General features: G+C 70.6%; 36 protein-coding genes, 1 tRNA gene and 1 riboswitch. Of the genes, 14 read left to right on the top strand and 23 right to left on the bottom strand.

Going from position 1 to position 41,290, the window contains the following annotated elements; genetic code table 11:
- A partial coding sequence (locus tag BHU15_RS04190) for a cystathionine beta-synthase (protein WP_069625911.1) occupies positions 1 to 1,290 on the bottom strand: 1,290 nt, incomplete at its 3' end.
- A 172-nt stretch (positions 1,291 to 1,462) separates the two neighbouring features.
- Between BHU15_RS04190 and BHU15_RS04185 the strand changes: the two genes are divergently transcribed.
- From BHU15_RS04185 to BHU15_RS04175, 3 genes are all read left to right on the top strand, one after another.
- Complete coding sequence (locus tag BHU15_RS04185; protein ID WP_069625910.1) at positions 1,463 to 2,476, top strand: SGNH/GDSL hydrolase family protein; 1,014 nt, start codon at positions 1,463 to 1,465, stop codon at positions 2,474 to 2,476.
- 148 nt (positions 2,477 to 2,624) lie between these two features.
- Positions 2,625 to 3,845 carry an acetyl-CoA C-acetyltransferase gene (locus BHU15_RS04180; protein WP_069625909.1) on the top strand — a complete coding sequence of 407 codons (1,221 nt, stop codon included), beginning with the start codon at positions 2,625 to 2,627 and terminating at the stop codon, positions 3,843 to 3,845.
- Between the two features lie 281 nt (positions 3,846 to 4,126).
- The gene (locus tag BHU15_RS04175) at positions 4,127 to 5,212 is read left to right on the top strand and encodes a hypothetical protein (RefSeq protein WP_069625908.1); all 1,086 of its coding nucleotides are present in this window, start codon (positions 4,127 to 4,129) and stop codon (positions 5,210 to 5,212) included.
- Here BHU15_RS04175 and BHU15_RS04170 read toward each other — a convergent pair.
- Complete coding sequence (locus BHU15_RS04170; RefSeq protein ID WP_069625907.1) at positions 5,196 to 5,528, bottom strand: hypothetical protein; 333 nt, start codon at positions 5,526 to 5,528, stop codon at positions 5,196 to 5,198. The two genes, BHU15_RS04175 and BHU15_RS04170, sit on opposite strands and share 17 nt — an antisense overlap.
- Positions 5,529 to 5,631: 103 nt before the next feature.
- Between BHU15_RS04170 and BHU15_RS04165 the strand changes: the two genes are divergently transcribed.
- The gene (locus BHU15_RS04165; RefSeq protein ID WP_031231336.1) at positions 5,632 to 5,862 is read left to right on the top strand and encodes a DUF4287 domain-containing protein; all 231 of its coding nucleotides are present in this window, start codon (positions 5,632 to 5,634) and stop codon (positions 5,860 to 5,862) included.
- Between the two features lie 85 nt (positions 5,863 to 5,947).
- On the opposite strand, the gene BHU15_RS04160 is transcribed toward BHU15_RS04165, so the two are convergent.
- Positions 5,948 to 6,832, bottom strand: a complete 885-nt coding sequence (locus BHU15_RS04160) for a Bax inhibitor-1/YccA family protein (protein WP_069625906.1) — start codon at positions 6,830 to 6,832, stop codon at positions 5,948 to 5,950.
- Between the two features lie 424 nt (positions 6,833 to 7,256).
- Positions 7,257 to 7,340, bottom strand: a tRNA-Leu gene (locus BHU15_RS04155).
- 482 nt (positions 7,341 to 7,822) lie between these two features.
- On the opposite strand from BHU15_RS04155, the gene BHU15_RS04150 reads away from it, so the two are divergent.
- A complete protein-coding gene (locus tag BHU15_RS04150; protein WP_376201712.1) occupies positions 7,823 to 8,584 on the top strand; it encodes an ABC transporter ATP-binding protein in 762 nt (253 codons plus the stop codon).
- 105 nt (positions 8,585 to 8,689) lie between these two features.
- Positions 8,690 to 11,233 carry an ABC transporter permease gene (locus BHU15_RS04145; protein ID WP_069625905.1) on the top strand — a complete coding sequence of 848 codons (2,544 nt, stop codon included), beginning with the start codon at positions 8,690 to 8,692 and terminating at the stop codon, positions 11,231 to 11,233.
- Positions 11,234 to 11,323: 90 nt separating this feature from the next.
- Here BHU15_RS04145 and BHU15_RS04140 read toward each other — a convergent pair whose 3' ends face one another.
- The 10 genes from BHU15_RS04140 to BHU15_RS04095 all read right to left on the bottom strand — a co-directional run bounded on the left by BHU15_RS04140 (position 11,324) and on the right by BHU15_RS04095 (position 22,906).
- Positions 11,324 to 12,616, bottom strand: coding sequence for a class I SAM-dependent methyltransferase (locus BHU15_RS04140; RefSeq protein WP_069625904.1), 1,293 nt, complete (start codon positions 12,614 to 12,616; stop codon positions 11,324 to 11,326).
- Between the two features lie 276 nt (positions 12,617 to 12,892).
- On the bottom strand, positions 12,893 to 14,341 hold the full coding sequence (locus BHU15_RS04135; protein WP_079127881.1) for an NAD(P)/FAD-dependent oxidoreductase: 1,449 nt from the start codon (positions 14,339 to 14,341) through the stop codon (positions 12,893 to 12,895).
- Positions 14,342 to 14,728: 387 nt separating this feature from the next.
- The gene (locus BHU15_RS04130) at positions 14,729 to 15,655 is read right to left on the bottom strand and encodes a Ppx/GppA phosphatase family protein (protein ID WP_069625902.1); all 927 of its coding nucleotides are present in this window, start codon (positions 15,653 to 15,655) and stop codon (positions 14,729 to 14,731) included.
- Positions 15,652 to 16,200 carry a DUF501 domain-containing protein gene (locus BHU15_RS04125; RefSeq protein ID WP_069625901.1) on the bottom strand — a complete coding sequence of 183 codons (549 nt, stop codon included), beginning with the start codon at positions 16,198 to 16,200 and terminating at the stop codon, positions 15,652 to 15,654. The genes BHU15_RS04130 and BHU15_RS04125 overlap by 4 nt, the downstream gene beginning before the upstream one ends.
- Positions 16,201 to 16,223: 23 nt before the next feature.
- Positions 16,224 to 16,697: an FtsB family cell division protein gene (locus tag BHU15_RS04120; RefSeq protein WP_023541240.1), complete on the bottom strand. Its 474-nt coding sequence runs from the start codon at positions 16,695 to 16,697 to the stop codon at positions 16,224 to 16,226.
- 158 nt (positions 16,698 to 16,855) lie between these two features.
- On the bottom strand, positions 16,856 to 18,142 hold the full coding sequence (eno, locus tag BHU15_RS04115) for a phosphopyruvate hydratase (protein WP_023541239.1): 1,287 nt from the start codon (positions 18,140 to 18,142) through the stop codon (positions 16,856 to 16,858).
- 237 nt (positions 18,143 to 18,379) lie between these two features.
- Positions 18,380 to 19,072: a transglycosylase family protein gene (locus tag BHU15_RS04110; RefSeq protein WP_069625900.1), complete on the bottom strand. Its 693-nt coding sequence runs from the start codon at positions 19,070 to 19,072 to the stop codon at positions 18,380 to 18,382.
- 3 nt (positions 19,073 to 19,075) lie between these two features.
- Positions 19,076 to 19,250: riboswitch (cyclic di-AMP (ydaO/yuaA leader) on the bottom strand.
- A 264-nt stretch (positions 19,251 to 19,514) separates the two neighbouring features.
- On the bottom strand, positions 19,515 to 20,474 hold the full coding sequence (locus BHU15_RS04105; protein ID WP_069625899.1) for a transglycosylase family protein: 960 nt from the start codon (positions 20,472 to 20,474) through the stop codon (positions 19,515 to 19,517).
- A 154-nt stretch (positions 20,475 to 20,628) separates the two neighbouring features.
- Positions 20,629 to 21,882, bottom strand: coding sequence for a cytochrome P450 family protein (locus BHU15_RS04100; protein WP_069625898.1), 1,254 nt, complete (start codon positions 21,880 to 21,882; stop codon positions 20,629 to 20,631).
- A gap of 10 nt (positions 21,883 to 21,892) precedes the next feature.
- Entirely contained in the window at positions 21,893 to 22,906 is a 1,014-nt protein-coding gene (locus BHU15_RS04095; RefSeq protein WP_069625897.1) for a helix-turn-helix domain-containing protein, read from the bottom strand.
- 371 nt (positions 22,907 to 23,277) lie between these two features.
- On the opposite strand from BHU15_RS04095, the gene BHU15_RS04090 reads away from it, so the two are divergent.
- The 4 genes from BHU15_RS04090 to BHU15_RS41085 all read left to right on the top strand — a co-directional run bounded on the left by BHU15_RS04090 (position 23,278) and on the right by BHU15_RS41085 (position 27,713).
- A complete protein-coding gene (locus BHU15_RS04090) occupies positions 23,278 to 25,494 on the top strand; it encodes an MMPL family transporter (RefSeq protein WP_069625896.1) in 2,217 nt (738 codons plus the stop codon).
- A gap of 97 nt (positions 25,495 to 25,591) precedes the next feature.
- On the top strand, positions 25,592 to 26,770 hold the full coding sequence (locus tag BHU15_RS04085) for a sensor histidine kinase (protein ID WP_069625912.1): 1,179 nt from the start codon (positions 25,592 to 25,594) through the stop codon (positions 26,768 to 26,770).
- A gap of 8 nt (positions 26,771 to 26,778) precedes the next feature.
- A complete protein-coding gene (locus tag BHU15_RS04080; protein ID WP_069625895.1) occupies positions 26,779 to 27,468 on the top strand; it encodes a response regulator transcription factor in 690 nt (229 codons plus the stop codon).
- A gap of 83 nt (positions 27,469 to 27,551) precedes the next feature.
- Positions 27,552 to 27,713: a hypothetical protein gene (locus tag BHU15_RS41085; protein ID WP_255293017.1), complete on the top strand. Its 162-nt coding sequence runs from the start codon at positions 27,552 to 27,554 to the stop codon at positions 27,711 to 27,713.
- Between the two features lies 1 nt (position 27,714).
- On the opposite strand, the gene BHU15_RS04075 is transcribed toward BHU15_RS41085, so the two are convergent.
- Positions 27,715 to 28,377 (bottom strand): TetR/AcrR family transcriptional regulator, encoded by a 663-nt coding sequence (locus BHU15_RS04075; RefSeq protein WP_069625894.1) that lies wholly within the window; start codon positions 28,375 to 28,377, stop codon positions 27,715 to 27,717.
- A 102-nt stretch (positions 28,378 to 28,479) separates the two neighbouring features.
- Between BHU15_RS04075 and BHU15_RS04070 the strand changes: the two genes are divergently transcribed.
- A complete protein-coding gene (locus BHU15_RS04070; protein WP_069625893.1) occupies positions 28,480 to 29,007 on the top strand; it encodes a hypothetical protein in 528 nt (175 codons plus the stop codon).
- Here the strand turns inward: BHU15_RS04070 and BHU15_RS04065 are convergent.
- Positions 28,995 to 29,984 (bottom strand): nucleoside triphosphate pyrophosphohydrolase, encoded by a 990-nt coding sequence (locus tag BHU15_RS04065; RefSeq protein WP_069625892.1) that lies wholly within the window; start codon positions 29,982 to 29,984, stop codon positions 28,995 to 28,997. The two genes, BHU15_RS04070 and BHU15_RS04065, sit on opposite strands and share 13 nt — an antisense overlap.
- 33 nt (positions 29,985 to 30,017) lie before the next feature.
- Positions 30,018 to 30,677 carry a SurA N-terminal domain-containing protein gene (locus BHU15_RS04060; RefSeq protein WP_023541221.1) on the bottom strand — a complete coding sequence of 220 codons (660 nt, stop codon included), beginning with the start codon at positions 30,675 to 30,677 and terminating at the stop codon, positions 30,018 to 30,020.
- A 189-nt stretch (positions 30,678 to 30,866) separates the two neighbouring features.
- Here BHU15_RS04060 and BHU15_RS04055 point away from each other — a divergent pair, with 189 nt between their 5' ends.
- The gene (locus BHU15_RS04055; protein ID WP_069625891.1) at positions 30,867 to 31,268 is read left to right on the top strand and encodes a YciI family protein; all 402 of its coding nucleotides are present in this window, start codon (positions 30,867 to 30,869) and stop codon (positions 31,266 to 31,268) included.
- Positions 31,269 to 31,290: 22 nt separating this feature from the next.
- A complete protein-coding gene (locus BHU15_RS04050; RefSeq protein WP_218028041.1) occupies positions 31,291 to 32,571 on the top strand; it encodes an RNA polymerase sigma factor in 1,281 nt (426 codons plus the stop codon).
- Here the strand turns inward: BHU15_RS04050 and BHU15_RS04045 are convergent.
- Both BHU15_RS04045 and BHU15_RS04040 read right to left on the bottom strand, forming a co-directional pair.
- Positions 32,508 to 32,948, bottom strand: a complete 441-nt coding sequence (locus BHU15_RS04045) for a GtrA family protein (RefSeq protein WP_069625889.1) — start codon at positions 32,946 to 32,948, stop codon at positions 32,508 to 32,510. The two genes, BHU15_RS04050 and BHU15_RS04045, sit on opposite strands and share 64 nt — an antisense overlap.
- Entirely contained in the window at positions 32,945 to 33,925 is a 981-nt protein-coding gene (locus BHU15_RS04040; protein ID WP_069625888.1) for a glycosyltransferase family 2 protein, read from the bottom strand. Before BHU15_RS04040 ends, BHU15_RS04045 begins: the two co-directional genes overlap by 4 nt.
- Before the next feature lie 124 nt (positions 33,926 to 34,049).
- Here BHU15_RS04040 and BHU15_RS04035 point away from each other — a divergent pair, with 124 nt between their 5' ends.
- The gene (locus BHU15_RS04035) at positions 34,050 to 36,506 is read left to right on the top strand and encodes a YfhO family protein (RefSeq protein ID WP_069625887.1); all 2,457 of its coding nucleotides are present in this window, start codon (positions 34,050 to 34,052) and stop codon (positions 36,504 to 36,506) included.
- Here the strand turns inward: BHU15_RS04035 and BHU15_RS04030 are convergent.
- The 4 genes from BHU15_RS04030 to BHU15_RS04015 all read right to left on the bottom strand — a co-directional run bounded on the left by BHU15_RS04030 (position 36,450) and on the right by BHU15_RS04015 (position 41,185).
- A complete protein-coding gene (locus tag BHU15_RS04030; protein WP_069625886.1) occupies positions 36,450 to 38,072 on the bottom strand; it encodes a serine/threonine-protein kinase in 1,623 nt (540 codons plus the stop codon). The genes BHU15_RS04035 and BHU15_RS04030 overlap by 57 nt on opposite strands.
- The gene (locus BHU15_RS04025) at positions 38,069 to 38,752 is read right to left on the bottom strand and encodes a hypothetical protein (protein WP_069625885.1); all 684 of its coding nucleotides are present in this window, start codon (positions 38,750 to 38,752) and stop codon (positions 38,069 to 38,071) included. Before BHU15_RS04025 ends, BHU15_RS04030 begins: the two co-directional genes overlap by 4 nt.
- Positions 38,753 to 38,869: 117 nt before the next feature.
- Entirely contained in the window at positions 38,870 to 39,616 is a 747-nt protein-coding gene (locus tag BHU15_RS04020) for an acetyltransferase-like protein (protein ID WP_069625884.1), read from the bottom strand.
- 165 nt (positions 39,617 to 39,781) lie between these two features.
- Complete coding sequence (locus tag BHU15_RS04015; protein ID WP_079127880.1) at positions 39,782 to 41,185, bottom strand: glycoside hydrolase family 6 protein; 1,404 nt, start codon at positions 41,183 to 41,185, stop codon at positions 39,782 to 39,784.
- Between the last annotated feature and the right edge of the window lie 105 nt (positions 41,186 to 41,290).

Here is a 41,290-nt window from a genome sequence, read left to right as displayed (position 1 = left end):
CAGCGCCGCCATCAGGTCGGCCACCGGCTCGCCGGAGCCGACCTGCGGGAGCGGTCCCGACATGTGCTTCTCCAGCGGGTCGTTGAGCGAGGCGCGCCGGCCGAAGAGCGCGTCGAGCAGTTCGCGCTCCACGACGGACCCGATGACCTCGGCCGCCATCACGTCCGGATGACCGGCGCCGGGCTTCACGATCGGCATCTGCGAGACGCCGTACTCGCGCAGCACCTCGATCGCCTCGCCCACCGTCTCCTCGGGGTGCATATGAACGAGCGAGGGAAGGGCGCCGCCCTCCTTGTACCGCAGCACGTCACCGACCCGGGGGGTGTCCCCGCCCTGCTCCAGGAAGCCGTAGTCGTTCATCCACTCGTCGTTGAAGATCTTGCTGAGGTAGCCCCGGCCGCTGTCGGGCAGCAGCACCACCACCACGTCGTCCGGGCCGAGCCGCTCGGCGACCCGCAGCGCCGCCACGACCGCCATGCCGCAGGAGCCGCCGACCAGCAGGCCCTCCTCCTTGGCGAGGCGTCGCGTCATCTGGAAGGAGTCCTTGTCCGACACGGCGACGATCTCGTCGGTGACGGTCGGGTCGTACGCGCTCGGCCAGAAGTCCTCGCCGACACCCTCGACCAGATACGGGCGGCCCGAACCGCCGGAGTACACGGACCCCTCGGGGTCGGCGCCGACGACCTGGACGCGCCCGTCACTGACCTCCTTCAGATACCGGCCGGTGCCGGTGATCGTGCCGCCGGTGCCGACGCCGGTGACGAAGTGGGTGATGCGCCCGTCCGTCTGGTCCCACAGCTCGGGACCGGTGGTCTCGTAGTGCGAGCGCGGGTTGTTCGGGTTGCTGTACTGGTCGGGCTTCCAGGCGCCCGGCGTCTCGTTGACCAGCCGGTCGGAGACGTTGTAGTACGAGTCCGGGTGGTCCGGGTCGACGGCCGTGGGGCAGACGACGACGTCGGCGCCGTACGCCCGCAGCACATTGATCTTGTCCGTGGAGACTTTGTCGGGGCACACGAAAATGCAGTGGTAGCCCTTCTGCTGGGCCACGATCGCCAGCCCGACGCCCGTGTTGCCACTCGTGGGTTCGACGATCGTGCCGCCGGGCTTGAGCTCGCCGCTCTCCTCCGCCGCCTCGATCATGCGCAGGGCGATCCGGTCCTTCACCGAACCGCCGGGATTGAAGTATTCGACCTTGGCCAGGACGGTCGCCTGAATGCCCGAGGTCACACTGCCCAGCTTCAGCAGCGGGGTATTGCCAACCAGACTGATCATCGAGTCGTGGAATTGCACCGTTGTCTCCGGGGTCTCCGTGATGGTCCGGCCAGCGTATGCGTAGGCGTAAGCGATTGGGCCACGGCCGTTACGGGGCAATTACCTCTTGCTGGTCTTATGGGCAGCGTCTCAACGGCTAGAGCGCGCGTACGGCTACAGGGAGGTGACCCGGACTGTGTCGAGAGCGAGGGTGGCACGGCGGATCGCGGCGGGCGCCGCCTTCGGCGGCGGGAGTGTCGGTCTGATCGGAGCGGCCGGGGTGGGGCTCCTGCTGGCCGAGGTCCAGCTGGCGAAACGGTCGGTGGGCGGCGGTACGGCGCCGATCCCGCCCAAGGGCAACGGCTGGTACGGGCTGGCGTACGGCCATACCGACCCCTTGCGCATGGGCATCCTCGGCGACTCCACGGCGGCCGGCCAGGGCGTCAGGCGGGCCGGCCAGACACCGGGGGCGCTGCTCGCCTCGGGCCTCGCGGCGGTGGCGGAGCGCCCGGTCGACCTGCGCAACGTGGCACAGCCGGGGGCGCAGTCGGACGACCTGGAACGCCAGGTGACGCTGCTGCTCTCGGACACCTTCCGGACCCCGGACGTCTGCGTGATCATGATCGGCGCGAACGATGTCACCCACCGGATGTCGGCCACGGCGTCGGTGCGTTATCTCGCGGCGGCGGTACGGCGGCTGCGGACGGCGGGCGCGGAGGTCGTCGTCGGCACCTGCCCGGACCTGGGGACGATCGAGCCGGTGTACCAGCCGCTGCGCTGGGTGGCCCGCCGGGTCAGCAGGCAGCTGGCGGCGGCCCAGACGATCGTCGCGGTCGAGCAGGGCAGCCGTACGGTCTCGCTCGGCGACCTGCTGGGGCCGGAGTTCGCGGCGAACCCCCGCGAGATGTTCGGCGCCGACAACTACCACCCGTCGGCGGAGGGGTACGCGACGGCCGCGATGGCGGTCCTGCCGACGCTCTGCGCGGTCCTCGGCCTGTGGCCGGAGACGGACCACCTGGACTCCTCGCGCGACGAGGACATGCTGACGGTGGCCAAGGCGGCCTCGGCCGCGGCGGCCGAGGCGGGCACGGAGGTCACGGGCGCGCGGGCGCCCTGGGCCCTGCTCAAACACCGCCGTCGCCGTCGCCTCCCGGCCGCGGAGCCCACCCAGACCGAGCCGGCCGCACCGCCGCCCCCGCCGAAGGAGGAGGCACACCGCCCCTGAGCCACCGCCCGCGCCACAGCCCGCGCCCCCGGTGGGAGCCGTACTGCGGCCCGCGTCACACGTCCGGCCCGGTGACCCGAGCCGTACGTGCGGGTAACTTCGCAGGACGGCACTCCCGCCGTACCGCACTCGCCCCTCTGGAGCCGTGATGCCCGAAGCCGTGATCGTCTCTGCCGCCCGCTCCCCCATCGGCCGGGCCTTCAAGGGCTCCCTGAAGGAGCTGCGGCCCGACGACCTGACCGCCACCATCATTCAGGCCGCGCTCGCCAAGGTTCCCGGGCTCGACCCGCGTGACATCGACGACCTGATGCTCGGCTGCGGCCTGCCCGGTGGGGAGCAGGGCCACAACCTGGGGCGGATCGTCGCGGTGCAGATGGGGATGGACCATCTCCCCGGCTGCACGATCACCCGTTACTGTTCGTCCTCGCTCCAGACCTCCCGCATGGCCATGCACGCCATCAAGGCCGGCGAGGGCGACGTCTTCATCTCGGCCGGGGTCGAGATGGTGTCCCGCTCCGTCAACGGCTCCAGCGACGGCATGCCCGGCACCCACAACCCGGTCTTCGCCGACGCGGAGGCCCGTACCGCCACCGTCGCGGCCTCCGAGGGCGCCGGCTGGCACGACCCCCGCGAGGACGGCCTGCTGCCCGACGCGTACATCGCGATGGGGCAGACCGCCGAGAATCTGGCCCGGCTCAAGGGCATCACGCGGCGCGACATGGACGAGTTCGGCGTGCGGTCGCAGAATCTCGCCGAGGAAGCCATCAAGAACGGCTTCTGGGAGCGCGAGATCACCCCCGTCACGACCCCCGACGGCACGGTCGTCGCCAAGGACGACGGCCCCCGCGCCGGCGTCACCCTGGAGGGCACCCAGGGCCTCAAGCCCGTGTTCCGCCCCGACGGACTGGTCACGGCCGGCAACTGCTGCCCGCTCAACGACGGCGCCGCCGCCCTCGTGATCATGTCGGACACCAAGGCGCGTGAGCTGGGCCTGACCCCGCTGGCCCGGATCGTCTCCACCGGTGTCTCCGCCCTCTCGCCGGAGATCATGGGGTACGGCCCGGTCGAGGCCAGCAAGCAGGCGCTGCGCCGCGCGGGCCTGGATATCGGCGACATCGACCTGGTGGAGATCAACGAGGCGTTCGCCGCGCAGGTCATCCCGTCCTACCGGGATCTGGGCGTCGACCTGGACAAGCTGAACGTGAACGGCGGCGCGATCGCCGTCGGCCACCCCTTCGGCATGACGGGCGCCCGGATCACCGGCACGCTCATCAACAGCCTCCAGTTCCACGACAAGCAGTTCGGCCTGGAGACGATGTGCGTGGGCGGCGGCCAGGGCATGGCGATGGTCATCGAGCGGCTGAGCTGAGCCCCACTCACGAGCGGTGGCGAGGGGAACGCGACCACGGACGCCGAGCGGCTGAGCCGAACCGCTCCGAGCCCCAGTCGTGACTCAATCTCCCCCAGGATGTGACCTCACACCTGGGGGAGCCCCATTTACCCTGGTCACGGCAGTAATGGGGCCGGCCGTAAGGTCGAAAGACCTGTCCAATTCATGACGTAATGCACTGCCGACGTGTGCGCCCCCCACGACAAGCTGATGTAGGAAGTCGGGGGACCATTGAAGACCGGGAGTAAGTCGTGAGCGCCATGTCTATTGCCCTGCTGCTCACCACGGCCACCGCCACGGCCGTGGGCGTCGCCGCGCTGCACGCCGCTCATGGGCTGCGGCGAGAGGTCACGGCCCTGCGCGGCGAGCTGTCCCTGGCGAATCCGGGCGGCCACGCCGCCGTACCGCACGCACGCTCCGCCGACGCGGCGGGTCCCGCCACGTCCACCGAGGACATACGTCTCGCGGTGGCCGAGGCCCTGGCCGAGGAGCGCGAGCGGGAGCTGGCCGAGGCGCGGGCCTTCTGGGCCGCGCAGGAGGCCCGTGACGCCACCGACGCGCCCTCGCTGCTGGGCGGCTTCGGCGGCCCCGGCGCCGAGGACGGCCCGTTCTACGTACCGCGCCAGGCCGACTTCGTGGGCCTGGAGGCGCTGGATCTCGACGCACTCGACCGCGCCGACCGCGCCCGCCGTGCCACGGAGGACGACTACGACGACCTCGCGGAGCTGGCGGAACTCGCCGAGCTGCGCGAGCGCGGCGAGCTGGGTGACCGGCCGGACGCCGCCGACTTCGACGACCCGGGCAGCCTTGCCGAGTACGCGGACTTCGACGGTCTGCCCGAGCTGAGCGAGGTGAGTGAGGTCAGCGAGATCGGTGAGTTCGCCGAGGACTCCCCCGAGCTGGCCGCCGCCCGCCGCAGGCACCCCTCGCACCCGGACTTCGTCCCGGTCCGTACGCCGGTCGTCACCGACCACGAGCGCACGGTCGCGCGCCTCGAAGAGCTGGCCGACGCCCGTACGGCGCTCGCCGACGTCCGCCCCGGCCCGCTGGGCACGCTCGACGTGTACGTCTTCACGGACGGTACGACGCTCTGCATGACCCCGGGCCACCGCGAGACCGCGGAACGCCTCGCGGGCGCGCTGCGCGACGGTGGTACGCCGTTCCTGCTGGGCGGCTCGGGTGTCTCGGGGGCGTACGCCCTCACGTTCTCGTGCGGCGCGTCCGCCGGCGCGGCCGAGACCGACTCTGCCACCGACAGCGCGGGGAACGCGGGTACGACGGATGACAGCGCCTCCGCCGACGACCACATCTACATTCTCGCGGACCGGGTCATAGCTTCGCTCTAGCCACGGCCCGCTCCACCGCCCGCACGGCCTCGTCCAGTTCCGCAACGGACGGGGCCGTTCGCAGTGCCTCGGCCAAGTCACCCGCCGCGACGGTCAGTTGATCGGCCACGACGAAGACGCCGACGTCCGGCATGATCCTCGGCGGCGCCTGCGGGGCGCCGTCCGGGGCTTCGAGACGCTGGGCGGTCGCGGACAATTCCCTGGCCAGGGCCAGTCCTTCGGCCGCGGCCCCGCGCTGCAACCTGCTCTGCGGAGCTGCCCGCAGCCGGTCGGCGAATCGGTCCACGGCTGCGGTCAGGCGCGTCGTATCAAGCACGCCGCGACCCTACGCGCCCTGGAGGAACTGTTGCCAACGGGCCAACGCTCAGGCACGGTGACGTGAAGGACCAGTAAGCGTGAAGCAGCGTCCGGAGGCGCCGATGTCCCTTGTTTTCTCCGAAGAGACCCACCGCAACCTGCTGTCCCGTATTCCACAGTGCACCGGCCGCGAGATCTCCGACTGGCTCCGCACGGTCGACGACGGTCCGGCCCTCGTCCGGTTCGACGAGAAGGTCGCCTGGCTCCGCGGCGAGTACGACCTCGCGTACGGGCACGCCAAAGCCATCATCCACGAGTACGACCTGAGGCGGGCCGCCCGCCGGCTGGGCTGACCACGACGAGCCGCCGTACACGACAGACACGACAGAAGGGGTCCCCGGGCTGCTGCCCGGGGACCCCTTCGTCACGCTGTCACCGCTAGTCGTTGCCGCTCAGGATCGAGAAGAGCCGCAGCATCTCCAGGTAGATCCAGACGAGCGTCATGGTGAGGCCGAAGGCCGCCATCCAGGACTCCTCGCGCGGCGCGCCGTACGTGACGCCGTCCTCGACCTGCTTGAAGTCGAGCGCCAGGAAGCACGCGCCGAGGATGATGCCGATGACGCCGAAGAGGATGCCGAGGCCGCCGCTGCGGAAGCCGAGGCCGTCACCGCCGCCGAAGACGCTGAACAGCAGGTTGGCGACCATGAGGAGCACGAAGCCCATCGCGGCGGCCATCACGAAGCCGTAGAAGCGGCGCGTGACGCGGATCCAGCGCATCTTGTAGGCGAACAGCACACCGGCGAAGACCGCCATCGTGCCCATCACCGCCTGGACGACGACACCCGGCGAGAGGTAGGTGCTGACCGCGCTGCTGATGACGCCGAGGAAGACGCCCTCGAACGCGGCGTAGGCCAGGATCAGCGCCGGGACGGGCTTGCGCTTGAAGGACTGCACCAGGGCCAGCACGAGGCCCACCAGGGCCGCGCCGATGGCGATGCCGTACGACTTGCCGAGGTTGTCCTGGTCGACCGGGAGCAGGACCCAGGCGAGGACCGCGGTGAGGACGACCGTGCCGAGCGTCGAAGCGGTGCGCGTCACGACGTCGTCGATCGTCATGACACCGGAACGGGCGGGCGCCTGCGGACCGGCGCCACCGAACTGGGGGTCCGTCTGCGCGTAAGGGTTGGTGGCGTAGGGGTTGGTCGCGTACGGGTTCTGCGTGCCTACGGCGGGGCCCCCGGCCTGCGGCGCCGCGTTGAACCCCGCTTGGCCGTTGTCGCGACTGAAGCCCCGTCGCGAGAAGACCGGGTTGCTGCTCCTCATCTCACTCCTCCATGGCGGCCACCCTGCGCGGCCTTGGCACAAGAGTAATAGGGGAGCAAAGGGAACACCCTAGTGCCCTGGGAGGATCTTTCCTCGATCGTGACGCGACGGCCTCCGGCCCCGTGCCGCCGGCCCGGCCGCGGACGCCGTCCGGCGGTGCTTCCGCGGTCCTCCGGGGGCCCTTCGGGGACTGCGGTCCGGAGGTGGGGAAAATCGTGGATTGACGCGCACTCGACAAGATGATCAAGGGCTCTGAGCTGGGGATTCATCGACTTTCTCAGCTGACACCGCGTCAAGAGCTTTACATTTCAATCGAGTTGGCAGATCGTGGCGATCCGCAGGCACGTTTCAGCAGCGGCGTGCCTCAGAGGCAAAAATACGGGGGCGAATCGATCTTCGCAGGTCAGCACACGTACGGTGAGTGTGCCCGGAACCGGACTTGAACCGGTACGCCCCATTTGGGGCAGCGAGGTTTAAGCTCGCCGTGTCTGCATTCCACCATCCGGGCGTACGCGGCTCCGCGTTGGCTCACGAGCCTATCCGGGAGGACCCCTCGGACGGCCGAGTACTTGGGCGATCCTGTCTGATTTTATTGGCACCTGAGGGTGTGTCAGCCCTGGTAACACGCCATCGGCACATGCCGGAAGCAGGACGAAGGTCTTGATACGGACCTCTGGATATGACGGAAACTCGCCGCTCTCTGTCTACTATTCGCCACTCCCCGCACATGGATTGCACGCGGGCGTCGCCTACATGACAAAACGGGGACGGGCGTCGGTGACGGGCGTCGGTGACGGGTGACGGAGTCAGGGTCGGTGTCATACCGGAGGGGCGGGGTGGGCGTCATACCCGAGGAGGACGGAGGGGGGTCCCGGTCCGACCCGAGAGGGCCACAGGAACGGGCACGAGGGGTGACGACCCGGGGCCGGGCGGCGGAGAGGATGAAGTCAATCCGCCAGACCCCCTGAAGGAGTCCCACCCGTGACGACCATGCCTCTCCTCCACCGCGCCAGCGCCGTGGCCGCCCACGCCTCCGGCTTGTCCAAGGTCTACGGGCAGGGCGAGACGCAGGTGGTCGCCCTCGACCAGGTCACCGTCGACTTCCGGCAGGGTGAGTTCACCGCGATCATGGGCCCGTCCGGGTCCGGCAAGTCGACCCTGATGCACTGCGTCGCGGGTCTCGACAGCTTCAGCAGCGGTTCCGTACGGATCGGCGACACCGAGCTGGGGACGCTGAAGGACAAGCAGCTCACCCAGCTCCGCCGGGACAAGATCGGCTTCATCTTCCAGGCGTTCAACCTGCTGCCGACACTGACGGCCCTGGAGAACATCACCCTCCCGATGGACATCGCCGGCCGTAAGCCCGACAAGCAGTGGCTGGACAACGTGATCTCGATGATCGGCCTCAAGGACCGGCTCCACCACCGTCCCACCGCGCTCTCCGGCGGCCAGCAGCAGCGCGTGGCCGTCGCCCGCGCGCTTGCCTCCCGCCCCGAGATCATCTTCGGTGACGAGCCGACCGGAAACCTCGACTCACGGGCCGGCGCCGAGGTGCTGGGCTTCATGCGCAACTCCGTGCGGGAGCTGGGCCAGACCGTCGTCATGGTGACCCACGACCCGGTCGCCGCCTCCTACGCGGACCGGGTGATCTTCCTCGCCGACGGCCGGATCGTCGACGAGATGCTGGACCCCTCCGCCGACGGCGTGCTCGACCGGATGAAGGCGTTCGACTCCAAGGGCCGTACGAGCTGACGCCCAGGGGCCGACTCCCCCGAGACACCGAGACCCGGCCGCGCGGCCGACCTCCCTCCGGTCGCGCGGTCATTCCGCCCTGCCCTCCTCACCTGGACTTCCACCATGTTCCGTACCGCCCTGCGCACCGTGCTCGCGCACAAGGCCCGGCTGTTGATGACCGTGCTCGCCGTGATGCTCGGCGTGGCCTTCGTCTCCGGCACGCTGGTCTTCACCGACACCCTCGGCAACGCCTTCAACAAGCAGTCGGCCAAGAGCTACAAGGACGTCGCCGTCTCCGTCACCACCTACTACTCCGAGGACGACGGGGCCGACGGGAAGAAGCAGGAGCCCGGTCTCAGCCCCAAGATCCTCGACGAGATCGGCGCCGTCGACGGCGTCGCCTCCGTCACCCCCCGGGTCGAGGGCTTCGCCGGTGTGGCCGACCCCGACGGCAAGCTCATCGGCAACGGCTGGTCCAACACCGGTACCAACTTCGCCCCCGGCGAGAACGGCAAGGACCCGGCGTACGACTTCACCGAGGGCACCGGCCCCACCGAGGCCGGCCAGGTCGCGCTCGACAAGGACACCGCGGCGAGGGGTGAGTACAAGGTCGGCGGGCCGGTCCGGGTCGCCACCAACGGGCCGGTGAAGGAGTACACCCTCTCCGGCATCTTCACCACCGAGGACGGCGCCGTGAACGCGGGCGGCAGCCTGGTGCTCTTCGACCCGTCGGTCGCCCAGAAGCTCTTCCTGAAGCCGGGCTACTTCCAGATGGCGAACGTCACCGCGACGCCCGGCGCCTCCGACACGAAGATCCGCGGCGAGATCGAGTCGCTGGTGCCGAAGGACGCCGAGGTCCAGACCGGCAAGCAGCTCGCCGACCAGCAGGCCGCGGACATCGAGCGCGAGCTGAGCGGTATCAACCAGATGCTGCTCGCCTTCGCCGCCATCGCGCTCTTCGTCGGAATCTTCCTGATCTCCAACACCTTCACCATGCTGGTCGCCCAGCGCACCAAGGAGCTGGCGCTGCTGCGCGCCGTCGGCGCCTCGCGCCGCCAGGTCAAGCGCTCGGTGATGGCCGAGGCGCTGATCGTGGGCCTCGTCGCGTCCACCATCGGCTTCGTCCTCGGTGTCGGTCTCGCCGTCGGACTGCGCTCCGCCATGGGCCAGTTCGGCGCGAAGGTGCCCGCAGGACCGCTGATGATCACGCCGGTCGCCGTCGCCGCCGCCTTCGGTGTCGGCGTGGTGATCACCCTGATCGCCGCCTGGCTGCCCGCCCGCCGGGCCGCGAAGATCCCGCCGGTCGCCGCGATGAGCAGCGTGCACGCCGTGGCCACCATGAAGTCGCTCGTCCTGCGCAACTCCATCGGCGCCGTACTGACGCTCATCGGCGCCGCGGGCATCATCGCGGGCGCCTCGATGGGCAAGGACGGCAAGTTCATCATCGGCGCCGGCGCGTTCTTCTCGCTCGTCGGCATCATCGTGCTCATCCCGCTGCTGTCGCGCCCGATCATCGCGCTCGTGCAGCCGCTGCTGAACCGGCTGTACGGCGTCGCGGGCAAGCTGGCCGGACAGAACGCGGTGCGCAACCCGCGCCGTACGGGCGCCACCGCGTCCGCGCTCGCCATCGGCCTCACCCTGGTCACCGGCCTCACGACCGTCGGCGTCACGCTGGGCACGGCCATCGACAAGGCCACCACGGACAACATCAAGGCCGACTACATGATCACGATGGCCGGCGGTGGCGGCGGTCTCGACGAGTCGGCGGTCAAGGCGCTGGAGAAGGCGCCGGGCGTGAGCGCGGTCTCGCCGCAGCGGGCGTCGTACCTGGTGATCGACGGCAAGGACAGTTCCGCCTCGGCGGTGACTCCCGGCGACATCGAGCAGCTCCTCACCCTGAAGACGGAGACCGGTTCGCTGGACTCGCTGAGCGGTGACGCGATCGCGGTGGCCTCGGACACCGCGAAGTCCCGGGGCTGGAAGACCGGCGACACGGTCACGGTGAAGTACGAGGACGACAAGACGGCGCGGCTGAAGATCGGCGCCACGTACGAGCCCAACGAGTTCGCCTCACCGACCCTGATCTCCACGGACCTGGTGGCGCCCCACCAGGAGCGCCCGCACACGCCCGAGGTCTACGTGTCGATGGACGGCGGCGCGACCGAGGCCAACGAACTGGCCCTGGTGGACGCGCTGGGCGACAACCCCGCGATCAGCGTCGCCGACCAGCAGGACATCAGGAACCAGTTCGGCGGCATGATCAACACCGCGCTGAACATCATGTACGGACTGCTCGGCATGGCCCTGATCATCGCGGTGCTCGGCGTCGTCAACACCCTCGCGATGTCCGTCTTCGAGCGTCAGCAGGAGATCGGCATGCTGCGGGCGATCGGTCTGGACCGCCGCAGGGTCAAGCGCATGATCCGGCTCGAAGCGGTCGTGATCTCGGTCTTCGGCGCGCTGGTCGGTGTCGGGCTCGGTACGTTCCTGGCCTGGGCGATCGGCGAGACGATCCGCGGCTCGATCCCGGGTTACGTACTGGTCCTGCCGTGGGAGCGGATCGGGATCTTCCTGGTCCTCGCGGGGCTGGTGGGTGTGCTGGCGGCGCTCTGGCCGGCCCGCAGCGCGGCGAAGCTCAACATGCTGACGGCCATCAAGACCGAGTGACACCTGGTCCCTCGGCAGGACGGCGAAGGGCCCCGCATCCCCCCGGGTGCGGGGCCCTTCGCCGTACTCCCGCCTCTGGAGCGACGCGTGTCAGTGCCAGGTGCGGGCACGCAGCGGGAGGGCGGCGTCGCCCGACTCCCGCGGCCGTACCGCCAGGATCTGGTTGACGCCGATCCTGTTGTGCTCGAAGGAGAGCGCGGACGCGGCCATGTAGAGCCGCCAGACGCGGGCGCGGCCGGGCGAGGTGGCCCGTACGGCCTCCGGCCAGTGCTCCTCCAGATTCCGCACCCAGTGACGGAGCGTCAGCGCGTAGTGCTCGCGCAGGGATTCGACGTCCCTGGCCTCGAAGCCCGCCTCCTCCAGCGTGGACAGGGTGCGGCCGAGCGGGGCCAGTTCGCCGTCGGGGAAGACGTACGCGTCGATGAAGTCGTCGATGTGGTACTGGGATTCGTCCTTCTCGGGGCGGCGCGCGATCTGGTGGTTGAGCAGCCGGCCGCCCGGCTTGAGGAGGGCGAAGAGGTCGTCGGCGTACTCGCGGTAGCGGACCGAACCGACGTGCTCGGCCATGCCGATGGACGAGATGGCGTCGTACGGACCGTCCCTGACGTCCCGGTAGTCCTGGACCCGGATCTCGATCCGGTCGGTGAGGCCGGCCTCGGCGATGCGCTTGCGCGCGTACGCGGCCTGCTCGCGCGAGAGCGTGACCCCGGTGACCTGGGCCCCGTACTCGCGCGCGGCGTGCATGGCCATGGAGCCCCAGCCGCAGCCGACGTCGAGCAGCCGGTCGCCGTCGGACAGGCCGAGCTTGCGGCAGACCAGGTCGAGCTTGTCGCGCTGCGCGTCCTCCAGCGTGCCGCCGGGCTCGGCGAAGTAGGCGCACGAGTAGACCATGGAGGGTCCGAGGACCATCGCGTAGAAGTCGTTGCCGACGTCGTAGTGGTGGCTGATCGCGGCTCTGTCCCGGTGCTTGGTGTGCAGCGCGCCGGATCTGCGCCGTACCTCCTCGGGGGGTGGCGGGGGCGGCGGCCAGGGGCCGGCGATCTGCGCGAGGCCCTTCGCCGCGGCGCGCATCCGCGGGTCGCGCAGCGGGTGGACCTGGTCCTTCGCGTCGGCGCCGCGCTCCCAGAGGAGCCCCGCGACCTGGTCGAGGGCGGCGTACAGATCACCGTCGATGTCGATCTCGCCGGCCACCCAGGCGCGGGCGAGGCCCAGCTCGCCCGGCTTCCAGAGCAGTCGGCGCAGGGCCCGGCGGTGCCGGACGACGAAGGTCGGCGCGCCCGGGGGACCCGACTCGCTGCCGTCCCAGGCGCGGATACGTACGGGGAGCGGGGCTCCCAGCAGTTCCTCGGCAAGAGTGCTCAGCCGCAGTGCGGCGTCGGCCATGGCGCACACCTCCGTGATGGTGGATCCCGGAATGCTCAACACACACGTAAACACCGAGGGGACGGTGGGACAGTCCCGACAGCACGCAATGGGCGGGCAAAATAGCTGCACCAGCCACGTATTTTGTGACCAAATCAGCCGATGCGCACCCTTGCCTGCCATGTCGTACCCAACTTCGGTGCCGGGCGCACGCGAAAGGGCCGCCCGCACCACGGATGGCGGGCGGCCCTTTCGGGTCGTACAGGCGCTGCGCGCGTCAGACGCGCTCGCGCGCGGTCAGGAAGCCTTGACCTTGGTCGAACCGGCCTCGGCCCTGGCCGACTCCGAACCCTGCGCCGGACCTTGCTCCGGGCCTGACTCCGGCTTCGGGGCGGCGTCCTGACGCGCCGGGGCGGGCTTGGCCGCCTCGTAGAACTCCTCGCGCGGTGTCTCCATCGCGCCGAGCGAGACGACCTCGCGCTTGAGGAACGCCGAGAGCGTCCAGTCGGCGAAGACGCGGATCTTGCGGTTCCAGGTCGGCATCGCCATGCCGTGGTAGCCACGGTGCATGTACCAGGCAAGCCGGCCACGGAACTTGATCTTCATCTTGCCGACGACGATCATCGCGACACCCTTGTGCATGCCGAGACCCGCGACCGCGCCCTTGTTGGCGTGGCTGTACTCCTTCTGCGGGAAGCCGCGCAGGGCGGAGATCACGTTGTCGCCGAGGACCTTCGACTGGCGCAGCGCGTGCTGGGCGTTCGGCGGGCACCAGGCGTTCTCGACACCGGCCCTGCGCGCGGCCATGTCCGGGACCTGGGCGTTGTCGCCGGCGGCCCAGATGTGGTTGGTGCCCTGCACCTGGAGCTTGGCGTCGGTGTCGACGTGACCACGCGGGCCGAGCGGCAGACCGTAGCGGGCGAGCGCCGGGTTGGGCTTGACGCCCGCGGTCCAGACGATCGTGTTGGAGTCGACCTCCAGGCCGTTGCCCAGCACCACGCGGCCGTCGACGCAGGAGTCCATGCCGGTCTTGAGGTAGACCTCGACGCCCCGGCTCTCCAGGTGCTCCTTGCCCCAGCTGCCCAGCTTGGGGCCGACCTCGGGCAGGATCTTGTCGGCGACGTCGACCAGCAGGAAGCGCATGTCCTCGCGCTTGACGCTGGTGTAGTACTTCGCGGCGTCGCGCGCCAGGTCCTCGACCTCACCGACGGTCTCGGCACCCGCGAAGCCCCCGCCGACGAAGACGAAGGTCAACGCCTTGCGGCGGACGTCCTCGTCGGTCGTCGAGTCGGCCTTGTCGAGCTGTTCGAGCACGTGGTTACGGAGACCGATCGCTTCCTCGATGCCCTTCATACCGATGCCCTGCTCGGCGAGGCCGGGGATCGGGAAGGTACGGGAGACGGCGCCGAGCGCGACGATCAGGTAGTCGAAGGGCAGCTCGTAGGCCTCACCGACGAGCGGCGAGACCGTGGCGACCTTGCGGTCCTGGTCGATGGTCGTGACTCGGCCGGTGAGCACCTCAGCCTTGGGCAGCACGCGTCGCAGCGGTACGACGACGTGTCGAGGCGAGATGTTCCCGGCGGCGGCTTCGGGGAGGAAGGGCTGGTACGTCATGTACGAGCGGGGGTCGACGACGGTGACCGTCGCCTCCCCGTAGCGCATCTTCTTCAGAATGCGACGAGCTGCGTACAGGCCTACGTACCCTCCGCCTACAACAAGGATCCTGGGACGCTCCGTGGTGCTCATGCCATCGAGTATCCACCTGCCCCAGGGGGGGTGCTCGTGAGCCCCTTCACAAGCACCCCCCACACCTCTGCTACACTTCGCGGCCCTCGTGATCGACTCCACCCGCCGGCAGCGGAACCACCCCGTGTCCAGGGACCTTCCGCACCCCTCGTGAGCTGGCCGTTGAGACCTTTCCCGAGGGTGGACCACCGAGCGGTTCACACGCCCGCAATACCGCCGGAACGGCCCGTTGACCCCCCGTACAGAGGCGTGGGGGCAGTGCCGGTGGTCCCCGCAGAGTGATGTGGGCCCAACCCGGGGGTTTCTCTTGTGAAGAACTTCACGAACTTCGTTCCGGGGCGGTGCGCAGAGACCCCGTAAGACCCCCGTAAAGGCGCCCGATCCGGCTCAGGCGATCGACCAGCCGATGCCGTCGAGGATGTCGTGCTCGCTCACGACGACCTCCCGCGCACCGGTCCGTTCCATGATCGTGAGCAGGATCAGCGCGCCCGCGCCGATCACGTCGACGCGCCCCGGATGCATCACCGGAATCGTCGCGCGTTCGGCGTGGGTGGAGGCGAGCAGCGTCGTGGTGATCTCCCGGACCATGTCGAAGGGGATGCGCGCGTGGTGGATCGCCTCGGAGTCGTACGCGGTCAGCCCCAGCGCGATCGCCGCGACCGTGGTGACGGAGCCGGCCAGGCCGACGAGGGTGCGGGCCTCGCCGAGCGGGACGGCCCGCTCCGCCTCGTCGAGGGCGGTGGCGATGTCCGCGCGCAGGGCGGTGATGTCGGCGAGGGTGGCCGGGTCGGCGGGGCGGTGCCGTTCGGTCAGCCGTACGCAGCCCATGTCCACCGACCGCGCGGCCGTGACCCGGTCGTCGCCGACGACGAACTCGGTGGAGCCGCCGCCGATGTCCACGACCAGGTACGGCTTCGCCAGGTCGGTGCGGCCGGTCAGTTCCCTGGTGGCGCCGGTGAAGGAGAACTCGGCCTCCTGGTCGCCGGTGATCACCTCCGGTTCGACGCCGAGGATGTCGAGGACGCCGCCGGTGAACTCGTCGCGGTTCTCGGCGTCGCGGGAGGCTGAGGTGGCCACGAAGCGGGTCCGGTCCACGCCGTGTTCCTTGATGACCTCGGCGTACTCCCGGCAGGCCGCGAAGGTGCGCGTCAGCGCCTCGGGGGCGAGCCGGCCCGTCCGGTCGACGTCCTGGCCGAGCCGCACGATCGTCATGCGCCGGTCGAGGTCGACGAGTTGGCCGGTGGCGGGGTCCGCGTCGGCGACGAGCAGGCGGATGGAGTTCGTACCGCAGTCGATGGCCGCGATCCTGGTCATGCCGAGACCTCCGCGTCGTCGTCAGGCTTTGTGAACGGGATCACACAGGGGCCCTTGCGCCACCACTCGGGCAGCATCGCCAGCGCCTCGTCCCCCAGCGGGTTCACTCCCGGACCCGCCGCGAGCGAGTGGCCGACCAGTACGTGCAGGCACTTCACCCGGTCCGGCATACCGCCCGCGCTCGGGAAGCCCGCCAGCACCTCGATCGCGTCGCGGCGGGTCAGGTAGTCCTCGTGCGCCTTGCGGTACGCGGCGGCCAACTCCGGTTCGGTGACGAGGCGTTCGGACATCTCCTTCATGACGCCGTTCGCCTCCAGCGTGCCGATGGCCGAGGCCGCGCGCGGGCAGGTCAGGTAGTAGAGCGTCGGGAACGGCGTACCGTCCGGGAGGCGCGGGGCGGTCTCCACCACGTCGGGCTGCCCGCAGGGGCAGCGGTGCGCGATGGCGCGCAGACCGCGCGGGGGCCGGCCGAGCTGCTGCCTGAACGCGTCGACGTCCGCCTCGGTGGGTTCGGTGCGCGGCGTCTGCGGAGGGGGCGTTTGCATACCTGCGTCGGTTTCCTTGATGTCTATCTGTCCGTCCGGTCGGCGCTGTCGACGCCGTCCAGGAGATTGGAGTACCAGGGCCGGTCGGCCGCGCCCTGGTCGGTGCGGCGCTCGTCGGCCGCCCGGGGGTCGGTCATGATGTAGCCGGTCTCCCCCGGCATCACGTAGTGCAGATGCTCGCGCGCCAGCCGCTGGACGTACGCGTCGTCCTGGAGGCGGGCCTTCTCGTCCCGCAGCTCCTCGACCCGCTGCGCGGCCTCGCGCGTCAACTGCTGCTGCTCCGCGATGTCGCCGCGCTGCGACACGTACTGCCGCATCGGGTACGCGAGCGCCACGATCAGCGAGCAGACCACGAGCACGAGGAAGGCCGCGCGTCCGGTGAGCCGGGAGCGGCGGGCCTGCCTGCGGGTCTGCGAGCGGTAGACGCGCGCGGCGGTCTGCTCGCCCAGGATCCTGATCTTGGTCGCGGTGGAGAACCGGTCCCGGTTCGCGGCCATGGCCCCGCCTCCCTCAGAGGTCGAACTCAGAGGTCGAGCCCGCCTCGTACCTCTGTGCTGCCGTACAGCCTCTGTACGCGCGTACGTCCCCGGACACGGTACGGGACCGTGGCCGGGGACGGCCGTAGGACGGGCACGGTGGTCAGTCCTTCAAGAGGTCAGTCCTTGAAGCGGGGGAACGCGCTGCGGCCCGCGTACACCGCCGCGTCGTCGAGGATCTCCTCGATGCGCAGCAGCTGGTTGTACTTGGCGACGCGCTCGGAGCGGGCCGGGGCACCGGTCTTGATCTGGCCGCAGTTGGTGGCGACGGCCAGGTCGGCGATGGTGACGTCCTCGGTCTCGCCCGAGCGGTGCGACATCATGCACTTGAAGCCGCTGCGCTGCGCCAGCTCGACGGCGTCCAGGGTCTCGGTCAGCGAACCGATCTGGTTGACCTTGACGAGCAGGGCGTTGGCCGAGCCCTCCTCGATGCCACGGGCCAGGCGCTCGGGGTTGGTGACGAACAGGTCGTCGCCGACGATCTGGACCTTGGTGCCCAGCTTGTCGTTGAGGACCTTCCAGCCGGCCCAGTCGTCCTCGAAGAGCGGGTCCTCGATGGAGACCAGCGGGTACGAGGCGACGAGCTCCTCGTAGTACTCGGTCATCTCGGCGGCCGAGCGGGACTTGCCCTCGAACTCGTAGCTGCCGTCCTTGTAGAACTCGGAGGCCGCCACGTCGAGCGCGAGCGCGATGTCCTTGCCCGGGGCGTAGCCGGCTTCCTTGATGGCCACGAGGATCAGGTCGAGCGCGGCGCGGTTGGACTCCAGGTTCGGCGCGAAGCCGCCCTCGTCGCCGAGACCGGTGGAGAGCCCCTTCTCCTTCAGGACCTTCTTCAGCGTGTGGTAGACCTCGGCGCCCCAGCGCAGGGCCTCGGAGAACGACTCGGCGCCGATCGGCGCGATCATGAACTCCTGGATGTCCACGTTGGAGTCGGCGTGCGAACCGCCGTTGAGGATGTTCATCATCGGCACGGGCAGCAGGTGCGCGTTCGGGCCGCCGAGGTAGCGGAACAGCGGCAGGTCCGAGGCCTCGGACGCGGCGTGCGCCACAGCCAGGGAGACGCCGAGGATGGCGTTGGCGCCGAGCGAGGACTTGTCGGGCGTGGCGTCCAGGTCGAACATCGCCTGGTCGATCAGGCGCTGCTCGGTGGCGTCGTAGCCCACCAGCTCCGGGCCGATCTGCTCGATGACGGCGAGGACCGCCTTCTCGACACCCTTGCCCTGGTAGCGGTTCTGGTCACCGTCGCGGAGCTCAAGGGCCTCGAACGCACCGGTGGAGGCACCGGAGGGGACAGCAGCACGGCCGGTGCTGCCGTCGTCGAGGCCGACCTCGACCTCGACCGTTGGGTTGCCTCGGGAGTCAAGGATTTCCCGGGCTACGACGACGTCGATGGACGGCACGAGCATCTCCTTCTGGGATGTGACGCGTGGAGTGCAGGGCCTCATTGGCCTTGCGGCATGAGCCTAACCGGCTCCCGGTCGGCGGTCGGCAGATGCCCGCCCGCTGGGACGAAAAGAGTCCTCAATGCCCGTTCGGCGCTGAATGTCCATGAGCGGGAGCCACCGGGCGCCGGACGGACCTGAGCCCCGGACCGGCGCGTCCGGGGGGAGTGAGGCGCGCCGGGCCGGGGCTCAGGAGAAGGCTCAGCTCAGGTGGAGCTGCTGGCCCGGGAAGATCTCGTCGGCGTTCTCGACGATGTCCTTGTTCAGGTCGAAGATCTTCTGCCAGCCGCCCTTGACCTTCTCGGCCTCGGCGATCTTGGAGAGCGTGTCGCCGGACTTGACCTTGTACTCGCCGTCGCCCTTCTTGACCGGGCCGCGCGTCTCACTACGCGAGGCGGGCTGCTCCTGCGCGGCGCGCGGGGCGGACTCCTGCTTCGGGGCGGCCTTGGGGGCGGCCTTCGGGGCCTCCTGCTTCGGGGCCGGGGCGGCGTCGTCCGAGCCGGCGTCGTTCGCGGCGTTGGACAGGCCCACGCCACAGCTCGGCCAGGCACCCTTGCCCTGGCCCGCCAGGACCTTCTCGGCGATCTGTATCTGCTGGGCCTTCGACGCCCGGTCGGCGCTGGGCGCGAAGGCGGTGCCGCCGTACGCGGCCCAGGTGGAGGCCGAGAACTGGAGCCCGCCGGTGTAGCCGTTGTTGGTGTTGATGGACCAGTTGCCGCCGGACTCGCACTGGGCGACGGCGTCCCACTCGGCGGTGGTCGCGGCGGAGGCGGAGGTGGTGGCGATCAGCGGGGCCGCGACAGCGGCACCGGTGACACCGGCGAGCGTGGCGTAACGGACGGCCTTGGACGGACGGCGGTGCTTGCCCTTGCCGGACTTGCTGGAAAACAGCATGCGAGATCTCCTCACCGACGCCTACGAGGTGAGCTGTCGGGTTCGGGCCAAGTGAGTTGCCCGGCCGTGCCGCGTGGGAACGTTCCTACGTCCCCCCGCACACGGCTGCACCCCGAGCCGGCCGTACTGACCGGCACTTACCTGGGTCCCCCGCTCCTGCCTTCGGCGCTTGACGCGACGAGTACTCCCCCCGACCGACGGCAGGATTCGGCGTGACGGTCGACGGTGCCCGCGGTGCGAGCGGTTCAGACCGTAAACACAGACATCCCGGATGTTCAAAGAAGGAACATCCGGGATGATTCGCCCATCCCGCCCTGAGGAAACCCCTGTTTACGCAGGTCGGGCGGGAGACGGGGCGACGTGCCCGGCAGATCGCGTCAGTTGGGACGAAGAGACCCTTGTCTCACTTACGCAGATCCGGACATAGCCTGCGTAACTGCCCCTACTTCGCCGTCAGATCGAGGCTCTGGCCCGGCAGGATGAGGTCGGCGTCGGAGCCCACGACCTCACGGTTCGCCTCGTAGAGCGCGGGCCAGCCGCCCTCCACCTTCTGCTCGTCGGCGATGGCCCACAGGTTGTCGCCGGTGCGGACGGTGTACGAGCCGTCGGCGGCGGCGTCGTCGCGCGCCGAACCGTCACCGCGTGAGGCATGACGGCCGCTTTCCCGCTTTTCGCCAGGCTTGCCCGCTTCGGTCGATCTGTCCGGGGCGTCGGACCCGCCCGAGGCGCCGGCCGACTCGCCGGGCTCGGCGGTGGCGTCGCCCTCGGGAGCGGCCTCGCCGCGGTGCTTGCCCTGGCCGGTGCCGGCCCCGGCGTCCGGCTTCGTGCCCGGCGTGGCGTCGGACTTCTCGCCGTCGGAGGCGGAGTCACGGCCGAACTGCCCGGACGACGGCGTCGACTCGGGAGCGGGCGGCAGCACGGCCTCCTCGCTCGACCCGGGCGCGGGCGTCTCGGGCGCCTTGGGCTTGCCCTCGGTGGCTTCACCGGAGGGCTCGCTGTCCGCGGTCGCGTCCGGCTCGGCGCCCCCGTCCGCGGTAAGGCCGGTGACCAGGGCGCAGGTCGGCCACATGCTCGGCCCCTGCGCGTCGAGGATCTTCTCCGCGACGGCTATCTGCTGGCTGCGGCTGGCCTGGTCGGGGGTGGGCGCGTACGCCGTACCGCCGAAGTCGGCCCAGGTCTCCTGGGTGATCTGGAGCCCGCCGAACGCCCTGTTGCCGAAGTCGGCACTCCAGATGCCGCCGCTCTCGCACTCGGCGACACGGTCCCACGTGGCGGCGTCGGCCGCGCTGGCGCCGCTCGCGCCGAGCAGCGGGATGGCGATCGCCGAGCCTGTCACCCCTGCCGCGACGACGAGGGCGGGGGCCTGACGGGGCCGACGGTGCCGGCCGTTCCCGGAGCGCATGCGATTGCCTTCCGTGAGACTGCTGAAACGTGAATCCCGAACACGAATTCCGAACATGTGACTGCTGAGACGGACGTGAACGTAGCCCTACTCGAAGGTCTGTCACAAGTCGATGCAGCGGAGATCACGTGAAAGTCACAGTGTTGACGGCCCGTCAGTCACGCACCGCTGTGAACTGCACCGGGAGCGTGCGCAGTCCACGCATGATGAGCCCGCCACGCCACCGCAAATCGGATGGATCGACCGCAAGTCGCAAGTCGGGCAGGCGGGTCAGAAGCGTGCCGATCGCGGCCTGCCCCTCCAGCCGGGCGAGGGGCGCGCCGAGGCAGTAGTGGATGCCGTGGCCGTAGCTGAGGTGTTTGTTGTCACCGCGCGACAGGTCGAGCCGGTCCGGATCGTCGAACCGCTCGGGGTCGCGGTCGGCGGCGGCGAGTACGACGAGAACGGGGTCGCCCACCGCCACGCTCTGCCCGCCGAGCCGGACGGGCTCGGTGGCGTAACGCCAGGTGGCCAGCTCCACCGGCCCGTCGTAGCGCAGCAGTTCCTCGATCCCGGTCGTCAGGAGCCCGCTCTCGCCGGCGTCGAGGGAGCGCTGGAGCCTGGCCCGCTGCTCGGGGTGCCGAAGCAGGGCGTACACCCCGTTGCCGACCAGGTTCACGGTGGTCTCGAACCCCGCGAACAGCAGGATGAAGGCCATCGCGGCGGCCTCGTTCTCGGTGAGGTGTTCGCCGTGGTCGCTGGCCCGGATCAGCCCGGAGATCAGGTCGTCGCCGAGGTCGTCCCTTTTACGGTGGATGAGTTCGGCGAGATACCGGCGCATTTTCTTCACCGACCGTCCGACCCCGCCCCGCGGCCCGCCGCCGTGCCGGATCATCATCCCGGCCCAGTCACGGAAGTCGTCCTGGTCCTCGCGCGGGACGCCGAGCAGATCGCAGATCGCGTAGATGGGCAGCGGGAAGGCGAAGTCATGGATCAGATCGGCCTCCCCCTTCGCCGCGAAGGCGTCGATCAGCCCGTCCGTCAACTCCTGCACGCGCGGGGCGAATTCGGCCACCCGGCGGGGCGTGAACGCCTGCGAAACCAGCCTGCGCAGCCGGGTGTGGTCGGGCGGATCGATGTTCAGCAGATGCGTCATCAACTCCGCCCCGCGCTCGCCCGGGATCCCCGTCTTGCTCTTGGCGTGCGCGTGCTCGGCGTGGTGCACGGGATTCTTGGAGAGCCGGGGATCGGCCAGTGCCCGCTTGGCGTCCGCGTACCGCGTCACGAGCCACGCCTCGACCCCGCTCGGCAGCGTGGTCCGGCGTACGGGCGCGTGTTCGCGCAGCCAGGCGTACGCGGGGTAGGGATCGGTGGCGAACTCCCAGGTGAAGAGTTCGGGAGCGGGGGTTTCGGGCGGCAGGTCGTGCATGGCCCTGACATTAACGGCCGGGTCCGTCCTCGACGTCGGCCAGGGCGGCGCGCAGTACGGACGCGCCCGTGGGGGTGAGGGTGTGCAGCACGGAGGGGCCGTTGCGGACCGTGGTGGTCAGTCCGGCGTCGCGCAGCACGGTGGCGTGTCTGCTGGCGGCGGAGGCCGAGACTCCGGCGGCGCGGGCGATCTCGCCGGTCGTGGCGCCGCCGGCCGCGGCGCGCAGGGCGATCGCGCGGGCGCGCCCGAGCAGCTGGGTCAGTGACCGGCCGGGCTCCTCGCTCAGGGAACGGGACTCGGGCTCGTGGAGCAGCGAGTACCAGACCACGGGTGGCAGTCCGGGGTCGGCGAAGGCGACCGGCTCGCCCCGGTTGAAGTAGGAGGGGGCGAGGGTGAGGCCGCGGCCGTTCAGATGGAGGTCCCGGTCCGCCGCCTGTCTGGGGTAGGCGACCTCCAGGACGGGCGGGCGCCAGCGCAGCATGGGCCCGAGGCCCGCGAGCATTCCCTCCACCCCGCCGTCGAGCAACCCGCGGCAGCGCGCGGCCCGTTCGCCCTCGATCCGCGCCCGTACGTGCTCCTTGTGGGGAACGCCGACGGCGTTGTAGTACGCGCGCAGTACCCCCGCGAACTCCTTGCGCGTCTCCCGTCCGGCCAGTTGGCCCGCCCACGCCGGCGCCCCGACGATCCGGTCGAGGGTGGCCATCTCCGCCATGACCCGTTTCGGAGGCGTGGCCAGAATCGGCTCCAGCCCCGCGTCCAGGCCCTCCACCGCGTCGGCCGGAGTCAGAAAGTCCGGAAAGTACGCGGCTCTTGGGTACAGGGGCAGCAGGATGCTCCGCAGCGCCCGCTCCAGCCCGGCCTCGCGCAGCCGCACCCGCGAGTCGCGGTACCAGCCGGCGTACGCCCACCGTCCCCGCCGGGACTGGAACCGGTGCAGACTCGCGGCGATCTCGAAGAGAGGATCGGGAGCGGAGGCGAGCCGGGTCCTGGCGAGATCCACATCGGTGAAGTGAATGCGGAGCATGTCGTTCCCCCCGTTGAGAGCCCGGATCTCGCTCTCGCTCTGCGGCGCACCTGTTGCCGGTTCGGCGCGGGTCCGTCGAACGACCGTAGGAAGGTGCGGTCAAGATGCGATAAACGGGGGTTGAACGGGCATGTCCCGGCGGGGCCGGCCGTACGGCCGACGCGGGCGCTCCGCGAGGGGACCCGGCCGGCCCGGTCTCCGGCGTACAACCAGCGCAGTAGGCCGACTCCTACAGATGCAGGCAGGCGACCCGCCCGGTCCGTCGAGCGCACCAGCGCCCAGTCACGGCAGGTGCACGACGACGGGGAGGGGGCTCGGAGGCGACTCTGGCCATCTGCCCAACACCTGACCTGACCTGGAGATGTGTTCTCGTGGCTACCTTCCTGTATCGACTCGGCCGTGGTGCCTTCCGATGGCGCTGGTCCGTGGTGCTGCTGTGGTTCGCGGCGCTGGGCGCGGCCGGTTTCGGCGCGGTCAGCGCTCCGGCGGCCGACGACAGCGGTACGTCTTTCATGCCCGGGATCGAGGCGCAGAAGGCCTACGACCTGATCGGCGAGCGTTTCCCGGGCGCCGACGCGAACGGCGCCAACGCCCGGATCGTGTTCGTCGCGCCCGACGGCGAGAAGGTGACCGCGACCGACACCCGTGCGGTCATCGACGACTTCGTCGCCGAGACCGGCCAGGGTTCCCAGGTCGCGAGCGCGGTCAGCCCGTTCGCGGCGGACGCCGTCAGCGAGGACGGATCCACCGCGTACGCCGTGGTGACCTACAAGGTGGCGGCCGACGACCTGACCGACTCCAGCACGCACGCCCTGGAGAACGCCGTCGACGAGGCCCGCGACAAGGGGGTCACCGTCGAGGTGGGCGGTACGGCTCTGGCCACCCAGCCGGCCGCGGGCGGATCGGCGGAGGCCATCGGTATCGGCATCGCCGCGATCGTTCTGCTCATCACCTTCGGTTCCCTGGCCGCCGCGGGTCTGCCGCTGCTCACCGCCGTCATCGGGGTCGGCGTCTCCATGGCGGGAATCATCGCCCTGGGCAGCACCTTCGGCCTCTCGCTCACCACCGGCACCCTCGCCTCCATGCTCGGCCTGGCGGTGGGCATCGACTACGCCCTGTTCGTGGTCTCCCGGTACCGGGAGGAGCGCTCACGCGGGCGTGATCCGCGCGAGGCGGCGGGGCTGGCTGTCGGCACGGCGGGCTCCGCCGTGGTGTTCGCGGGCCTCACCGTGATCATCGCGCTGGCCGGGCTGTCCGTCATCGGCGTGCCGATGCTGACCAAGATGGGGCTGTGTGCGGCGGCTGCCGTCGCCGTGGGCGTGCTGGTCGCCCTCACCCTCGTACCGGCCCTGCTGGGCATGTGGCCGGACGCGGTGCTCTCTCGCGGTGTACGCAACGGCCGGCCCAGGGCTCTTCGTAAGCAGCGGAACGAGACCAACGGCGGCTCACGGTGGGCGCGGTTCGTGATGCGCCGCCCGAAGGCTGTACTCCTGGTGACCGTCGCCGCTCTCGGCGCGCTGGCCGTACCCGCCGCCAGTCTGGAGATGGGGATGCCCGGTGACGAGGCCAAACCCGTCTCGACGACGGAACGCCGTGCCTATGACGCGCTCGCCGACGGCTTCGGCGCGGGGTTCAACGGACCGCTGACCATCGTCGTCGACGCCAGGAACTCCGACGACCCGAAGGGCGCCGCCACGGCGGTCGCCGGTGCGATCAAGGACACGGACGGGGTGGTGTCGGTCTCGCCGCCCACGCTCAACCCCGACGGTGACACCGCGACCTTCTCGGCCGTGCCGTCCACCGGCCCGAACGACGAAGCGACCAAGGAGCTCGTGCAGTCCATCCGGGCGGAGCGCGCCGGGCTGGAGGACAGCGCGGGTGCCACGTTCGAGGTGACCGGCAGTACGGCGATGGACATCGACGTCGCCAACGCGCTCCAGGACGCCCTCGTCCCGTATCTGATCGTCATCATCGCTCTCGCCCTGGTGCTGCTGCTGGTGGTCTTCCGGTCCGTCCTCGTTCCCGTGAAGGCCGCCTTCGGCTACCTGCTCTCCGTACTGGCCTCCCTGGGCGCGGTCGTGGCCGTCTTCCAGTGGGGCTGGGGGGCGGAGCTGCTCGGTGTCGAACAGACCGGCCCGATCATGAGCCTGATGCCGATCTTCCTGGTGGGCATCGTGTTCGGGCTGGCGATGGATTACGAGGTGTTCCTCGTCGCCCGTATGCGAGAGGCGTACGTGCACGGTGACCGCCCGGCGCAGGCCGTCGTATCGGGCTTCCGCCACAACGCGCGGGTGGTGGTCGCCGCGGCCGTCATCATGATCGCCGTCTTCTCCGGATTCATCGGCTCCACGGAATCGATGATCAAGACGGTCGGTTTCGGTCTCGCCATCGCCGTGCTGTTCGACGCGTTCCTCGTACGCATGACGATCGTGCCCGCGGTCCTGGCGATTCTGGGCGACAAGGCCTGGTGGCTGCCGCGATGGCTGGACCGGCTCCTTCCCCGGGTGGACATCGAGGGCGCCGCGCTCACCGCGCCGCCCGCGGACTCGCCGGCGGAAGAGGCGCGGCGGGAGCCGGTGCGCACCTGACCACCCGACACCGTCGCCGGGGCGGTGCCGTCGTCGACGGCACCACCCCGGCGACGGTCACTATGTTGTGATCCGTGTCTGTTTCCGGGAGATCGAGATGAGTACGAGCTGGCAGGCCGTGGCCGCGCGACGGCCGCGCACGGTGGAGCTCACGGCGCTGCTGCTGCTCTTCGGGACGACCGTGACGGGCTGTCTCCTGCCGAGCTGGGGCACGCCGGCCCCGCCCGCGCTGTGGCCCGGGATCGTACTGTCCGCCTTCTGCTGTCTGGCACTGCTCCGGCGGCACCGGCACCCCCTGCCCGTGCTGGGATTCATCACCGCGCTCACCATGGCCGAGGGAGCCGTCGGCTACCTCATGACGCCCCTGCTGATGGGCCCGCTGATGGTGTCGCTGTACTCGGTGAGCCTGCGCGCCGACCGTACGACCGCCCGCAACGCCTCCCTGCTCGCCGCCGCGTGCGTCGTCGTCACCGGTCTGTTCCTCGATCCCTTCAGCCACCCCGTGCTTCTCGGCGTCGTCAATCCGGCCGCGTGGGTTCTGCTGTCGGCTCTCCTCGGCAGTTACGTCGGTGTACGGCGTACGTACGCAGCCGACCGCGCCGAACAGGCGGAACGGGCGCGTGAGGAGGAGGCCCGCCACCACGTCGTACAGGAACGGATGCGCATCGCCCGCGAACTGCACGACATCGTCGCCCACCATCTCGCTCTCGCCAACGCGCAGGCGAGCACGGCGGCGCACCTGTACCGGACGCACCCGGACAAGGCCTTCGAGATGCTCGACTCCCTCGCGACGACCACGGCCGACGCCCTGCGTGAGCTCAAGGCCACCGTGGGGGTGCTGCGCCAGGACACCGAAACGGATCAGGGCCTCGCTCCCGCACCGGGGCTCGGCCAACTGCCCGACCTGACGGCGTCGTACTCCGCCGCCGGACTCGACGTCGGCGTCACGGTCAGCGGACCGCCGCAACCGCTCTCCCCCGGGGCGGACCTGGCCGCCTTCCGCATCATCCAGGAAGCCCTCACCAACGTCACCAAGCACGCGGCCACCGGACACGCGGACGTCCAGCTCCGGTACACCGCCCACTCGCTCAGCCTGACCATCACCAACGAGACACCCGCGGGGACCCCGCGTGCCGGGGCTGCCGAGCCCGGCCGCGGCTTCGGGCTCATGGGCATGCGCGAACGCGCGCAGTCCGCCGGCGGAACCCTCACCGCCGGACCCGGCCCCGAGGGTTTCCAGGTCTCCTGCACCCTCCCTCTCCAGCCCACCAGCTAAGGCCTCACATGACGATCCGTGTCCTGCTCGCCGACGACCAGGCCCTCCTGCGCAGCACCTTCCGCATCCTCATCGACAGCGACCCCGGGATGACGGTCGTCGCCGAGGCCGCCGACGGCCAGGAGGCGGTCGATCTCGCCCGCGAGCACCATCCCGATGTCGTCGTCATGGACATCCGCATGCCCGGCGTCGACGGACTCACCGCCACCACCCTCATCGGCGCGGACCCCACGCTCGCCACCACCCGCATCCTGATCCTCACCACCTTCGAGGACGACCAGAACGTCGCCGCCGCCCTGCGCGGCGGCGCCGGCGGCTTCCTGGGCAAGGACGTCACCGCCGAGGCACTGCTCGCGGGCATCCGCACGGTCGCGGCCGGCGACTCGCTCCTCTCCCCCACCGCCACCCGATCCCTGATCAGCCGCTTCCTGTCCACTCCCGACGCCCACGACCGGCTCGCCTCACCCCGCGAGCTGGAACGCCTCACCGACAGGGAACGCCAAGTCATGGCACTGGCGGCGCAGGGCATGAACAACGACGAGATCGCGGACCAGCTGTTCCTCAGCCCCCTGACCATCCGCACCCACATCCACCGCGCGATGACCAAACTCCACGCCCGCGACCGGGCCCAACTCGTCTTCATCGCCTACCAGACCGGCCTGGTCAGCGCCCGACCTGAGCCGGGGGGCCGGGGCTAGGCGGGCGGAGCCGCACCGCATACCGAGCCGGAACCTGGCCGTATGCCGACAGCCGCGATCCGGCCGTCGCGGCGATGAACGCCATGCCCAAGTACGTTGCCTCCACCACGCTCTGCGACCTCACATGGGCGAACTCCCACGTACTCGGCGCCGACGACGCGACGCGGCGCCCGCTCACCCTTGTCACTACGACGACATCCACGCTCGGGGTGTCGATCACCACCTACCGGCGGTCCGACGGGTAGGTCAGGTGCCGGGTGGTGAGCAGTCGATGTCCGTGACCGGGGCGGGTGGGGAGGTGGGGCGGGTCGTGTGGATGCGGAGTAGTCCGTCGATGCCGCGCAGCAGCGTCTCGCCCGCCAGGGCCGGGTCGCCGAGGTAGCCCGCGCTCATCGCGCCGTCGCGGAGCATGACGAAGTGGCGGCCCGCGTGGTCGGCCTGGGTGGTGGTGATCTCGGCGAACAGGTTGGTGATCGTCCGCAGGAACCAGTCGCGGTGCCGCACCACCGCGCGGTGGACCGGGTGGTCGGGGTCGGGGAATTCCGCCGCCGCGTTGAGGAAGGCGCAGCCGCGGTAGCCGGGTGAGCGGATCTGTTCGACCAGGGACGCGCCGATGCCCCGCAGGATGCCGTCGGCCGGTACGTCCGCGGTCGTCAGGGTGTCGAGCTGGGTGCGGATCGCCTGGTCGACGCTGCCGATGTAGGCGACTGCCAGGTCGTCCTTGCTGCGGAAGTGGCGGTAGAAGGTGGCGTTGGTGACCTTCGACTCGGCGACCAGGCGGTCGACGCCGACCGTGTGGATGCCCTCCGCGTAGAACAGCCGCCCGGCGGTGCTCAGGAGCCGTTCCCGGGCCGCGGAGACTCGCCTGCCGGTGCCCGCGCCCGCTTCCGTCTGTGTCATGTCGGCCATTGTAGGGGTAGAACGCTCTCTCTTGTTTGTTGGCGGAGAGTTGTGCCAGACTCCCCGCATTGACGAGAGAGAACGTTCTCTCTACTGAGTCCGGGAGAAAACATGACGCTCAATGGGCTGCGTCGGCTCTACATCGTTCGCTTCGTCTTCGCCGCCGCGTGGGCCGCGCTCCTGCTGCTCTTCGGCTCGGAACTCACCACCGGGGCCAGGCTGCTGCTCTTCCTCTACCCGGCCTTCGACGTCGCCGCCGCCGTCGTCGACATCAGGTCGGCGCGCGACGACGGGGCGGTCAAGGGGCTGTACGTCAACATCGCCGTCAGCTCGCTCGCCGCCGTCGGCATCGCGGTCGCCGGGGGCTCGGGGGTCGCCGACGTGCTGCGCGTCTGGGGCGCGTGGGCGGTCGTCTCCGGTCTCGTCCAGCTCCTGGTCGGCGTCGCGCGCCGGCCGATGGGTGGTCAGTGGGCCATGATCGCCAGCGGCGGCATCTCGGTGCTGGCCGGTGCGAGCTTCGTCCGGGGCGCCTCACAGGACGAGCCCGCGCTCAGCACCCTCGCCGGTTACGCCGTGCTCGGCGGGATCTTCTTCCTCGTCTCCGCGATTCGCCAGACCCGGGCCCCTCAGCGGGCCTGACCCTCCGCCGCCAGGATCGCGTCCCGGTACGCCCGCGCCGCCGCCCGCAAGGACGCCTCCGGGTCGATGCCCTCGGCCTCCGCGCGGGCCGCCAGGGCGAGGAGTTCGTAGCCGATGGACCCGCCCGACGGGAGCGGGACGTCCAGAGGGGAGGCCGCGACGCGGGAGGTGAGTTTGGCCGCCAGGGCGAGGGCCGGCTGGGCCAGGGGGACGCCGTCGGTGATCGAGTCGCGCTGCTTCTCCGCCGCCTTGGTACGCAGCCAGTGCGCGTGGACGTCGGCCGGGGTCTCGGCGCTCTCGTCGCCGAAGACATGGGGGTGACGGTGGATCAGCTTCTCGACGATCGTTCCCGCGACGTCGTCGATCGAGAAGGGCTCGTCCTCCTCCTCTTCCGCGATACGGGCGTGGAAGACCACCTGGAGCAGTACGTCGCCCAGTTCCTCACGCAACTCGTCGCGGTCGCCGCTCTCGATCGCCTCGACCAGTTCGTACGCCTCCTCGATGGCGTACTTGGCGAGGCCCTCGTGCGTCCGGGTCGACGACCACGGGCATTCGGCGCGGATACGGTCCATGACCTGGACCAGGTCGAGCAGGCGGGCGCCCGGCAGGTCGTACGAGCCGGGGAGCAGTTCCAGGTCGGGCATCTGGACACGGCCCGAGCCCGCGAGACGGGAGAGACCGTCGGTGAGAACCTGGTCGCCCTCGCCGGAGGGCAGGACCACCACCGTACGGCCGCCGGCGCAGGCGTCGACCAACTCGGCCGCGGTGGGCGCGGAGTGGCCGACGGTGACGCCGGCCTCGCGCAGATACGGCAGCTGCGGGTGCGCGGCGTCCGCGCACAGCACATGGTCGGCCTCGCGCAGCGTCTGCCACGCGGGCCAGGACAGCACACCGGGCGCGACCCGGTGGCTGGTGGTCAGCAGGACGATACGGCCGGGGGCGGCGGAGCCGGGGGCGGCTGCGGTCTCTTCGGTCACCGATGAAACCTACCTCCGGGCCCCGGCCCCAGCTCACGCGCCCGTCGGGACCTGCTCCGGCGGGGCCTCCTTGGTGACCTGGGTGAGCCACGGCGTCTTCGCCTCGCCGAGCCTGACCTGCTTGATGTCCCACGCGCCGTAGCGCGGGTTGACGTCGATGCCCAGTTCCTCGGAAGTCTTGACCAGCACGGCGAGGACCTGCTGCTGGCCCTCCGGCGTGGTGGTGTTCGCGCCGAGCGACTGGGCCAGCTTCGACATCAGCACCTCGCGGCGGATCGCGGCGTCGATCTGGTCCGGGGTGAGCGCGCCCTGCTGGAGCAGCATCTGCGCCAACTGGTCTTCGCCGCCGGACTGCTGGGCCGCCGCCTGGCGGGTGGTCTGGATGTCCTTGCGGGACGCCTTCACCCCGGCGTCGTCGGCGGCCTTCTGAAGGATCTCGTCGAAGATCATGCTGTTCAGCTTGACCTGGCTGAGCTGGCCGGTGTTCTTGATCAGCTCGGCGGCCTGCGGAGACGCCTGCTGCGCGTCGCGTACGTCCCGGACCTGGGCCTGCAGCGAGGACACGTCGATGCGCTCGCCGCCGACGACGGCCGCCGCGCCGGGGTGGGCGTCGTTGCCGCAGGCGGTGAGGAGCGGGGCCGCCGCGAGGAGGGCGGCGGAGAGAGTGAGCGCTGTGCGACGGCGGCGGTGCAAAGGGTGCCTCCTGGATCGTGACAACGACCGTGCGTTGATCGATGTTAGGCAGTGGCGGCGGATCCGATCCAGTCAGCCCGACTTTTTTCGAAAACTTCGCCGAGCGGTCGGCCAGGGTGTCGAAATCGCGGTCGTGGCTTCTACCAGTCTGTGAGGGCACCACTGGACGATCCTGAAGAGGAGCGAGTCATGAAGTACATGCTGTTGATGCAGTTCAGCGCCGAGAACGCGGGATTCCCCGATCTCTCGACCTGGACCCCCGAGGAGATCCGGGCGCACATCGCCTTCATGGGCGAGACGAACACGATGCTCAAGGACGCGGGCGAATTCGTGGACGCCCAGGGCCTCGCGGGAGTGGACACCGCGCGGATCGTCCGCGCCGGGAGCGGCGGGGCGCCCGTCGTCACGGAGGGACCGTTCCCCGAGACGAAGGAGTTCCTGGCCGGATTCTGGGTCATCGACTGCGAGACGCCGGCGCGGGCGGACGAGATCGCCGCGCATATCTCGGCGGCCCCCGGCCCCGGCGGCAAGCCGTTGAACATGGCGATCGAGGCCCGTCAGATCATGGCCGGGCCGCCCGAGGAGTTCTAGAGATCTATTGAGGGAGCACGTGTTGAGCCGTATCTCCTTCTACGACGAGGACCTGCTGCGCACTCTCGCGCCGCAGGTCGTCGGCGTACTCACGCGGCGCTTCGGGGACTTCGCGACCGCCGAGGACGCCGTGCAGGAGGCGTTGCTGGCGGCGGCGAGGCAGTGGCCCGACGAAGGTGTGCCCGGCAATCCGCAGGGCTGGCTGATCCAGGTCGCGAACCGCCGGATGACCGAGTTGGTGCGCGCCGACGCCGCGCGGCGGCGGCGTGAGGACCTGGTGACGGGGCGGGAGCCGGCCGACCGCCGGGTGGCCCCGCCCGCCGACGCCGCCGAACCGGCAGACCGGGACGACTCGTTGACCGTCCTGTTCCTGTGCTGCCACCCCGCCCTGTCGCCTGCCGCCGCCGTCGCGCTGACGCTGCGGTGCGTGGGCGGTCTCGGTACGGGGGAGATCGCCCGCGCCTTCATGGTGCCCGAGGCGACGATGGGCCAGCGCATCAGCAGGGCGAAGCAGCGGATCAGGGCGTCCGGGGCGCCGTTCCGGCTGCCGGGGCCGGACGACGAGGACCGGGAGCGGCGGCTCGGAGCCGTACTGCACGTGCTGTATCTGATCTTCAGCGAGGGATACGCGACGAGTGCCGGGCCCGATCTTCAGCGGGTCGAGCTGTCCCAGGAGGCGATCCGGCTGGCCCGCGCCCTGCGTGAACTCCTGCCGGACGACAGCGAGATCACCGGGCTTCTCGCGCTGATGCTGCTCACCCAGGCGCGCAGCGCGGCCCGGACGGGGCCGGGCGGTGAGCTGATCCCGCTGGCCGAGCAGGACCGGGGGCGCTGGGACGGCGCGGCGATCGCCGAGGGCGTCGCGCTGATCACGGCGGCGCTGCCGTCCGGTCCGGTGGGTCCGTATCAGGTGCAGGCGGCGATCGCCGCCGTGCACGACGAGGCGGGATCGGCCGGGGAGACGGACTGGCCGCAGATCCTGGCGCTGTACGGGGTGCTCGACGCGCTCGTCGACAATCCGGTGGTCTCGCTGAACCGCGCCGTCGCCCTGGCCATGGTGCGCGGCCCGGCCGCCGGGCTCGCCGCCGTCGACGCGCTCGACGCGGCGGGGCGGCTCGCCGGGCACCACCGGCTGTATGTGGTCAGGGCGCATCTGCTGGAGATGGCGGGCGACCGGGCGGCGGCCGTCGAGAACTACCGGGCCGCCGCCGCGCGTACGGCGAGCACGCCCGAGTACCGCTACTTGTCGATACGGGCCGCGCGGCTCGGAACGGGCGCGGCGACCGGCGGCTCGGACGCGTAGGCCGCCGGGTCGGGGCGCAGCATGATCGTGCGCGAGACCACGAAGGTGATCGGGATCGCCGCCGCCGCGGCGATCAGCGGCGCGTACGTCCTGCTGAACCCCAGCACGTCGACCAGCAGATACACCCCGCACGTGGTGATGGTGAAGTTCGCCGCGTTGGTGAGCGGGAAGAGCAGGAACTTCCGCCAGGTCGGCCGGGTCCGGTAGGTGAAGTACGAGTTGAGGAAGAACGAGCCGATCATGCTCAGCACGAAGGCGGCGACATGCGCCGCGACGTACGGGAGCCAGGTCAGCAGCACCAGGTAACAGCCGTAGTACGTACCGGTGTTGACGACCCCGACGAGCGCGAATCTGATCAGCTGGCCCCGGACCGTCATGTACCCACAAGCTCCTGGTCCGTCGCACGAAGCGTCCGCCGCGGGCGGTCCACGTCGGTCGCCGCCACCAGATAGTGCGGGCGCCGCTTCACCTCGTAGTAGATGCGGCCGACATACTCGCCGACGACTCCCACCATCACCATCTGTACGCCCGACAGGGCCGTGACAGCCACCAGAAGTGTGACATAGCCGGGAGAGTCGACACCGTTGACCATCGCCTCCACGACGATCCACGCCGCGTACAGCGAGGCGAGCGACACCAGCAGCAGTCCGAGGTAGAGCGCGGCGCGCAGCGGCTTGTTGTTGAAGGAGAGCATGCCGTCGAGCCCGTAGTTGAGCAGCTTTCCGAAGCTCCATTTGGAACGGCCCTGCTCACGGGCCGCGTTCTCGTACTCGAAGGTGGTCGAGCGGAATCCGACCCAGGCGAAGATTCCCTTGGAGAAGCGGTTGTACTCGGCGAGGCCGAGCACCGCGTCGACCGCGCGGCGCGAGAGGAGCCGGAAGTCCCCGACGCCGTCGACGAGTTCGACGTCGATCAGGCGGTTGATCAGCCGGTAGTACGCGCGGGCCGCCAGGGTGCGGGTGACGCGGTCGCCCTTGCGGGTACGGCGCGCGATGACCTGCTCGTAACCCTCCTCGTGGAGGGCGAGCATGCGGCGGACCAGCTCCGGCGGGTGCTGGAGGTCCGCGTCCATGATGACGACGGCGTCGCCCTTCGCGTACTGGAGGCCGGCCAGCATCGCGGCCTCCTTGCCGAAGTTGCGGCTGAAGGAGACGTAACGGGCGCGGGAGTCAGCCGCGGCGAGGTGGTCCAACCGCTCCAGAGTGCCGTCGCGGCTTCCGTCGTCCACGTAGACCAGCTCGAATTCATGCCCGAGTTCCCCTTCGAGCAGCGCGAGTTCATCGGTCACACGGGCGTGGAAGCGGTCGACGATCTCCTCTTCGTTGAAGCACGGGACCACTATTGAGATCAGCACCGTAGAACGACATCCGACCGGAATGTCACTGATGGATTCACCGAATGAATTACAGGCGGCCATCATGTGAACTGGATCGCCAACGACCCTTTTGTCGGGATCAGCGCTGACATATTCGATCACTATGCCGATCCTGGAATCCGTCCGCGGCCGGGCAGCCGCGTTCGCCGCCCTGATCACCGTGACCGCCGTCTGCGCGGGTGACGCCGTCGCCCGCAGCTTCCCGTTCGGGCCGGACACGCGGAGCGTCAACGACCTGGGCAATCAGTTCGTCCCCTTCCACGCCAAGCTGTGGGACCTGCTGCACGGGCGCGGGGACGGCGGGCTGCTGCTCAACTGGCAGTCCGGGTACGGCACCGCGTTCCTGCCCGACCTCGGGACGTATCTGACGAGTCCGTTCGCGCTGCTCGTCGGGCTCTTCCCACGGGACCGGATCGATCTCGCCGTGTACGTCATCACCGTGCTCAAGATGGCGGCGGCGGGCGCGGCGATGGCCTGGCTGCTGCTCGCGATGGCGAAGAAGCGGCCCGTTTCCCCGTCGTCGTCGTGGTGGGTCGCCGCGGTGCTCGGCGCCACGTACGCGCTCTGCGGATGGTCCGTCATCGAGGCGTCGTACAACCCGATGTGGCTCGACGGGCTCATCGCGCTCCCGCTGCTGTGCCTGGTCGGCGAGTGGGTACGGGCGGGGCGCCGGCCGGTCCTCGGTCCGCTGGTCGTCGCGCTCGCGTGGATCGCCAACTTCTACACCGCGTACATGGCGACCCTCGGTGCCGTCCTGGTGCTCTGCGTGCAACTCCTGCTCGACGGCGGGGTGCTGCGGGAGCGTGTACGGGTCCTGGTGCGCGGCGCCGGCACCGTGCTCCTCGGGATCGGGCTCGCCGCGCCCGTGCTGCTGCCGGTGGTGATGGGGACGGGGCACGCGTTTCCCGGCTGGACCAGGCAGTTCGAGCCGGCCGGCTGGAGCGAGTTCCTCGCGCGGACGCTGCCCGCGACGTACAGCTTCTTCACGCCCGCCCTCTTCCTGGGCGGCGGCGCGCTGCTGCTCGCCGTCGTGCTGCCGTTCAACCGGAAAGTGCCCGGCCGGGAGCGGCTGGCGTGGGCCGGGCTCGCGGGCGGCGTCGCGCTGTCGTCGCAGTGGGAGCCGACGCATCTGCTGTGGCACGCGTTCGCGACGCCCAACGGCAGCCCGTTCCGCCAGACGTTCGTGCTGTCCGGGCTGCTGGTGATCGCCGCCTGGCAGTGTCTGGCTCACGGGTGGCCGGGCCGCCGCCCGCTGCTCGCCGGCACCGGTCTGCTCGTCGCGGTGGGCCTGGTCGCCGCCACCGACGCGATGACCGGCAGGCGCGCCCTCGCGCTGTTCGCGTGCGGGCTCGCGGCGGCCGTGGCGGCGCTGCTGGTGGTACGGCTCCCCCGGCGCCGGTACGCGGCGCTGGCCGCCCTGTTGCTGGTGGGCGGGCTCGCGGGGCAGGCCGCGGCGACCACCGCGTACACCGACCGGGCCCGGCTGCACAAGCTGGACCACTACCCGGCCTGGGGCACGGAGCACGACGAGCGCGCCGCCGCCGTCGCGGAGGCCGACGGGTGGCCGCGCTACCGCACCGACCCGGGGCGCACCCAGATCACCGCGAACGACCCGATGCTGCTGGGCGGTCAGGGCGCCTCCTACTACAGCAGTCACACGCCCGACGTGCTGACGCGTACGCTCGGCGCGCTGGGCGCCGGCTGGACGTCGAACGGGCGGGCGGTGCAGAGCCTGGACAGCCCGGTCGTGGACGCCGTGTTCGCGGTGGGCGCGCGCCTTCGTACGGAGGACGGCGCCCCGCCAGAGGTGAGTCGGGCCGAGGTGCCGCCGCTGGTGACCGTACGGCCGCCGGAGCGGACCCGCCCGCGGTACGGGCGTTCGCCCTTCCGCAACCAGGAGATGCTGCTGGGCTCGCGCGTCTACTCCGACCCGGTGGCCGGTTCCTGTCCCGTCGGCAGCGAGGTCTTCTTCTTCGCCCCCGACTACACCGGCACGGCCCGGCTCGGCAACGCCACCCCTGTCAAGTTGCTCGGCGGGCAGCCCCGCCGCCGCGCGGCCGTGACGTCGCTGGGAATCGCCGAACGCCCGGGTGAGCGCGTCACGTTCGACGGCAGGGCGCCGAAGGGGCGGACGGTGGCCTGTCTGGACCGGGCGCGCCTCGACGCCACCGTGGAGCGGATGAAGAAGACCGGCGCCGTGTCCGTGGACGTCTCCGACCACGGCGTACGGGCCCAACTGCCGCCCGGCAGCAGGGGAACGGCCGTCGTCGCCGCGCCCCGGATCGCGGGCTGGAGCTGCGCGGGGAAGCCCGCCGATGCGTCCCTCGGGCTGGTCGCGGTGCCGCTGGACCCGGACGGCACGACCACGTCCGTCGACTGCTCGTTCCGGCCGCCGGGACTGCGCTCGGGCGCCGCGCTGGGAGGCGCGTCACTGCTCGTGCTGGTGGGCATCGGCGTGCTCTCCGTACGGAGGCGGCGCCGGGAGGGGCCGGGGACGGTTGAACTAGCGGCTCCGGGTGGTGCCGCGGAACTGCTGCCTGCGGTCAAGTCCGCGCCGTAGTTCGACCGGCAGCGGGTGGTACGGGCCGTACGCCCGCTCCGCGTCGTAGAGCAGATACTGCAACTGCTGCTGCGCCGCCGAGTGGTCGCCGACCGCGAGCAGCAGATGCCCGATGCGGTGCCGGATGTCGAAGGCCCGTGACTGGTCGGCGCCCGGCTGCCCGGCGCCTTCGTAGTAGGGCAGCACCGCGCGGTACTCCTCCAGCGCCGCGCCCGCCTCACCGAGCTGTTCGAGGCACTGCGCGGCGTCGTAGCGGAACTGGAGCGTCTGCGGGTCGCCGGGGCCCGCGTCGGCCGCGCGGTCGTCGGCGAGACGGCGCAGCTCGGGCAGGGCGCGGCGGTACTGGCCGTCGTCCATCAGCGTCGTCGCGTACTGCTTGCGCAGGATGCGGACCACCGGTGAGTGTTCGCCGTGCTCGGCCGCCGCGGCGGGAAGGATCCCGCCGAGGATGTCCACGGCCTGCGTGATGCTGCCCTCGCCGAGGAGGCGCTTCGCCTCGTCGACGGCGGCGGCGACGTCCGGGCGCTGGGCCGGGGCGCTCCCCGGCATCGGCGAAGGGGAGGGCGACTGCGACTGGGGCGAGCGCGGCGGGAGTGGTGACAGCGGCACCGACGGCGCGGGCGGCGGGGCGGTGGCGCGGTCCGGCCAGGGCGCGTGCGGGCGCAGGAACGGGCGGGACGGGTCGAGCGGGATGCCCGCCTGCCCGGAGTGCGGCGCGCCGACCACGCCGCGCGTGGGCAGCAGCGGGGCCAGTGCCTCGTACACCTCCTGCGCGCCGGCCGGCCGGTGCTGCGGGTCCTTGGCGAGCAGCCGCAGGACGAGCGCCTCCAGCGTCTCGGGGATCTCCGGGCGGATCCGGCGGACCGGGACGGGCGGCTCGTACAGATGCCGGTGCAGGACGCCGAGGGCGGTCGTGCCGGGGAACGGGACGGTGCCGCTGAGGAGTTCGTGCAGGACCACGCCGAGTGCGTAGAGGTCGGTGTACGGGCCGACGGCGCCGCCCATGACCTGCTCGGGGGCCATGTAGGCGGGGCTGCCGATGACCGAGCCGGTGTGGGTGAGGCGGGTGGTGTCGGTGTCGATGACGGAGGCGACGCCGAGGTCGAGCACGAGGACGCTGCCGTCGGGCTTGACCATCACGTTCCGCGGCTTGAGGTCGCGGTGCACGATGGGCACCGCGTGTACGGCGGCGAGGACGCCGCACAGCTGGGCGGCGACGGAGGCCGCCCACTGCCAGGGGTAGGGCGCGTGGCCGGCGAAGTGGGCGGCGAGGTCGGTGCCTTCGACGTACTGCATGACCAGGAAGAGTTCGTCGCCGTCGCTGCCCGCGTCGTGGACGGTGACGAGGCCGGGGTGGTTGACCTGGGCGGTGACCCGGCATTCGCGGACGAACCTGCGGCGCAGGTCCTCGGCGGCGGTGTCGGCGGCCATCTTGTCGGGGCGCAGCAGCTTGACGGCGACGCGGCGGCCGAGGCGCTGGTCGTAGGCCGTCCAGACCTGGCCCATGCCGCCCTGCCCGATGAGGCCGGCCATCTCGTAACGGCCCGCGACGACGCGGGCGTTCACCGCTTGTCGCTGTCGCCGCTGTTGCGGTTGCCGTTGCCGTTGCCGCCCGTGTCGCGTCCGTCGCCGGTGCCGGTGTCGTCCAGGTGGTCGCGGCGCAGGAGATCGCTCAGCTCGTCCAGCTCGGCGCGCACCTGGTCGATGCGGGGCGGCGTCGTGGCGGGGTTGGGCTGGGCGTACGGCTGTTGCCGCTGGGGCGGCGGCTGTTGCTGCCGCGGGGTGGCCACGGGCCGGGTGGGGCCGCCGTAGCCGTAACCGGCGTTGGCGGGCGGCTGATAGCTCGGTGTCACCTGGGGTGTCACGTGCGGCGGCTGGTAGTAGCCCGGGTACGGCGCCGCCGGGACCCGGTAGTGCTTGAAGTCCGCGTACAGGTAGTAGGCGATGGCGGCGGCACCGGTCGTCAGCATGCCGATCATGCCGGTGTTGCCCTCGGGGCTGCTGAAGTCGTCGGTGTTGTCCTGGGCGAGAAAGACGATCCACAGGACGTTGAGGGCCACGTTCCCGATGAACAGCCACCAGTTCAGGACGGACCGGGTCACGATCGCCACCCGCAGCGTCGCCGTCCAGGCGAGGAACCCGCAGGTGAGCAGCGGCATCGCGACGAAGAGCCCACGCAGGAAGGCAAGCATCCCCGGCGTGGGTGTGCGGTGCGGCGGCGGGTGCGCTATTCCGGGGCCGTGCATGCTGCTCCTGACAGGCCAGGGGGGACGTCTGCGAAAGCGTATCGAGGGTATACAGCGACATCGCGCGCCGAGCCCCGTCGCGTGGATCCCCCCTGCCCCCGCACGTGTCCCCCACGCTCAGATCCGGTGACGCACCCACACATTGGGTTCGACATAGACACCGTAGCCGCGTGTGGCCTCGCAGTGCACGGGCATGAGCGCTCCGGGTACGTCGACGGGCCCGTCGGTGTCGAACGCGAGCCCCGTCCACTCGCGCCACTGGGCGAGTGATCCGGTGACCGTCATGGAGGCGGGGGCCACCGAGTCGATCACACCGCCCGCGCGCACGTGGACGCGGAGCCAGGGGTCGTACGGCAGTCCGTCCTCGTCCCGTACGCGATGGGCGTACTCGTCCATCGCGGCGTGCGGCTCTTCGTGCTTGGCGCTCGGCCGTACCGGGGCGACGACTGCGGCGAAGCCGAGGCCGCGGGCGTTGTCGCGCATGGCCGCCAGCATCCTGCCGGACAGGCCCTGCCCCTGCCGGTCGGTGGCGACCGTGATCTCGATGGCGCTGACGGTGTCGGGTGTCCTGCCGTGCCGCAGATCGGAGAACGCCCACAGCAGCGCCTGGTCCCAGCCGGTGGCGGGCAGCGTCTCGCGGCCCTTGGCGTGGAGCTGGAAGGGGACGCTGAACGCGCGGGCCACGACGGCCCCCTCCTCGTCGGTGCCGACGAGAACGTACTGCGGCAGCTCGGCGACGATCCGCCCGATGTTCGCCCAGCCGACGGGGTCGTGCAGCATGAACTCCGGCCAGGTGTCGGCCATCCGCCACATCGGGTCGATGAGGTGGGGACGCTCGGCGAGAGTGGTGACGGTCAGCTCCATACGGGCAGGTTAACGACATGCGGACCGGCGCCCCACTGATTTGGTACGGCCTCCGGGACGGGGAGGCCGTCGGCTCGGGAAGGGTACGGTCCAGGTCGGAGACCGGGCCCGCACCCTTCCTCTCTCACGCGGCGACAGGGACACCGCACGTGCCCGGGGCGTCGGTCAGAGCGCCGGGTAGGCGTTCCTCATGAGCTCCTGGAACTGGGCCGGGAACCAGTGGCCGGAGAGCGGCGCGTCCGGCAGGGCGCCGGACAGGTTGTTCCCGTTGCGGGGGTTGCCGGTGTACGTCGGGTCGCACATCCGGTCGAAGCCCTTGCCCTCGTCGTTCTCGATCACCTTGCTGGCGCCGTCCGACTCACCCGGGGGCTTGACCCAGACGTACGCGTCGATACCGGGTGCCGGGGCCGCCTGTGGCCGTGCGCCGAGACCGGCGCCCTTCTGGTTGCACCAGTTGCCGAGGTGGATCCGGCGGTCGGTGCGGCCTCCGTTGACGTACGTGTCCGAGGTGGTCTTCGGGCCCGCGGCGGTCGGCCGGGCCGCGCCGCCCCAGCCGTTGCGGGAGGTGTCGATCAGCATGCCGACGTCCGGGGAGAAGCCCTCCTTCTGGGCCTCGGTGCGGAACGCCTGGGCGAACGACTGCTCGTCCACGTAGCGGTTCCAGTCGATCCACTTGGACTTCTCGCGGATCGGACCGTCGTTGGCGGTGTCGCCGATCTTGAAGAACGGCTCGGTGGTGGCGCCGTAGTTCGCGGTGTTGGCGATGAAGCCGTGCACGTTGGCCAGTGTGCTGCCCTCGGCCTTCGCGGCCTCGGCGATCTGCTTCGCGGAGGCGTTGAAGTTGTCGTCCCAGCCGATCCAGCCGTGGTGACCCGCGTCGACGTAGTTGTACGCGTTCGGGATCGCGCCCAGCTTGGCCAGCGCGTAGCCGACACCCTTGACGTAGTTTCCGTTCGCCTTCATGGTGTCGCAGTTCGGGACCGCGGTCGGGCGGGGCGAGACGTTGGTGACCAGGTTCGGCAGCGAGTCGATCTCGACGATGTTCACGATGCGCAGGTTGGCGTAGGCCGGCTTGGCCAGGATCGCCGCGATCGGATCGATGTACTCGCTCTTGTACCGGGGGAGATCCGTCTGGCCGAGCTCGCCGTTCGAGGCGAGGGCGGAACAGTCACGGCCGGGCAGGTTGTAGATGACCAGCTGGATCGTCTGCGCGCCCTGGCTGACGGCCCTGTTGAGGTGGGCCTCCAGGCCCATTCCGCCGGCCACGCCCTTGATCGCGGCGATGCGGTCGAGCCACACGGCGGTGGGCTGGTTGGAGATCCTGCTGCCGCCGGGCTCGGCCGCGGCCTTCGCGGACCACAGCGGATTCACGTACACCTTGGCACCCGCGTACGGGTTGTCCACGCGGGCGGCGGCCTGCGCGGATGCCTTCGCCGACGCGGAGGCGGGGGTGGTGGTGAGCTGGGTGACCGCGCCGCCGGTGAGCAGCATCGCGCCGGCGGTGAGAGCGACCAGGCCGCGGCGGACTCGTCGTTGGGGTAAGGCGACTGAGGTGATGAGGGGTGTCATGTGCGAACTACCTCCGGAGGATGTGGATCTTCACCCCTAGTGGGGAAGACGTACGCTTTTGCCCGGTTCAGTTGCACGTTCTTAACGATGGGAGCGCTCCCATCG

This window comes from Streptomyces niveus (assembly GCF_001723055.1).
Taxonomy (GTDB): domain Bacteria; phylum Actinomycetota; class Actinomycetes; order Streptomycetales; family Streptomycetaceae; genus Streptomyces; species Streptomyces niveus.
This window is presented reverse-complemented; position numbering and strand designations above follow the sequence as displayed.

Bases quoted from the DNA above. Each gene is read 5' to 3' on its own strand.
- eno (WP_023541239.1), bottom strand. From the start codon at position 18,142: ATGCTCGTGCCGTCCATCGACGTCGTCGTAGCCCGGGAAATCCTTGAC.
- BHU15_RS04080 (WP_069625895.1), top strand. From the start codon at position 26,779: ATGACGATCCGTGTCCTGCTCGCCGACGACCAGGCCCTCCTGCGCAGC.
- BHU15_RS04085 (WP_069625912.1), top strand. From the start codon at position 25,592: ATGAGTACGAGCTGGCAGGCCGTGGCCGCGCGACGGCCGCGCACGGTG.
- BHU15_RS04070 (WP_069625893.1), top strand. From the start codon at position 28,480: ATGACGCTCAATGGGCTGCGTCGGCTCTACATCGTTCGCTTCGTCTTC.
- BHU15_RS04160 (WP_069625906.1), bottom strand. From the start codon at position 6,832: ATGAGGAGCAGCAACCCGGTCTTCTCGCGACGGGGCTTCAGTCGCGAC.
- BHU15_RS04025 (WP_069625885.1), bottom strand. From the start codon at position 38,752: ATGCACGGCCCCGGAATAGCGCACCCGCCGCCGCACCGCACACCCACG.
- BHU15_RS41085 (WP_255293017.1), top strand. From the start codon at position 27,552: ATGCCCAAGTACGTTGCCTCCACCACGCTCTGCGACCTCACATGGGCG.
- BHU15_RS04020 (WP_069625884.1), bottom strand. From the start codon at position 39,616: ATGGAGCTGACCGTCACCACTCTCGCCGAGCGTCCCCACCTCATCGAC.
- BHU15_RS04175 (WP_069625908.1), top strand. From the start codon at position 4,127: ATGTCTATTGCCCTGCTGCTCACCACGGCCACCGCCACGGCCGTGGGC.
- BHU15_RS04180 (WP_069625909.1), top strand. From the start codon at position 2,625: ATGCCCGAAGCCGTGATCGTCTCTGCCGCCCGCTCCCCCATCGGCCGG.
- BHU15_RS04095 (WP_069625897.1), bottom strand. From the start codon at position 22,906: ATGCTCCGCATTCACTTCACCGATGTGGATCTCGCCAGGACCCGGCTC.
- BHU15_RS04075 (WP_069625894.1), bottom strand. From the start codon at position 28,377: ATGGCCGACATGACACAGACGGAAGCGGGCGCGGGCACCGGCAGGCGA.
- BHU15_RS04165 (WP_031231336.1), top strand. From the start codon at position 5,632: ATGTCCCTTGTTTTCTCCGAAGAGACCCACCGCAACCTGCTGTCCCGT.
- BHU15_RS04145 (WP_069625905.1), top strand. From the start codon at position 8,690: ATGTTCCGTACCGCCCTGCGCACCGTGCTCGCGCACAAGGCCCGGCTG.
- BHU15_RS04100 (WP_069625898.1), bottom strand. From the start codon at position 21,882: ATGCACGACCTGCCGCCCGAAACCCCCGCTCCCGAACTCTTCACCTGG.
- BHU15_RS04135 (WP_079127881.1), bottom strand. From the start codon at position 14,341: ATGAGCACCACGGAGCGTCCCAGGATCCTTGTTGTAGGCGGAGGGTAC.
- BHU15_RS04045 (WP_069625889.1), bottom strand. From the start codon at position 32,948: ATGACGGTCCGGGGCCAGCTGATCAGATTCGCGCTCGTCGGGGTCGTC.
- BHU15_RS04035 (WP_069625887.1), top strand. From the start codon at position 34,050: ATGCCGATCCTGGAATCCGTCCGCGGCCGGGCAGCCGCGTTCGCCGCC.
- BHU15_RS04055 (WP_069625891.1), top strand. From the start codon at position 30,867: ATGAAGTACATGCTGTTGATGCAGTTCAGCGCCGAGAACGCGGGATTC.
- BHU15_RS04015 (WP_079127880.1), bottom strand. From the start codon at position 41,185: ATGACACCCCTCATCACCTCAGTCGCCTTACCCCAACGACGAGTCCGC.
- BHU15_RS04140 (WP_069625904.1), bottom strand. From the start codon at position 12,616: ATGGCCGACGCCGCACTGCGGCTGAGCACTCTTGCCGAGGAACTGCTG.
- BHU15_RS04150 (WP_376201712.1), top strand. From the start codon at position 7,823: ATGCCTCTCCTCCACCGCGCCAGCGCCGTGGCCGCCCACGCCTCCGGC.
- BHU15_RS04105 (WP_069625899.1), bottom strand. From the start codon at position 20,474: ATGCGCTCCGGGAACGGCCGGCACCGTCGGCCCCGTCAGGCCCCCGCC.
- BHU15_RS04110 (WP_069625900.1), bottom strand. From the start codon at position 19,072: ATGCTGTTTTCCAGCAAGTCCGGCAAGGGCAAGCACCGCCGTCCGTCC.
- BHU15_RS04130 (WP_069625902.1), bottom strand. From the start codon at position 15,655: ATGACCAGGATCGCGGCCATCGACTGCGGTACGAACTCCATCCGCCTG.
- BHU15_RS04120 (WP_023541240.1), bottom strand. From the start codon at position 16,697: ATGGCCGCGAACCGGGACCGGTTCTCCACCGCGACCAAGATCAGGATC.
- BHU15_RS04125 (WP_069625901.1), bottom strand. From the start codon at position 16,200: ATGCAAACGCCCCCTCCGCAGACGCCGCGCACCGAACCCACCGAGGCG.